Annotated in this window: 53 protein-coding genes (2 of these 53 running past the window's edge); 11 read left to right on the forward strand and 42 right to left on the reverse strand. The window is 66.0% G+C overall.

All coding sequences use genetic code 11. The features are described 5' to 3' along the window. A protein-coding gene (locus QFZ36_RS02730; protein ID WP_306633724.1) for a PEP/pyruvate-binding domain-containing protein crosses the window boundary here: on the forward strand, window positions 1–1,339 show its 3' portion. It extends 962 nt beyond the left edge of the window; 1,339 of the gene's 2,301 nt are visible here — the last part of the coding sequence; the start codon falls outside the window, past its left edge; the stop codon is at window positions 1,337–1,339. Window positions 1,340–1,440: 101 nt separating this feature from the next. Here the strand turns inward: QFZ36_RS02730 and glpK are convergent, their stop codons facing one another. From glpK to QFZ36_RS02745, 3 genes are all read right to left on the reverse strand, one after another. Continuing rightward, on the reverse strand, window positions 1,441–2,955 hold the full coding sequence (gene glpK / locus QFZ36_RS02735) for a glycerol kinase GlpK (RefSeq protein WP_306633726.1): 1,515 nt from the start codon (window positions 2,953–2,955) through the stop codon (window positions 1,441–1,443). 52 nt (window positions 2,956–3,007) lie between these two features. Beyond that, window positions 3,008–3,757: an MIP/aquaporin family protein gene (locus tag QFZ36_RS02740; RefSeq protein ID WP_306633728.1), complete on the reverse strand. Its 750-nt coding sequence runs from the start codon at window positions 3,755–3,757 to the stop codon at window positions 3,008–3,010. Window positions 3,758–3,847: 90 nt separating this feature from the next. Then, the gene (locus QFZ36_RS02745) at window positions 3,848–5,683 is read right to left on the reverse strand and encodes a glycerol-3-phosphate dehydrogenase/oxidase (protein ID WP_306633729.1); all 1,836 of its coding nucleotides are present in this window, start codon (window positions 5,681–5,683) and stop codon (window positions 3,848–3,850) included. Window positions 5,684–5,850: 167 nt separating this feature from the next. Between QFZ36_RS02745 and QFZ36_RS02750 the strand changes: the two genes are divergently transcribed. The 4 genes from QFZ36_RS02750 to QFZ36_RS02765 are packed head-to-tail and all read left to right on the forward strand — an operon-like array spanning window position 5,851 to window position 9,673. Then, the gene (locus QFZ36_RS02750) at window positions 5,851–6,783 is read left to right on the forward strand and encodes a sugar-binding transcriptional regulator (RefSeq protein WP_373427067.1); all 933 of its coding nucleotides are present in this window, start codon (window positions 5,851–5,853) and stop codon (window positions 6,781–6,783) included. Window positions 6,784–6,793: 10 nt separating this feature from the next. After that, complete coding sequence (locus QFZ36_RS02755; protein WP_306633731.1) at window positions 6,794–7,663, forward strand: aldo/keto reductase; 870 nt, start codon at window positions 6,794–6,796, stop codon at window positions 7,661–7,663. A gap of 7 nt (window positions 7,664–7,670) precedes the next feature. Beyond that, window positions 7,671–8,600 carry an alpha/beta fold hydrolase gene (locus tag QFZ36_RS02760; protein ID WP_306633733.1) on the forward strand — a complete coding sequence of 310 codons (930 nt, stop codon included), beginning with the start codon at window positions 7,671–7,673 and terminating at the stop codon, window positions 8,598–8,600. Then, window positions 8,597–9,673, forward strand: coding sequence for a glycosyltransferase family 4 protein (locus QFZ36_RS02765; protein ID WP_306633735.1), 1,077 nt, complete (start codon window positions 8,597–8,599; stop codon window positions 9,671–9,673). Before QFZ36_RS02760 ends, QFZ36_RS02765 begins: the two co-directional genes overlap by 4 nt. A 29-nt stretch (window positions 9,674–9,702) precedes the next feature. On the opposite strand, the gene QFZ36_RS02770 is transcribed toward QFZ36_RS02765, so the two are convergent. The 13 genes from QFZ36_RS02770 to pyrR form a co-directional block, all read right to left on the reverse strand. Further along, window positions 9,703–11,784 carry a primosomal protein N' gene (locus tag QFZ36_RS02770; RefSeq protein ID WP_373427009.1) on the reverse strand — a complete coding sequence of 694 codons (2,082 nt, stop codon included), beginning with the start codon at window positions 11,782–11,784 and terminating at the stop codon, window positions 9,703–9,705. Window positions 11,785–11,941: 157 nt separating this feature from the next. Next, window positions 11,942–13,177: a methionine adenosyltransferase gene (metK, locus tag QFZ36_RS02775; RefSeq protein ID WP_306633737.1), complete on the reverse strand. Its 1,236-nt coding sequence runs from the start codon at window positions 13,175–13,177 to the stop codon at window positions 11,942–11,944. Window positions 13,178–13,264: 87 nt separating this feature from the next. Beyond that, window positions 13,265–14,506: a bifunctional phosphopantothenoylcysteine decarboxylase/phosphopantothenate--cysteine ligase CoaBC gene (gene coaBC / locus QFZ36_RS02780; RefSeq protein WP_306633738.1), complete on the reverse strand. Its 1,242-nt coding sequence runs from the start codon at window positions 14,504–14,506 to the stop codon at window positions 13,265–13,267. Between the two features lie 34 nt (window positions 14,507–14,540). Next, window positions 14,541–14,801, reverse strand: a complete 261-nt coding sequence (gene rpoZ / locus QFZ36_RS02785; RefSeq protein ID WP_003800778.1) for a DNA-directed RNA polymerase subunit omega — start codon at window positions 14,799–14,801, stop codon at window positions 14,541–14,543. A 15-nt stretch (window positions 14,802–14,816) separates the two neighbouring features. Beyond that, window positions 14,817–15,413, reverse strand: a complete 597-nt coding sequence (gmk, locus tag QFZ36_RS02790) for a guanylate kinase (RefSeq protein WP_306633740.1) — start codon at window positions 15,411–15,413, stop codon at window positions 14,817–14,819. A 48-nt stretch (window positions 15,414–15,461) separates the two neighbouring features. Then, complete coding sequence (mihF, locus tag QFZ36_RS02795) at window positions 15,462–15,779, reverse strand: integration host factor, actinobacterial type (protein WP_306633741.1); 318 nt, start codon at window positions 15,777–15,779, stop codon at window positions 15,462–15,464. A gap of 131 nt (window positions 15,780–15,910) precedes the next feature. After that, a complete protein-coding gene (pyrF, locus tag QFZ36_RS02800) occupies window positions 15,911–16,789 on the reverse strand; it encodes an orotidine-5'-phosphate decarboxylase (RefSeq protein ID WP_306633742.1) in 879 nt (292 codons plus the stop codon). After that, window positions 16,782–20,096: a carbamoyl-phosphate synthase large subunit gene (gene carB, locus QFZ36_RS02805; RefSeq protein ID WP_306633744.1), complete on the reverse strand. Its 3,315-nt coding sequence runs from the start codon at window positions 20,094–20,096 to the stop codon at window positions 16,782–16,784. The genes pyrF and carB overlap by 8 nt, the downstream gene beginning before the upstream one ends. Then, window positions 20,096–21,376 carry a glutamine-hydrolyzing carbamoyl-phosphate synthase small subunit gene (carA, locus tag QFZ36_RS02810; protein WP_306633746.1) on the reverse strand — a complete coding sequence of 427 codons (1,281 nt, stop codon included), beginning with the start codon at window positions 21,374–21,376 and terminating at the stop codon, window positions 20,096–20,098. The genes carB and carA overlap by 1 nt, the downstream gene beginning before the upstream one ends. A gap of 5 nt (window positions 21,377–21,381) precedes the next feature. Continuing rightward, window positions 21,382–21,903: a PH-like domain-containing protein gene (locus QFZ36_RS02815; protein ID WP_306633747.1), complete on the reverse strand. Its 522-nt coding sequence runs from the start codon at window positions 21,901–21,903 to the stop codon at window positions 21,382–21,384. Beyond that, window positions 21,903–23,249 carry a dihydroorotase gene (locus tag QFZ36_RS02820; protein WP_306633749.1) on the reverse strand — a complete coding sequence of 449 codons (1,347 nt, stop codon included), beginning with the start codon at window positions 23,247–23,249 and terminating at the stop codon, window positions 21,903–21,905. The genes QFZ36_RS02815 and QFZ36_RS02820 overlap by 1 nt, the downstream gene beginning before the upstream one ends. Further along, window positions 23,249–24,271 (reverse strand): aspartate carbamoyltransferase catalytic subunit, encoded by a 1,023-nt coding sequence (locus tag QFZ36_RS02825; protein ID WP_306633750.1) that lies wholly within the window; start codon window positions 24,269–24,271, stop codon window positions 23,249–23,251. Before QFZ36_RS02825 ends, QFZ36_RS02820 begins: the two co-directional genes overlap by 1 nt. Beyond that, the gene (gene pyrR / locus QFZ36_RS02830; protein ID WP_306633751.1) at window positions 24,268–24,855 is read right to left on the reverse strand and encodes a bifunctional pyr operon transcriptional regulator/uracil phosphoribosyltransferase PyrR; all 588 of its coding nucleotides are present in this window, start codon (window positions 24,853–24,855) and stop codon (window positions 24,268–24,270) included. Before pyrR ends, QFZ36_RS02825 begins: the two co-directional genes overlap by 4 nt. A 179-nt stretch (window positions 24,856–25,034) precedes the next feature. On the opposite strand from pyrR, the gene QFZ36_RS02835 reads away from it, so the two are divergent. Further along, window positions 25,035–26,315 carry a PrsW family intramembrane metalloprotease gene (locus QFZ36_RS02835; RefSeq protein ID WP_373427010.1) on the forward strand — a complete coding sequence of 427 codons (1,281 nt, stop codon included), beginning with the start codon at window positions 25,035–25,037 and terminating at the stop codon, window positions 26,313–26,315. 23 nt (window positions 26,316–26,338) lie between these two features. Here QFZ36_RS02835 and QFZ36_RS02840 read toward each other — a convergent pair whose 3' ends face one another. From QFZ36_RS02840 to QFZ36_RS02950, 23 genes are all read right to left on the reverse strand, one after another. After that, window positions 26,339–27,178 (reverse strand): triose-phosphate isomerase family protein, encoded by an 840-nt coding sequence (locus QFZ36_RS02840; RefSeq protein WP_306633753.1) that lies wholly within the window; start codon window positions 27,176–27,178, stop codon window positions 26,339–26,341. Between the two features lie 9 nt (window positions 27,179–27,187). Next, entirely contained in the window at window positions 27,188–28,540 is a 1,353-nt protein-coding gene (locus tag QFZ36_RS02845; protein WP_306633754.1) for an MFS transporter, read from the reverse strand. A 46-nt stretch (window positions 28,541–28,586) separates the two neighbouring features. Continuing rightward, on the reverse strand, window positions 28,587–28,751 hold the full coding sequence (locus QFZ36_RS02850) for a hypothetical protein (protein WP_306633755.1): 165 nt from the start codon (window positions 28,749–28,751) through the stop codon (window positions 28,587–28,589). A gap of 12 nt (window positions 28,752–28,763) precedes the next feature. Then, window positions 28,764–29,531: an SDR family NAD(P)-dependent oxidoreductase gene (locus tag QFZ36_RS02855; RefSeq protein WP_306633757.1), complete on the reverse strand. Its 768-nt coding sequence runs from the start codon at window positions 29,529–29,531 to the stop codon at window positions 28,764–28,766. 28 nt (window positions 29,532–29,559) lie between these two features. Beyond that, complete coding sequence (locus QFZ36_RS02860) at window positions 29,560–30,552, reverse strand: 3-hydroxyacyl-CoA dehydrogenase family protein (protein ID WP_306633758.1); 993 nt, start codon at window positions 30,550–30,552, stop codon at window positions 29,560–29,562. A 2-nt stretch (window positions 30,553–30,554) separates the two neighbouring features. Beyond that, complete coding sequence (locus QFZ36_RS02865) at window positions 30,555–31,037, reverse strand: ribose-5-phosphate isomerase (RefSeq protein ID WP_306633759.1); 483 nt, start codon at window positions 31,035–31,037, stop codon at window positions 30,555–30,557. After that, on the reverse strand, window positions 31,034–32,791 hold the full coding sequence (gene dhaL / locus QFZ36_RS02870) for a dihydroxyacetone kinase subunit DhaL (RefSeq protein ID WP_306633761.1): 1,758 nt from the start codon (window positions 32,789–32,791) through the stop codon (window positions 31,034–31,036). The genes QFZ36_RS02865 and dhaL overlap by 4 nt, the downstream gene beginning before the upstream one ends. A 59-nt stretch (window positions 32,792–32,850) precedes the next feature. Then, on the reverse strand, window positions 32,851–33,855 hold the full coding sequence (locus QFZ36_RS02875; RefSeq protein WP_306639063.1) for a sugar phosphate isomerase/epimerase family protein: 1,005 nt from the start codon (window positions 33,853–33,855) through the stop codon (window positions 32,851–32,853). Between the two features lie 149 nt (window positions 33,856–34,004). Beyond that, window positions 34,005–34,733, reverse strand: a complete 729-nt coding sequence (locus QFZ36_RS02880; RefSeq protein ID WP_306633764.1) for a GntR family transcriptional regulator — start codon at window positions 34,731–34,733, stop codon at window positions 34,005–34,007. 137 nt (window positions 34,734–34,870) lie between these two features. After that, window positions 34,871–35,281, reverse strand: a complete 411-nt coding sequence (nusB, locus tag QFZ36_RS02885; protein ID WP_079596206.1) for a transcription antitermination factor NusB — start codon at window positions 35,279–35,281, stop codon at window positions 34,871–34,873. After that, entirely contained in the window at window positions 35,281–35,844 is a 564-nt protein-coding gene (efp, locus tag QFZ36_RS02890; protein ID WP_142037103.1) for an elongation factor P, read from the reverse strand. Before efp ends, nusB begins: the two co-directional genes overlap by 1 nt. A gap of 172 nt (window positions 35,845–36,016) precedes the next feature. Continuing rightward, entirely contained in the window at window positions 36,017–36,535 is a 519-nt protein-coding gene (locus QFZ36_RS02895) for a tetratricopeptide repeat protein (protein WP_306633771.1), read from the reverse strand. Continuing rightward, the gene (aroB, locus tag QFZ36_RS02900; RefSeq protein ID WP_306633774.1) at window positions 36,535–37,626 is read right to left on the reverse strand and encodes a 3-dehydroquinate synthase; all 1,092 of its coding nucleotides are present in this window, start codon (window positions 37,624–37,626) and stop codon (window positions 36,535–36,537) included. Before aroB ends, QFZ36_RS02895 begins: the two co-directional genes overlap by 1 nt. Next, window positions 37,623–38,189 carry a shikimate kinase gene (locus tag QFZ36_RS02905; protein ID WP_306633776.1) on the reverse strand — a complete coding sequence of 189 codons (567 nt, stop codon included), beginning with the start codon at window positions 38,187–38,189 and terminating at the stop codon, window positions 37,623–37,625. Before QFZ36_RS02905 ends, aroB begins: the two co-directional genes overlap by 4 nt. Then, window positions 38,190–39,389 carry a chorismate synthase gene (gene aroC / locus QFZ36_RS02910; RefSeq protein ID WP_306633778.1) on the reverse strand — a complete coding sequence of 400 codons (1,200 nt, stop codon included), beginning with the start codon at window positions 39,387–39,389 and terminating at the stop codon, window positions 38,190–38,192. Window positions 39,390–39,415: 26 nt separating this feature from the next. Beyond that, complete coding sequence (locus QFZ36_RS02915; RefSeq protein WP_306633780.1) at window positions 39,416–40,276, reverse strand: shikimate dehydrogenase; 861 nt, start codon at window positions 40,274–40,276, stop codon at window positions 39,416–39,418. Then, a complete protein-coding gene (gene mltG, locus QFZ36_RS02920; protein WP_306633782.1) occupies window positions 40,273–42,003 on the reverse strand; it encodes an endolytic transglycosylase MltG in 1,731 nt (576 codons plus the stop codon). The genes QFZ36_RS02915 and mltG overlap by 4 nt, the downstream gene beginning before the upstream one ends. Then, window positions 42,000–42,599 carry a Holliday junction resolvase RuvX gene (ruvX, locus tag QFZ36_RS02925; protein ID WP_306633784.1) on the reverse strand — a complete coding sequence of 200 codons (600 nt, stop codon included), beginning with the start codon at window positions 42,597–42,599 and terminating at the stop codon, window positions 42,000–42,002. The genes mltG and ruvX overlap by 4 nt, the downstream gene beginning before the upstream one ends. A gap of 7 nt (window positions 42,600–42,606) precedes the next feature. Next, the gene (gene alaS, locus QFZ36_RS02930) at window positions 42,607–45,285 is read right to left on the reverse strand and encodes an alanine--tRNA ligase (RefSeq protein WP_306633786.1); all 2,679 of its coding nucleotides are present in this window, start codon (window positions 45,283–45,285) and stop codon (window positions 42,607–42,609) included. A gap of 133 nt (window positions 45,286–45,418) precedes the next feature. Continuing rightward, window positions 45,419–45,661, reverse strand: coding sequence for a hypothetical protein (locus QFZ36_RS02935; RefSeq protein WP_306633787.1), 243 nt, complete (start codon window positions 45,659–45,661; stop codon window positions 45,419–45,421). A 17-nt stretch (window positions 45,662–45,678) separates the two neighbouring features. Then, window positions 45,679–46,053: a DUF948 domain-containing protein gene (locus QFZ36_RS02940; RefSeq protein WP_306633788.1), complete on the reverse strand. Its 375-nt coding sequence runs from the start codon at window positions 46,051–46,053 to the stop codon at window positions 45,679–45,681. 146 nt (window positions 46,054–46,199) lie between these two features. Next, window positions 46,200–46,826 (reverse strand): 30S ribosomal protein S4, encoded by a 627-nt coding sequence (gene rpsD, locus QFZ36_RS02945; protein WP_306633790.1) that lies wholly within the window; start codon window positions 46,824–46,826, stop codon window positions 46,200–46,202. A 171-nt stretch (window positions 46,827–46,997) separates the two neighbouring features. After that, entirely contained in the window at window positions 46,998–48,419 is a 1,422-nt protein-coding gene (locus tag QFZ36_RS02950; protein ID WP_306633793.1) for a replication-associated recombination protein A, read from the reverse strand. A 65-nt stretch (window positions 48,420–48,484) separates the two neighbouring features. On the opposite strand from QFZ36_RS02950, the gene QFZ36_RS02955 reads away from it, so the two are divergent. Then, complete coding sequence (locus QFZ36_RS02955) at window positions 48,485–49,159, forward strand: acVLRF1 family peptidyl-tRNA hydrolase (protein WP_306633795.1); 675 nt, start codon at window positions 48,485–48,487, stop codon at window positions 49,157–49,159. A gap of 65 nt (window positions 49,160–49,224) precedes the next feature. On the opposite strand, the gene QFZ36_RS02960 is transcribed toward QFZ36_RS02955, so the two are convergent. After that, a complete protein-coding gene (locus tag QFZ36_RS02960) occupies window positions 49,225–50,007 on the reverse strand; it encodes a GNAT family N-acetyltransferase (RefSeq protein ID WP_306633797.1) in 783 nt (260 codons plus the stop codon). A 74-nt stretch (window positions 50,008–50,081) separates the two neighbouring features. Then, complete coding sequence (aspS, locus tag QFZ36_RS02965; RefSeq protein WP_306633798.1) at window positions 50,082–51,860, reverse strand: aspartate--tRNA ligase; 1,779 nt, start codon at window positions 51,858–51,860, stop codon at window positions 50,082–50,084. A 109-nt stretch (window positions 51,861–51,969) separates the two neighbouring features. On the opposite strand from aspS, the gene QFZ36_RS02970 reads away from it, so the two are divergent. Continuing rightward, window positions 51,970–53,208 carry an APC family permease gene (locus tag QFZ36_RS02970; protein ID WP_306633800.1) on the forward strand — a complete coding sequence of 413 codons (1,239 nt, stop codon included), beginning with the start codon at window positions 51,970–51,972 and terminating at the stop codon, window positions 53,206–53,208. 148 nt (window positions 53,209–53,356) lie between these two features. Continuing rightward, complete coding sequence (locus QFZ36_RS02975) at window positions 53,357–54,820, forward strand: HNH endonuclease (RefSeq protein WP_306633801.1); 1,464 nt, start codon at window positions 53,357–53,359, stop codon at window positions 54,818–54,820. 83 nt (window positions 54,821–54,903) lie between these two features. On the opposite strand, the gene hisS is transcribed toward QFZ36_RS02975, so the two are convergent. Then, on the reverse strand, window positions 54,904–56,274 hold the full coding sequence (hisS, locus tag QFZ36_RS02980) for a histidine--tRNA ligase (protein WP_306633802.1): 1,371 nt from the start codon (window positions 56,272–56,274) through the stop codon (window positions 54,904–54,906). Between the two features lie 228 nt (window positions 56,275–56,502). On the opposite strand from hisS, the gene QFZ36_RS02985 reads away from it, so the two are divergent. After that, window positions 56,503–57,309, forward strand: coding sequence for a peptidylprolyl isomerase (locus QFZ36_RS02985; protein ID WP_306633804.1), 807 nt, complete (start codon window positions 56,503–56,505; stop codon window positions 57,307–57,309). A gap of 67 nt (window positions 57,310–57,376) precedes the next feature. Further along, on the forward strand, window positions 57,377–57,671 hold the 5' portion of the coding sequence (locus QFZ36_RS02990) for a DUF349 domain-containing protein (protein WP_306633805.1). The gene runs 1,295 nt beyond the window's last position; only the first 295 of its 1,590 coding nucleotides appear in the window; the start codon lies at window positions 57,377–57,379; the stop codon falls past the right edge of the window.

A 57,671-nucleotide genomic window follows, 5' to 3' on the forward strand; every position in this document is an offset into this window, starting at 1 on the left:
TATGGGACATGGGGCGGTCAACGGCTGGTACTACCTTGCCCCGCCTGGCCCGATGGCACTCCCCCATCTTCTGTTCGGCGGCAGCCTGCGCCCGCTGCCCTATATCTTCAACTCCGTGCTCCGCCCCATGGTGGATCCGGCCGGAGCCGACCGTGCAGTGCTTCGCAGCCTGGAGCACGAATGGCGGAATGTGTGCCTCACTCGCTACCGGGAGCTGGCAGGGGCACAGGGCATCGACGTCGGAACGGCCGACCTGCCCCAGCTCACCTCCGTGGTTGAGCAGGTAGCCCGGGCAGCAGGCGAATACCTCTGGTACTTCTCCGCGGCAGGTGGTGCCGCCTGGAAGATGGAGGCGGTGCTGGCCAGGTTCTGGCGCAGGCACCTGGCCGCTGCCCTGGCCGAGGGGCAGCGGGACGCGCCGGAAACCGAGGGCTACCAGGTGCTCCTCGGTGGACTCCTGCCGACGCTCCCGGCACAGGTACCGCACGCCGTCTTCAGTTTGGACTGGTACCACCCAACGGCGGGCGAAGAACAGCAGGGGCAAGGTAAGGGAGTTGGAGTGGGGCGCGGGGAGGGTGCGCCGGCTGCCCCAGCAAGGGCAATGGAACGGCGCCACGCAGCGGAGGCCGCCTGCCGGAAAGTGCTGCGGGGCACCCGCCACCTGCGCCGTTTCGACACGCTCCTGGCCGTCGCACAGCACTACGCAAGGCTGCGGGAGGACCAGGCGCGCGACTTCACCCTGGGCTGGCCGCTACTGCGCCGGTGCGCCGCGCGAATGGGAATGCTCCTGCAGCAGTCAGGCGTCATCGCAAGCCCGGATGACGTCCACTTCCTGACCCGGGCCGATCTTCGCACCGGCGCGCCAGCCCAGCATGCTGTTGTGGGTCAGCGCCGCCAGGAATGGCTGCGGCAGCGGAAGCTCGACGCGCCGCTTACGCTCGGCACACTTCCCATCCTGGGAAACGCCTTTGACCGCCTGGCGGATGCCGCACGCAGTACACGCACCGCGCCCCCGGGATCCCTTCGTGGCCACCCGGCCAGTCCTGGCCGTGCCCGTGGACATGTGCGGATAGTGGATGGTCCAGCGGATTTTTCGGACTTCCAGCCGGGCGAAGTGCTCGTGGCCAAGGCAACGGCACCGGCGTGGACCCCGCTGTTCGCGTCCGCGGCGGCCGTGGTCACGGACACGGGCAACCTCGCCGCCCACGCCTCCCTCGTAGCCCGCGAGTACGGCATCCCCGCGGTGGTGGGGACCGGCAACGCCACCCGGCTCCTCCACACAGGGCAACTGGTCACAGTAGACGGCAACGCAGGAACAATAGAACTCCACGAGGACTGACGCTGATTAAGCCGAAAGAGGGGCCGATGACTCCCCGCCATGGTGTGGTGGGCACCGCGGAGCGGGCGGGCGGGAGTCATCGGCCCCTCTCCTGACAGGACCTACCGAACGTCCTCGTCGACCCAATCCATGGACTTGGTGACGGCCTTCTTCCAGAGCCGCATCTGGCGGTCCTGTTCGGCCTGGTCCATCTGGGGTTCCCAGCGCTTGTCCTCGGACCAGTTGGCCGAGCACTCGCCCAGGTCCTTCCAGAAGCCGACGGCGAGGCCGGCCGCGTAGGCGGCACCGAGGGCGGTGGTTTCAACCACCTTCGGCCTGATCACCGGCACGCCAAGGATGTCCGCCTGGAACTGCATGAGGGCGTCGTTAGCTACCATGCCGCCGTCGACCTTCAACTCCGAAAGCGGAACGCCGGAGTCGGCGTTGACTGCGTCCAGCACCTCGCGGGTCTGGAAAGCGGTGGCTTCCAGGGCTGCCCGGGCAATGTGGTTCTTGTTGACGAAGCGCGTGAGGCCCACGATTGCGCCACGGGCATCCGAACGCCAGTACGGCGCGAAGAGTCCCGAGAAGGCGGGGACGATGTACACCCCGCCGTTGTCCTTCACGGACGCGGCGAGCGTTTCAACTTCGGGGGCGCTGTTGATCATGCCGAGGTTGTCGCGCAGCCACTGGATCAGCGAGCCGGTGACTGCGATGGAGCCTTCCAGGGCGTAGTGCGGCGCGGCGTCGCCGAGCTTGTAGCCCACCGTGGTCAGCAGCCCGTTCTTCGAGTGGACGATTTCCTCACCGGTGTTGAAGATCAGGAAGCAGCCGGTTCCGTAGGTGTTCTTGGCTTCGCCTGTCTCGAAGGCGGCCTGGCCGAAGGTGGCTGCCTGCTGGTCCCCGAGGATGCCCGCGACCGGCACCTCGCGGAGAAGCTGGGAGGTGTGGACCGTGCCGTAAACCTCGGACGAGGACCTGATCTCCGGCATCATGCTCCGCGGAACGCCGAAGATGCCCAGGATTTCGTCGTCCCACTGGAGCGTTTCCAGATCCATAAACAGAGTGCGCGAGGCATTGGTCACATCGGTGACGTGGACGCCCCCGTCCACGCCGCCGGTGAGGTTCCAGAGGACCCAGGCGTCGGTGTTGCCGAACACGAGGTTCCCGGCTTCGGCTTTGGCACGCGCGCCGTCAACATTGTCCAAAACCCACTTGATCTTGGTACCCGAAAAGTAGGTGGCAAGCGGCAGGCCGACCTTCTCCTTGAACCGGTCCGCGCCGCCGTCCCTGGCCAGTTCATTCACAATGTCCTGCGTGCGGGTGTCCTGCCAGACAATGGCGTTGTAGACGGCCTCGCCGGTGGTTTTGTCCCACACCACGGCCGTTTCCCGCTGGTTGGTGATTCCGACGGCGGCAATATCGTGCCGCGTCAGGTTCGCCTTGGAGAGGGCGGAGGCGATGACCTCGCGGGTGTTGTTCCAGATTTCGGCAGGGTTGTGCTCCACCCAGCCGGCCTTCGGGAAGATCTGTTCATGCTCCATCTGCCCTGAGGAGACGATGGCGCCGCTGTGGTTGAAGATGATGGCGCGGGTGCTGGTGGTGCCCTGGTCAATGGCGATTACGTACTGGTTCATGATGACGTCCTTGTCTGTAACGGTACTTTTGGATCAGTGGCTGGGTAGGTGGTCAGGCAGCTGCTGAGGCGATGATGGGAACCAGCCGGGCTATGAGCCCGCCCAGGGCGCCGCCCACGAGCGGGCCAACAACCGGAATCCATGAGTAGCCCCAGTCGCTGGAGCCCTTGCCCTTGATGGGAAGCAGGGCGTGGGCGATGCGCGGGCCGAGGTCGCGGGCAGGGTTGATGGCGTAGCCGGTGGGGCCGCCCAGGGAAACGCCGATGCCGACGACGAGGAGGGCCACGGCGAGCGGCCCGAGGCCGGATGGGGTTCCGCCGAAGGTCAGGATGACGAACACCAGGACAAAGGTGCCAATGATCTCTGTGACCAGGTTCCAGGAGCTGGTACGGATCGCCGGGCCGGTGGAGAAAACTGCCAGCTTGCTGGCGGCTTCCTCTTCGGCGTCGAAATGCTGCTTGTAGGCGAGCCAGCAGACGACGGCACCGAGGAACGCACCCAGCATTTCCCCACCGAGATAGGTCAGCGTGGACGCGAAATCAACGGGAACGTCCGGCGCATATTCCTTATTTCCCTTCGCCAGGAAACCAAGCGTCACGGCGGGGTTCAGGTGTGATCCCGACTTCGCGGCCACATAGACACCCGCGAAGACAGCAACACCCCATCCCCAGGTGACCATCAGGAACCCGCCGCTGTTGCCTTTTGTGCCCCGCAGGGCGACGTTGGCCACGACGCCGCAACCCAGCAGGGTGAGCATCGCCGTTCCGAAGACTTCGGAAAGGAAAACAATTCCAAGAGACATCTTTGACTCTCCTTATTTTCTGTTGTCAGTCCTTCGCGGGTTGAAGGACCGTTTGCCGGGGCGGGTTGGCGCCCCGGCCGCCAGCCGGGCCTAGGCGACCAGGCTGTTGATCTCTACGCGGTGGAGCCGCTGCAGGACGTCCTGGGCATGCCGGATCTCGGCGGCACGCGCGGCGGCGTCCCAGCCCAGTGGAACGGCGAGCACCTCTGCCACCTCATTAAGCAGTTCGCCGGTGACGAGGCCCCGGAAGGCCAGGGACGTCCTGCGGATGAAAACATCTACAAGGTGTCCCACCTGCTCACGGGCTGCCATGAATTCCAGTTCACGGACACTCAGTTCGCGGGTGGAGCGCAACTGGTGGTCAGGTGCGGCATCCAGGTAGGCCATCACGGCCTCCGCCCGCGTACCGTAGCGGGTCAGCAACCCGGCAGTCCGGTCAGCGTCCCGGCCCGGGGCCATGTGCTGCTTGATCCACTTCTGCACACCGGCCTCGTCGGAGGGAAAGCCTGCGCCGCTGCCGATGGCGAGCTGCGCCGTCGAGACCTTGCGCTGCATGCCAAGTTCGGCGAGGACATCGTCGGTCAGGTGCTCGGCCAGGGCGCGGAAGGTGGTCCATTTGCCGCCCACCAGGCTGAGTACGACGGCCCCCGGCCGGGGCTGCGCGCTGGCTGCGGCTTCCCGGCGCTCAATCCGGTAGTCCCGGGAAACGAAGCCGGGCTGCGTTGCGTCATGCCGGGGCAGCGGCCGCACGCCGGCGAAGGTGTACACGATCTGCTCCCGCGTGACGGCGATACCGGGGAACACGTGGCCGATCAGTTCGAAGAAGTACTCGATCTCCTCATCGGTGCAGACGGCGTCCTGGCTCATGTCGGCGTCCACGTCGGTGGTTCCGACCAGGACACGGTCCCCCATGGGGTAGATGAGGACGATCCGGCCGTCCGTGTGTTCGAAGAAGATCTCGCGTCCGCGGCAGGCGTCGAGCAGCCCGGGGTGGTCCAGCACTATGTGGGAACCCTTGGTGCCGCCCATGAAGGAGGAGGCTGTTCCCATCGCCTCATTGGTCAGGTCCACCCAGGCGCCGGTGGTGTTGACGATGACGTCCGCGGTGAAGTCGAATTCCTCGCCGGTCAGCTCATCACGCAGCCGCACCGTGCTGCCCTTGCCGGTGCCGCGGTTGGGTTCGCCGGTCATGGACTTCAGTGACAAGTAGTTACTGGCCCGGGCTGTATTGCCCTGGGCGTTGCTTTCAGCGTGTGCTCCGGCGCCGGCCGGGCGCCCTGCTCTTTCGCCGTCCTGCAGAACGTCGAGGGTGAGCCGCTCCGGGTTGTGGACGGAGGCGTCGAAGTATGTGGCCGCGTATTTTATGTCAGGGCGCAGGCCGGGCAGTTCAGCCAGGGCGCGTTTGCGGCCCCTGAACTGGTGCCGAGGCACGTTGCCTCCGTCGCGCGAGAAGGAGTCGTAGAGGCTGAGGCCGACCTTGATGAGGAAGGCTCCGCGTTCCTTGGGCTTGCCCTGCTGTTTGTGGGTAAGGAACCGCAGCGGAGCCTCGAGGATACCGGAGAAGGTGCTGAAGATTGGGATGGTGGTCTGCAGCGGCTTGACATAGTGCGGGGCGATCCGGAGCAGCCGGTTGCGCTCCACCACTGATTCCCGGACCAGCCTGAATTCGCCGTTCTCGAGGTACCTGATGCCGCCGTGGATCATGTGCGAGGACGCTCCGCTGGCTCCCTGGCAGTAGTCCCCGCGCTCAACGAGTGCCACGTCCACCCCCTGCAGGGCCAGGTCCCGGAAGGTTCCGACGCCGTTAATGCCGCCACCCACCACCAGCACCTTTGCGTGGGGCCGCCGCCTCAGGTTGTGTACAGATGCGCGTTCGCCGCCAGGTTTCGGCGCGGTGGGGCGGGCGGGTGAATCCTTGGGTCCCAAAACAACTCCCTTGGGGCTTTTGTGTGGCGCGGCCACCCTTGGGTGCGCCGCCGTTCTGATCTAATGTTTGGAGTAATGGAAAATGGAGTCAAGCACAATGCACAAACGTGCAGAATGGAGTTCCCGTGGATCCTTCCCGGCATGCTGACGCCCTGCGGGCTGCACAAATGTATTACCTGCAGGACCTCACCATGGACGCCATTGCCCGCGAACTCCGGACCTCGCGGTCAACGGTTTCACGGCTGTTGTCCTCGGCCCGGGACTCGGGCCTGGTCCAGGTCCAGATCCGCAACCCCCTGGACACCGCCCCGGAGCTGGAAGGCCTGATCCGCCGCCGCTTCGGAGTTGACGTCCACGTTGTCCCGGTGGTGGAAACACTCAATGAGGCCGAAACCCTGGACCGGGTGGCCATGCAGGCCGCACGTACTATCGGGCCCCTGGTGGATTCCAATGCGATTATCGGCGTGGCCTGGGGCTCCACGCTCAGCGCCGTCAGCCGGCAGCTGACCAGGAAAATTACGCACGACAGCGTGATAGTGCAGCTGAACGGCGCCGGCAACATGCACACGACGGGCATCACCTATGCGAGCGACATCATGCGCCGCTTCGGCAGCGCCTACGGAGCGCGGGTGGAACAGTTCCCGGTTCCCGCCTTCTTCGACCACGCGGCCACCAAGACCGCGATGTGGAATGAACGCAGTGTGCAGCGGATCCTCGCACTCCAGGCCAAAATGAGCATCGCGATCTTTGGCGTCGGCTCGGTGGACGCGGATTACCCGAGCCATGTGTACGCCGGCGGCTACCTGGACGAGAACGACCTCAAAATCCTGGCGAATTCCGATGTGGTGGGTGACGTGGCCACCGTTTTCTTCCGCAGCGACGGTTCATCGGACGGCATCGTCCTCAACGAGCGGTCCACGGGTCCGGCCCTCTCAGAACTCCGGCAGGTCCGGCGCAGGATCTGCGTGGTTTCGGGAGTCTCCAAAATCAACGGCCTCAAAGGCGCCCTTGCGGCCGGCCTGGCGACAGACCTGATCCTCGACGAGGCCACCGCGCGCCGCTTGGTGGGCCTGGAGGGCATGGCGACTTCGAATAGGTAGAGTCAAGGTTATGAGGACCTCACCCCGGCTCAGCCTGAACAACGGCGTGCTGATCGACCAGCTGGGCTTTGGCCTGTACAAAGTGCCGCCGTCGGACGCGGCAGGACTCGTGGCCATGGCCCTCGGCGCCGGCTACAGGCATTTTGACACCGCCGCCATGTACGGCAATGAGTCCGGTGTTGCCCGCGGCATCAGCTCCCAGCTCGGCGCTCCGGCAGGCAGCGGCGGCTCCGGGGAACTGTTCCCGGCACCCGCCAGGGAAGATCTTTTCGTCACCACCAAGGTGTGGAATGACCACCACGGCTACGATGCCACCCTCCGGGCATTCGATGACTCGATGGTCAACCTTGGCCTGGATTACGTGGACATGTATCTCATCCACTGGCCCTGCCCCCGGCGCGGACTGTTTCCGGAAACCTACCGGGCCCTCGAGACGCTCTACCGGGAGGGTAAGGTCCGGGCCATCGGTGTCAGCAACTTCCAGCCTTCCCACCTTGACCGGCTGATGCAGACAGCAGAAGTAACACCCGCCGTAAACCAGATCGAGCTGCACCCCTGGCTTCAGCAGCATGAGCTCCGGAAGATCCATGATGACCTGGGCATCCGGACCGAAGCCTGGAGCCCCCTGGGGCGCGGACACGTGCTTGCCGATCCCGTCGTCGGGGCCTGCGCCGCCGAAGTTGGCCGGACGCCTGCCCAGGTGGTCCTCCGCTGGCACATGCAACTGGGAAACATCGCCATCCCCAAAGCCAGTTCGGAGGCGCGGATCCGCGAGAACCTGGACATCTTCCGCTTTGAGCTTTCGGCCCGGGATATGGACGCGCTGGCCGGCCTCGACCGGGGCGAGCGTACCGGCTCCCACCCGGACAACGTCAACTAGGACCAGCATGAAAACAACACACCCGGGGCAGCCGCCCGCGCCCGCCTTCTTCAGCCCGGACCTGGCAGGACGCACGCGTGCTTCTTCCGTGCAGCTCACCGGCGGGAAAGTGGCCTTCTGGACGTATGAACCCGTCCAGGAAACACCGGAAACACGGACCATCCTGGTGATCCACGGGTTCCGCGGCGACCATCACGGACTGGTGCGCGTGGCCGACCAGCTTCCCGAAATGCGCATCATCATGCCGGACCTGCCGGGTTTCGGCAGCTCAGAGGCCTTCGGGGACGGCGGCCACACGGTGCCCGGTTATGGGGCGTTCATCAGCGAGTTCATGAATGCCCTGGGTTTGGGCCCGGACACGGTTCTGCTGGGGCACTCCTTCGGATCCATCGTGGCCGCGCACTTCGTGGCAGCCCATCCGGCCGCCGTACATCCCCTGATCCTCATCAATCCCATTGCCGCACCGGCCCTGGAGGGCCCCAAAGGCATCATGACCAGGCTGGCGGTGCTGTACTACAAACTTGCCGCCCGGCTTCCCCGTCCGCTGGGGCAGGGACTCCTCCGAAGTCCGTTGATTGTCCGCGTGATGAGCGAGACCATGGCCAAAACGACCGACCGGGAACTCCGGCGCTTTATCCACGGCCAACACCACGCGTACTTCAGCGCATTCGCCAGCAGGGACAGCCTCCTCGAGTCGTTCACTGCCTCCGTCAGCAGCCACGTGGCCGAGGTGGCCGGGCGGTTGACCCTTCCGGTGCTGCTGGTTGCCGGCGAAAAAGACGAGATCGCCACCCTCCCCGACCAGCACCGGCTTCTCGGGCTGCTGCCCGACGGCGAACTCAAGGTCATCCCGGGCGTTGGCCATCTCATCCACTACGAGACTCCGGAACCCGCCGCCCGCTACATCCGCAGCTTCCTGAAGGACCATCCCGCGTGAAGATAGTCATTGATGCACGTTTCACCAGGACCGACCACCATGACGGCATCAGCCGCTATGGCGCGAGCCTGATCGAGGCCACCGCTAAGATCGCAGATGTTTCCATGCTGGTCTCTGACCTCCGGCAGCTCGCCCTGCTGCCCGATGTTCCCTACACGCTGATCAACAGTCCCCTCTCCCCCCTGGAACTGTTTGTAGCGCGCAAGGTGAACCCGCTGGGCGCTGACGTGGTGGTCTGCCCGATGCAGACAATGGGCACGTGGGGCCGTAAGTACGGGCTGGTCCTGACGTTGCATGACCTGATCTACTACGAGCACCCTGCGCCGCCAGGATTCCTGCCCGCCCCTGTCCGGCTGCTGTGGCGGCTGTACCACAAGGCTTTCTGGCCGCAGCGGCTCCTCCTCAACCGGGCGGACGCGGTGGCAACCGTCAGCCGGACAACCGAGGCGCTGATCGCCAAGTACCGGCTGACGCGCCGGCCCGTAAGGGTTATCGGCAACGCTCCCCAGCCGGCGGCGGATCCGCGGGTCCCGGAGGCCGGTGCGGAGCCTTCGCTCGTCTATATGGGGTCTTTTATGCCCTATAAGAACGTGGAAACCATGGTGGAGGGGATGGCTTCGCTTCCCGGCTACACGCTTCACCTCCTCAGCCGGATCACGCCGCAGCGCCGCGCCGAGCTGGAAAAGCTCGTCCCGTCCGGAGCCCATGTGGTGTTCCACAACGGCGTGACGGACGAGGAGTACGGAACCTTCCTGAAAACGGCGACGGCGCTGGTGAGCCTCTCCCGGGCGGAGGGTTACGGCCTGCCGCTCGTTGAGGCCATGGCGGTGGGCACACCGGTCATTGCCAGTGACATCCCCATTTTCCGGGAAGTGGGCGGTGACGGCGCCAGCTACGTTGATCCGGCCTCGCCGGAACAGTTCGCCAACGCCGTGATGAAGCTGCAGGACCCGGAACGGTGGCAGGAAGCCTCGCGATGCTCCCTTGCCCGTGCCCGTCAGTTCACGTGGGACGAATCGGCCCGCCAACTGGTGGACGCGGCACACGACATCATCGCCCAGCGCCGAAAGTAACGGCGCCGGGACAGGAAAGGCCGGCGCAGCTAGAGGACGTCCACGCCGTCAAGGCGGAGCTGGACAGGCTCTGCGCTCCGCTTTGCGGCCGTAGCGGCCCGCGTTGCACGCAGGACCCGGGTTACCGCCGCCGCCTGGGTGTACGGGAAAAACAGGAGGGTCCGGACGTCCTCTCCCACCCGTCGCGATGAGGGCGGTCCGTTGAGGACCACCGGCGCCGGCCCGGCACTGCGCAGGCTGATCCCGGCTGGTTCCAGTTGGGCTGCCACTGCGGACGTAAAGTGTTCGACGGCGGCCCGGGGGCCGGTGACCGAGGCAATCCGCACCGCGGGCGGCAGTTGCAGCTCCACCCGCAGGGCCAGCTCCCGCCGCGCGTAGCCCGCAGGGTCCCACCGCAGCAGGGCACCCACGGCGGACGTGTCCGTTGCGGTGATGACGACGAGCCCGCCGTCGGAGGCCGGCCGCACCAGGGCGGCGGCGTTGAACCAGCGGCGCACCGTGTCCTCACCGGCCCGCAGATTTTCCCGCCGCAGCAAGGAATCGCCGTCGAGCAGTAGCGCCGCCGCATAGCCGCCCTCGGCCACGGGTTCTGCGCCCACGGTAGCTACTACCAAAGACTTGCCCGGGCCTACAGTGGCTTTGACCTGATCACCCGAGGAAGTGATCACCGTTTTTCCCGGGAACCCGCGTCCCAGTTCCTCGGCGGTCCGCATCACTCCGGTAGCACCCTTGCGGAGCTTCCGGCCCCCGCAATGGGAGCACTCCCAATCGAGTGCCGGTGTGGAGCACCACCGGCACTGCGGAATCGCGGAATTGCCGCTGGCCAGCGCCAGCGGCCCTTGGCAGGTTCCGCAGCGGGCGGGTTCGCGGCAGGTTTCGCAGACCAGTGAGGGCACGTACCCTGCCCGTGCCACCTGGACCAGGACAGGGCCGCGTTCGAGTCCTTCCTTGGCGGCGCGCCAAGCGGCGCCGGGCAGGCGGGCAATCCTTGCGAGCGGGTCCCTTTCCTGTTCGAAACTGTCAGCCGTGTTCACAACGCGCGGGACGGTGCGGCGGACAACGTTCCGATCGGCCTCAACGGGAAGGGCCCAGCCGGTCTCCACCAGCCGCTGGACTTCGGTACTGCGGGTGTGGCCGGCCAGGAGGCATGCGGCCCCTGCCTGCTCGGCACGCAGGAGCAGGACCTCGCGGGCGTGCGCATAGGGCGCGCGCTGCTCGATGTGGAGGTCGTCGCCGTCGTCCCAACAGACCACGAGCCCCAGGTCCTTGACCGGGGCGTAGGCTGCCGACCTCGTGCCAATCGCCACACGTGCTGTGCCGGCAAGGAGGCGCAGGAAGTTCTGGTAGCGCGGAGTGGGTCCGTCCTCCGCCGTCAGGCGGGCTATAGCCTGCTCCGGGAGCAGGCTGGTGACTGCGTCCTCGAGCCGGTCCAGGTCGCGGTTGTCCGGCACCACTACCAGGGCACCCCGGCCGGAAGCGAAGGCAGCGGCCACGGCCTGGGCCACCAGTTGGGGCCAACCTGCGGCGCCGGACGCACGGAGCGGATTGAGTACCGCCCGCGGTGCACGGCCGTCTGCCAGGTGGCGGAGGAATGCCGGGCCGTTGCGGTAGTCGGTCCAGGCGGCCGGCCCGGTGACCTCCGCCCCAGGGTTCATCGGCTGGGGGGCCGCTGCCCCCGCCGCCGGTTCCCGGACACCAGGGAAGGTCTTCTCCAGACGGGCCACCCGGGGCGGGACTGCGACACGGAGGACATCGCTCACCGTTCCGGCGTAGCGGGCAGCGACGGCGGTGGCGAGATCGCGGATCTCCGGCGTCAGGACAGGAACCGGGGAGATAACCTTGGCCAGCGGCAGGAGCGTGTGGCCGGCGTCGGACCCGGCCACCCGCTCCATAATGAAGCCGCTGAGGTCCTGGCCGTTGAACTTGACCTTGACCCTGACCCCGGGCTGGGCATCCCCGGCGAGGCTGGCCGGGACGCCGTAGTCGAAGGGCCGGTCCAGGTGGGGCAGGGAGGACTCCACGAGCACACGGGCCACCGGGAGGTGGTCTGCGAACTGCGGGCCGGACTGTTGTTTCCGGTCCGGGAAACCCTGCAGCAAGGATGGCTGCACGGCTGATGGCAGATCCAGTAGCGGTTGTGCCGAATCGTCAGCAACCACAGCGGCTACCTCCGTTCAACATTGCCTGGGTGGACACAGTCAGTAGACCATCAGGCACTGACATTCCTGCCGGCGGGCGTTGTCCCGCCGGCACAGCACACCGGTTGCCCTAGGCGTTGAAGAACGCCTTCAGGTCGTCAACGCGGTCCAGGCGCTCCCAGGTGAAATCCGGATCGTCGCGGCCGAAGTGTCCGTGTGCGGCAGTCTTTGCGTAAATCGGCCGCTTCAGGTCCAGGGCGTCGATGATGGCCCGGGGCCGAAGGTCGAAGATCTCCGCGATGGCGGCGCTGATGCGTGCCGGGTCCACCGTTTCGGTACCGAAGGTTTCAACGTAGGTTCCCACCGGGCGGGCCTGGCCGATGGCGTAGGCGATTTGGATCTCCGCACGTTTGGCCAGTCCTGCGGCCACCACGTTTTTGGCGACCCAGCGCATGGCGTATGCAGCGGAGCGGTCCACCTTCGACGGGTCCTTGCCGGAGAAGGCACCCCCGCCGTGGCGGGCCATACCGCCGTAGGTGTCAACAATGATCTTCCGGCCGGTGAGGCCGGCATCGCCCACGGGCCCGCCGATCACGAATTCGCCGGCCGGGTTCAGAATGTTCGCAGCACGGGAGATGTCCAGGTTGGCACCGGCCAGGACGGGCTCGATCACGATCGAGGCAAGGTCTGCACGGAGCTGCTCCAGGCTTGCGCCCTCAGCATGCTGGCTGGAGATAACGACGGTTTCGACAGAGACGGGCCGGTCCTTGTCATAGCCCACGGTCACCTGGGTTTTGCCGTCCGGGCGGAGGTAGGCCAGCTGGCCTGACTTGCGGACTTCCGTGAGCCGCTCCGAGAGCCGGTGTGCCAGCCAGATGGGCGTGGGCATGTAGGACGGGGTCTCGTCACTGGCGTAGCCGAACATCAGGCCCTGGTCGCCGGCGCCCTGGAGGTCGTAATCATCCTCCTGGCGTCCCTCGCGCGCTTCAAGGGAGTTGAAGACTCCACCGGCGATGTCGTTGGACTGCTGGCCGATGGACACGGAAACACCGCAGCGGGCGCCGTCGAACCCGTTGGCCGAGGAGTCGTAGCCGATGCCCAGGATGGTCTCGCGGACAATCTGCGGGATTTCGACGTAGGCGTCGGTGGTGACCTCACCGGCCACGTGGACCAGGCCTGTTGTGGCCATGGTCTCCACGGCAACGCGGGATTCCGGGTCCTTGTCCAGCAGGGCGTCAAGAATGGCGTCACTGATCTGGTCGCAGATCTTGTCCGGATGGCCCTCGGTGACCGACTCGGAGGTGAAGAGCCGGAGCGCGGAGGGCGTGGCCGCGTGGGACGGGGGAAGGTGCAGCGGTAAAGTCACTCAACTACCTTACTTGTTGGAATCCGTACACCCCGCAGGGGACGTCAGGAGATGTCCTCGTGCTAAGCGGACGTGGCCGCCGAACACTCAGGCGCGGGGCGAAACGTGGTTCAGTTCGAAGCCGATCCGGCTGATGATGGCGGCGGAAACTTCTGTCTTGGTTCCGGCCGCCTCCTGTGGTTCGGAGCCGGAACGGGACAGGATGACCACGGAGTTGGTGTCCTGGCCGAAAACTTTGTCAGTGCCTACGTGGTTGACCACCAGCAGGTCGCAGCCTTTGCGCTGGAGCTTCGCTTCGGCGTATGCCCGGACATCGCCCTGGCCGTCCCCGGTTTCAGCGGCGAATCCGACGATCAGTTGCTGCCCCTCCCCTGCTCCTGCGATGTTCCGGCGCTCCACCAGCTCCTGCAGGATGTCAGGGTTGCGGACCAACGTGATCACGGGATCGGCAGTGTCGTCGCGCTTCTTGATTTTGGTGTTTGAGACCTCTGCGGGACGGAAGTCGGCCACTGCGGCGGACATAATGACGACGTCGGAATCGGCAGCGGCGGCCATTGCGGCCTCGCGCAGTTGCAGGGCAGTCTCCACCTGCACCACTTCCACCTTGGCCGGCGGGGGAACTTCCATGTGGGCCGCGAGCAGCCGCACTGTTGCCCCGGCATTGCGTGCCGCGACGGCCAGTGCGACGCCCTGTTTGCCGGAGGACCTGTTGCCGAGGAACCGGACCGGATCGAGGGGTTCGCGGGTTCCGCCGGCGCTGATGGTCACGGTCTTCCCCGCCAGCGGCAGCTGGTAGTCAGACTGCCCCTGGACCAGGGCCATGGCGGCGTCGAAGATCACTTCGGGCTCGGGCAGCCTGCCCGGTCCGGAGTCGGCCCCCGTCAGCCGGCCGGTAGCTGGCTCAAGGACCGCTGCGCCGCGGCCGCGCAAGGTTTCCACGTTGGCGCGGGTGGCAGCGTGCTGCCACATCTCGGTGTGCATGGCCGGGGCGAACAGCACCGGGCCATGGGCCATCAGCAGGGTGTTGGTGAGGAGGTCCCCGGCCTGGCCGGTGGCTGCTTTGGCCAGGAGGTCGGCAGTGGCCGGGGCGATGACCACGAGGTCCGCTTCGTGGCCCAGGCGGACGTGGTTGACCTGGTGGACGTCGTCGAAAACGCTGTTGCTGACCGGGTTTCCGGACAACGCTTCCCAGGTGGCGGTTCCCACGAAGCGGGTGGCCGCCTCCGTGGGGATCACTGTGACGTGATGGCCGGCTTCAGTAAAAAGCCGGAGGAGCGATGCCACCTTGTAGGCGGCAATCCCTCCCCCGACTCCGAGGACTATGCGCACGTGACCTCCGTCAACAGCACGTCAGGCGGCGGAATTACTCCGCGGCTTCGATCGGCGTGGAAACCAGCTTGCCTTCGTTGATCTCGCGCAGGGCGATCGAAAGCGACTTCTCGTTCAGCTTGGTGTCAACCAGGGGGCCGACGTACTCGAAGAGGCCCTCGTGCAGCTGGGCGTAGTAGGCGTTGATCTGACGAGCACGCTTGGCACCGAAGATCACCAGGCCGTACTTGGAATCGGCTGCTTCGAGCAGCGAGTCGATCGGCGGGTTGATGATGCCTTCAAGGTTCGTGGACACGAATTCTCCAAATTACTAGCGGGCTGACGCTTCCCGCGCTCCGTGCGGATGCGGGGTCAGCCCCATGAGTGAAACAAGCTCGTCCGCCGCCCGGCGAACGTCGTCATTGATGACGGTATGGTCGAACTCCGGTTCAGCAGCAAGCTCCAGTTTAGCGGTTTCCAGCCGGCGCTGCTGTTCCTCGGGAGTTTCAGTGCCGCGGCCCACCAGCCGACGGACCATTTCGTCCCAGCTGGGCGGTGCGAGGAAGACGAACTGTGCGTCCGGAACGGCCGCCTTGACCTGGCGGGCTCCCTGCAGGTCGATCTCCAGCAGCACTGAGCGTCCTTCGGCGATAGCCTGGTTCACGGTGCTTTTCAGGGTGCCGTACGTGTTCTCGCCGTGGACCACGGCCCACTCCAGGAGCTCGCCTCCGGCAACCAGGCGTTCGAACTCCTCCTTGGACTTAAAGAAGTAGTGCACGCCGTCGATTTCACCTGGCCGGGGCGCCCGGGTGGTGGCAGATACCGACAACCAGACCTCCGGGTAATTGTCCCGGATGAAGGTGGACACGGTGCCTTTGCCAACAGCCGTCGGACCTGCGAGGACTGTCAGTCCAGGTTTTTTGCTCACGTATTCCTTTATGCCGGAGTTCGGGGTGAGCTGGCCCGCGGGCCAGCCCTAGTTCTCGTCTATAAAATCTACCAGCGCCCGGCGCTGGTGGACGCCGAGGCCCCGGAGCCTGCGGGAAGCCGCAATACCGAGCTGCTTCATGATGCCGGCGGCCCGGACTTTACCGATGCCGGGCAAAGCCTCCAGCAACTCCGATACCTTCATCCGCGCCATGGCTTCATCTTCCATGGCCGAATTGATGATCTGGGACGCGGACCTCTCGCCGTTTTTCAGGCTTTCCTTGGCCGCCGCCCGGGTTGCCCTGGCCGCTGCCGCCTTGTTTAAGGCATCAGTGCGCTCGGACGCGGATAAGGGTCGCAGCACCATGGGTGACACCCCCGATTTCGGCGGATACGTCCAAGGGCGGCCGCCCTTGGACGTATCCTGAAACTACCCTTTGGTGCTGCTCGAATCAATGCATCCGGGGGAAACAGCCGGCTGTTGGCAGGCAGCAACCCTTATTCGCCGCGCAATCCGTCGAGGGTCCGCCGGGCGGCGTCCCGCAGTGCCCCGCGCTCGGGACCGGCCGCGAGGATGTCCCGGCTGGAGGTACCCAGCACCTGCGGATAGGCATTGCCGAAGGTGGCGCGCAGATGGGCCGGGGTGGCCCCCTGCGCACCCAGGCCCGGTGCCAGGATGGGGCCGCGCACGGCGGCGAGATCCATGTCCAGGTCCACAAGGGCGGAGCCCACGGTGGCACCGACCACCAGTCCCACAGAGCCCATGTCCCCCGGGTATCGGCGGTTTTCACCGCCGGCAGCCAGCGCGATGCGGCGTGCCACGGAATCAGCTCCCCCCACGTGCTGGACTGACGGCCCTTCGGGGTTGGACGTCAGTGCGAGGACAAAAACACCGCGCCCGGTTTCGGCTGCGAGATCCAGCGCGGGGCGCAGCGATTCGAAGCCCAGGTAGGGGCTGAGGGTCACCGAGTCGGCGGCCAGCGGGGAACCGTCCCGGAGCCAGGCGTCAGCGTAGGCAGCCATGGTGGAGCCGATGTCGCCGCGCTTCGCGTCGGCAATAGTCAGCACGGACTCATCCCGGGCTACGGCCAGGACCTCTTCCAGCACGGCCATCCCGGCGGAGCCGTGGCGCTCGTACAGCGCCACCTGCGGCTTGATCGCGGCAGCGAGCGGGGCCACCGCGTCCAGGACGGTGAGCGAAAAAGCGCGGAGGCCTTCGACGTCGTCCTTCAGCCCCCAGGCGGACAGCAGGGACGGGTGCGGGTCAATGCCGACGCACAGCGGGCCGCGGGCAGCCATGGCGGCACCGAGCCGGGAGCCGAAGGACTCCCGGCCGGCGCCTGGTACCAGTTGGGTGCCGGGTACCTGCTCAGGCATGCTGCAGGGCCGCTTTCTGGGACTCGGCCAAGGCGGCAGCGTGCTCCTGCAGGCTCGTGACGGACCATTCGTAGGTACGCATGGCTTCGATGGCCTGGACCGCCGCGTTGAACTCGGCGACCGTGGTGATGCAGGGAATGCCGATGGATGTGGCGGCGGCACGCAGCTCGTAGCCGTCACTGCGGGCCTCGCCGCCCGAAGGCGTGTTGAAGACCATGTCGATTTCGCCCGCGATGACAAGATCCGCGATGGTGCCTTCGCCTTCGGCGCTGCTGCCCTCGGCCACCTTGCGGACCGGGGTGGCCTGGATGCCGTTGCGGCGCAGGACGTCGGCGGTGCCGCCGGTGGACACGATCTCGAAGCCGAGGTCAGAGAGCCGCTTGACGCCCATGATCACTGAACGCTTGTCGCGGTTGGCCACGGAGACAAAGATCTTGCCTTCGGTGGGCAGCGCGTTGTTGGCCGCTGCCTGGCTCTTGGCGAACGCGGTATCGAAGTGCTTGTCGATGCCCATGACCTCGCCGGTGGAGCGCATTTCCGGTCCGAGCAGGGAGTCCACCACTTTGCCTTCCAGGGTGCGGAAGCGGCTGAACGGCAGGACTGCCTCCTTGACGGACACGGGAGCGTCCAGGGGCAGCGTGGAACCGTCGCCCACCTCGGGCAGCATCTTGTAGGCGCTGCGGAGCTGGTTGATGGTGACGCCGGTGCCGATCAGGGCAGCGGCCTTCGCCATCTGTACGCCGGTGGCCTTGGAAACGAACGGCACGGTCCGGGACGCCCGCGGGTTGGCTTCGAGGACGTACAGCACGTCGGAAGCCAGGGCGAACTGGATGTTGATCAGGCCGCGGACCCCCACGCCTTCGGCGATGGCGCGGGTCGCGGTGCGCACCCGCTCCAGGACGTTGGTGCCCAGGGTGATGGGCGGCAGGACGCAGGCGGAGTCGCCGGAGTGGATGCCGGCTTCCTCGATGTGCTCCATGATGCCGCCCAGGTACATGTCAGTGCCGTCGAAGAGGGCGTCGACGTCGATTTCGACGGCGTCCTCCAGGAAGCGGTCGATCAGCACCGGGTGGTCCGGGGTGATTTCCGTGGCGTTGGCGATGTAGCGGGACAGGTTGGGCTCGTCGTAGACGATCTCCATGCCGCGGCCGCCCAGCACGTAGGACGGGCGGACCAGGACCGGGTAGCCGATCTCGTCGGCGATCTTCTTGGCGTCCTCGAAGGAAACAGCGGTGCCGTTCTTCGGGGAAACCAGGCCGGCCTTGTCCAGAACGCGGGAGAACAATCCGCGGTGCTCGGCCAGGTCGATGGCTTCCGGGGACGTGCCCAGGATGGGCACGCCGGCGTCGGCGAGCTGCTGGGCGAGCTTGAGCGGGGTCTGGCCGCCGAGCTGGACGAAGACGCCCATGACACCGCCGGTGCGTTCCTCGGCCGCGATGACCTCCAGCACGTCCTCGAGCGTCAGCGGCTCGAAGTACAGGCGGGTGGAGACGTCGTAATCCGTGGACACAGTCTCCGGGTTGCAGTTGACCATCACCGTCTCGTAGCCGGCCTTGCGCAGCGCCATGGAGGCGTGGACGCAGGAGTAGTCGAACTCGATGCCCTGGCCGATGCGGTTGGGACCGGAGCCGAGGATCAGGATGGAGGGCTTGGAGTGCAGCGCTACCTCGTCCTCCTCGTCGTAGGCCGAGTAGTGGTACGGGGTGTACGCGGCGAACTCCGCGGCGCAGGTGTCCACGGTCTTGTAGACGGGGCGGATCCCCAGTGCCTGCCGGACTCCGCGGACCACGGCCTCGGAGTTGTGGGTGAGGCTGCCGATCTGCTCGTCCGAGAAACCGTGACGCTTGGCGCGCTTGAGCATGTCAGCCGTGAGCGCCCCTGCCTGGCGGATCTCGCGGGAGATCTCGTTGAGCAGCTGGAGCTGGTCCAGGAACCACGGGTCGATCTTGGTGGCCTCGAAGAGGTCCTCCACGCTGGCGCCGCCCAGGAGGGCGCGCTGGACCTGGTGCAGCCGTTCCGTCGTCGGGCGCTTTGCCTTTTCGATGAGCTCAGCCACTTCCCATTCGGGAACGGAGCTGAAGTCCAGCTGCGAGCCCTTCTGCTCCAGCGACCGGAGCGCTTTCTGCAGGGCTTCAGTGAAGTTGCGGCCCATGGCCATGGCCTCGCCCACCGACTTCATGGTGGTGGTGAGGGTGTTGTCCGCTGCCGGGAACTTCTCGAACGCGAAGCGCGGGACCTTGACCACCACATAGTCGAGGGTGGGTTCGAAGGACGCGGGGGTCTTCTGGGTGATGTCGTTGGGGATCTCGTCCAGGGTGTAGCCCAGGGAGAGCTTGGTGGCGATCTTGGCGATGGCGAAGCCTGTGGCCTTGGACGCCAGTGCCGAGGAGCGGGAGACACGCGGGTTCATCTCGATGACCACCACGCGGCCGGTGGCGGGGTCGATGGCGAACTGGATGTTGCAGCCGCCGGTGTCCACGCCCACCTCACGGATGACGGCGATGGAGATATCGCGCAGCCGCTGGTATTCGCGGTCGGTGAGGGTGAGGGCGGGGGCAACCGTGATGGAGTCGCCGGTGTGGACGCCTACGGGGTCGAAGTTCTCGATGGAGCAGACGACAACCACGTTGTCGTTCTTGTCGCGCATCATCTCGAGCTCGTACTCCTTCCAGCCGAGGATGCTCTCTTCGAGCAGCACCTCACTGGTGGGGCTGTACTGCAGGCCCTGGCCCACGATGCGGCGGAGGTCGTCCTCGTTGTAGGCAAGGCCCGAGCCGAGGCCGCCCATGGTGAAGGACGGGCGGACCACCATGGGGTAGCCGAGGTCGTCGGCGGCTTTGAGGGCCTCGTCCATGCTGTGGATGATGTGGCTGCGGGCGGACTCAGCGCCGCAGCGTTCCACCACGCCCTTGAACTTCTCGCGGTCCTCGCCAAGTTCGATGGCTGCGATGTTGGCGCCGATGAGCTCCACGTTGTACTTCTCGAGTACGCCGTTCTTGTCCAGCGCGATGGCGGTATTCAGGGCCGTCTGGCCGCCCAGGGTGGGCAGCACGGCGTCGGGGCGTTCCTTGGCGATGATCTTCTCCACCACCTCGGGGGTGATGGGCTCGACGTAGGTGGCGTCGGCGAACTCCGGGTCGGTCATGATGGTGGCCGGGTTGGAGTTGACGAGGATGACCCGCAGGCCTTCCTCCTTGAGGACGCGCAGCGCCTGCGTGCCGGAGTAGTCGAATTCGGCGGCCTGGCCGATGACGATCGGGCCGGAACCAATGACGAGGACGCTCTTGAGATCTGTACGTTTCGGCATTACTTCTTGTCCTCAGTCTTGTTGTCGTTTTTGTGTTCAGCGCCGGCGGGGTGTGCGGAGTCCACCGGGTCCTTGGACAGGTTGGCGGTCCGGCCGTCCCGGGTGCCTTCCATCAGGTCGATGAAGCGGTCAAACAGGTAGGCCGCATCGTGCGGGCCGGCCGCTGCCTCGGGGTGGTACTGCACGGAGAAGGCGGGGATGTCCAGGCAGGCGAGGCCTTCCACGACGTCGTCGTTCAGGCTGACGTGGCTGACCTCAACGCGCCCGTAGCGTGCCTCGGGAGCCTGGGTGGCACCGTCCAGGGGCGCGTCCACGGCGAAGCCGTGGTTCTGGGAGGTGATCTCCACCTTGCCGGTGCGGCGGTCCATGACGGGCTGGTTGATGCCGCGGTGGCCGTAGCGCAGCTTGTAGGTGCCAAAGCCGAGCGCGCGGCCCAGGATCTGGTTGCCGAAGCAGATGCCGAAGTAGGGGAGCTTTTCGTCCAGGACGGAGCGGAGGAGCTTGACCTGGGCGTCGGCTGTGGCGGGGTCGCCGGGGCCGTTGGACATAAAGAAGCCGTCCGGGTTGACGGCTTTGACGTCTTCGAGGGTGGCGGTGGCGGGGAGTACGTGGACGCGGACGCCGCGCTCGGCGAACCGGACGGGGGTCATGGCCTTGATGCCGAGGTCGACGGCGGCGATGCTGAACCGCGGTTCGCCGTCCCAGCCGTGGTCCTTCGGATCGACCACGTACGCCTCGTCCACGCTGACTTCCTCAGCGAGCCGGGCGCCTTCCATGGGCGCGCTGGCCAGTACGGCGTCGAGCAGTTCCTTGTCTGAGGCCTGGGCGGCTTCACCGGAGAAGATGCCGGCACGCATGGTTTTGTGCTCGCGCAGGTGGCGGGTGATGGCGCGGGTGTCAACACCCTGGATACCCACGATGCCCTGTGCCACGAGTTCCTCGTCCAGCGAACGCTCGGAGCGCCAGTTGGAGGGGCGGCGGGCGGCGTCGCGGACGATGTAGCCGGCCACCCAGATCCGGCGGGACTCGGCGTCGTCATTGTTTACGCCGGTGTTGCCGATGTGCGGTGCGGTCTGCACCACCAGCTGGCGGGCGTAGGAGGGGTCCGTGATGGTTTCCTGGTAGCCGGTCATGCCGGTGGCGAAGACTGCCTCTCCCAGGGCGGTTCCGGTGGCGCCGTAGCTGCTGCCGCGGAAGATGCGGCCGTCTTCAAGGACGAGCGCAGCGGGAGCTGATACAGGAGCGGAAACTGGGGCGGATACTGCGGTGTTTGTTGTCACTGTGCTTACTTTCCACTATTGGCATCAGCCGCGGGGGCCGAAGAAATCAATTCCTGAAGTGCTGCGAAGAGCACGTTCCTGTCCTCTGCGCGGCGGGTCCGGAAGCCGGTGTCCAGCTCGTGGCTGCCGTGCACCCACGCCAGGACCAGGAGGCCGTCCTTCTCTACGAACTTGCCGGCCATGCCGTTGTCCAGCCGCACCCCCGTGAGGGATGCCGCAGGAATGTACAGCGCCTGCGCCCCGGCCCGGTCAAAGAGGACGCCGTGCGGGTAGACCTCCAGCGTGGCGTTGGTCCGGATGCCCAGCCCGTGCACGGCGATCCGGTCCAGCCAGTCGCCGCCGGTGGTGGACGCAACGTACTGCCCCTCGGCGCTGTTGAGCGGTTCCCCCGGCGCCTCGGGCACCTGCGGCAGCTGTTCGACGTCGGCCTGGCGTCGAAGGCGGTTCCGCCAGCCCAGCCCGATGAGGGCAAAAACTACGGCGATCAGGCCGACCGTGATGATCAGCGAGAGGAGCTGGGTGTCCATCAGGCGGCGCCTACGGACGCCGCGTGCGGGTAGGGGGTGTTGAGCGCGCCGTCCAACACGGTGGGGTGTCCCTTGAAGAAGGTGGCAACCACCTTGCCGGGAAGTTCCATGCCCTTGAACGGGGAGTTGCGCCCCATGGTGGCCATCTTGGCGGGCTCCACAGTCCAGCGTGCGGCGGGGTCCACCAGGATGATGTTGGCGGGCTCCCCTGCTTCCAGCGGCCGGCCCTGGTCCTCGAGGCGGCCGATCTTCGCGGCAGCTGCGGAGGTGACCCGGGCGAAGTCGGCCCAGGTGATCAGGCCGGTTTCGATCATGGTGTGCTGCACCACGGACAGTGCGGTTTCCAGCCCGGTCATGCCCATGGCGGCCTGCGCCCACTCGCATTCCTTGTGCTCGCTGGGGTGCGGTGCGTGGTCGGTGCCGACGACGTCGATGGTTCCGTCCGCGAGGCCGGCGCGCAGGGCCTGGACATCGGCGTCGGTACGCAGGGGCGGGTTGACCTTGTACACGGGGTCGTAGCTGCGGACCAGGTCATCGGTCAGCAGCAGGTGGTGCGGGGTGACCTCCGCCGTGACGTTGATGCCGCGCTGCTTCGCCCAGCGGATGATCTCCACCGAGCCGGCGGTTGAAACATGGCAGACGTGGAGCCGTGAGCCAACGTGCTGGGCGAGCAGCACGTCGCGGGCGATGATGCTTTCCTCCGCCACAGCCGGCCAGCCGGTGAGCCCGAGGACGGCTGACACTTCGCCCTCGTTCATCTGGGCGCCGGCGGTAAGACGCGGCTCCTGCGCGTGCTGGGCCACCACGCCGTCGAAGGCCTTGACGTACTCCAGCGCACGGCGCATGAGGACGGGATCATGGACGCAGATGCCGTCGTCGGAGAACATCCGAACCCTGGCGCGGGAATCGGCCATGGCGCCGAGTTCGGCTAGCTGCTCGCCGGCCAACCCGACAGTGACGGCGCCTACGGGGCGCACGTCCACCCAGCCGGCCGCCTGGCCGAGGCTGAACACCTGCTCCACCACGCCGGCGGTGTCCGCCACGGGGGTGCTGTTGGCCATGGCGTGGACGGCAGTGTACCCGCCGAGGGCGGCGGCCCGGGTTCCGGTCTCAACGGTTTCGGCGTCCTCGCGGCCGGGCTCGCGGAGGTGCGTGTGGACGTCCACCATGCCGGGCAGCGCCACCAGGCCGGCGGCGTCGATGACAGTGGCGCCAGTGGCCCTACCTTCGGCGGTCAGGTCGGTGCCGGTTTCGGCGATGACGCCGTCGCGGACCAGCAGGTCCGCCGGCTCGCCGCCCAGGAGTGAGGCGCCGCGGATCAGATAGGTTCCGGTGTTGCCTGCCATCAGTTGCTCTCCTTGGTGGAATGGGTGCCAGCGTACGCCAGGGCGGGGGCGGCTGGTTCGCGGGTGTCCCCGGAGAGCAGCAGGTAAAGGGCGGCCATCCGCACGGACACGCCGTTGCGGACCTGGGCCAGGACGGTGGAACGGGGGGAATCGGCGGCGGCCGCGGAGATTTCCAGGCCCCGGTTCATGGGCCCCGGGTGCATGATGATGGTGTCCTTCATGCCCAGGGTGTCCAGGGAACGCAGCCTGTTGTCGTCGAAGCCCCACCGGCGGGAGTACTCCCGGGTGCTGGGGAAGAAGGAGGCGTTCATGCGTTCGCCCTGCACGCGGAGCATCATTACCGCGTCAACGCCCTGCTCGAGGGTTTCGTCCATGTTGTAGCTGACAGTGCACGGCCACTTTTCAACGCCGATGGGCAGCAGGGTGGGCGGCGCCACCAGGGTGACTTCGGCACCGAGGGTGCGCAGGAGCCAGACGTTGGAGCGGGCCACGCGGGAGTGCAGCACGTCCCCGGCGATGGCCACCCGCATTCCCTTGAGGTCTGCGCCCTCGGACCCGGTGCCGGCCAGGCGGGCCCAGTGGCGGCGCATGGTGAACGCATCAAGCAGCGCCTGCGTGGGGTGTTCGTGGGTGCCGTCACCGGCGTTGATGACGGCGGCGTCGATCCAGTCCGTCGCAGCCAGCCGGTGCGGTGCCCCGGAGGCCCAGTGCCGGATCACAACGGCGTCCGCTCCCATCGCGGACAGCGTCTGGGCTGTGTCCTTGAGGGACTCCCCTTTGGAGACCGAGGAGCCCTTGGCGGCGAAGTTGATGACATCCGCGGACAGCCGCTTGGCGGCGGCTTCGAAGGAGATGCGGGTGCGGGTGGAGTCCTCGAAGAAGAGGTTTACCACGGTGCGGCCGCGCAGGGCGGGGAGTTTCTTGACCTCCCGGTCGCCAACGGCAGCCATTTCCTCCGCGGTGTCGAGAATGCGGATGGCGTTGGTCAGGCTGAGGTCTTCGGTGGACAGTAGATGCTTCACGAGCGGCCCTCGATCACTACTTCGTTGACGGGGGTGCCGCCCGGGGCGGTGTCCGTTTCCTCAAGCCGGACGCGGACTTTTTCGGTTGAGGAGGTTGGGAGGTTCTTGCCCACATGGTCTGCCCTGATGGGAAGCTCGCGGTGGCCGCGGTCAATGAGCACGGCGAGCCGTACGATGCGGGGCCGGCCCAGGTCAACGAGGGCGTCCAAGGCGGCGCGGATGGTGCGGCCCGAGTACAGGACGTCGTCGATGAGGACCACCACTTTGTTGTCAATGCCGGTGCGGGGCAGCTTGGTGGGGTACGGCGGGCGCGTGCCCTGGTGCGACAGGTCGTCACGGAACATGGTGACATCGAGCTGGCCGACGATGGCCGCAGCGTCCACGGTGGGATCGGCGGCGGCGATCTTTTCGGCGAGCCGGGCTGCCAGCGGATATCCGCGGCGTGGAATGCCGAGCAGGACGAGATCCCGGGAACCCTTATTGGCTTCGAGGATCTCATGGGCGATACGAGTGAGGGCCCGGTCGATGTCCGCCTGGCTGAGGACCACCCTGGCTGGAACCGGTGCGCTGGTGACAGAAGTCAACGCTCGTCTCCCCTTTCCCCGCCTCACAGGACGGAATTAAAAAAGGATCATGTGCGTCTCAAAATTACCACACGGGCAAGCTGGCGCCCCTGCTGGAAAGACGCGGTGATGGTCACACTTCCCACGCCCCCCTGGCAGGATCCTTGGAGGTGTGGCGGGAGCCACCTAGGCTTTCGGATATGTCGATGCATCCCCGCTACCCTGCGTCCGGACCGCCTGAAGATCCCTTCCGGGGCGGCGGGACCCCGCTCCCTCGCGAAGCCAACCCCACCTGGATGGGCCAGGTGCAGCCTGGCAACTACCGCTCGGCCCCCGGGCACCAGGGTCATCCAGTGGATGCCTTCGTGCCGCCCGGGGTTCAAGGCAGCGCTGTCAGGGCCGGCCGGGTCCGGAGCGGGAGCCTTGTTGCGCTGACCATCGGCGGCAGTGCCCTGGCCTTCCTTAGCCTCTTCCTGGTGGTCCCGTTCCTGTTGTCGAACATAGGCGCGGCGGGGTTCCTGATAGGTTTCCTTGCTTCGCTGATCCCCTTGTCGGTAGTCCTCCTGACTGTCCACGTCATCGATAAATGGGAACCCGAGCCAAAGCGCCTCCTGTTCTTCGCCTTCACGTGGGGCGCGGCCGTGTCCATCGCAGTTACCCTGCTGATCCAGCCGTTTTTTGTCCTGGGCTTCCAGTTTTCCGATGAAGCGGACCTGCAGACCTTCATGGCCACGGTCCAGGCGCCGATCGTGGAGGAGTTCGCCAAATCCCTGGGGCTGCTGCTCCTGTTGTTGCTGGCCAGGCGGCACTTTGACGGGCCCGTTGACGGGGTGGTTTTCGCCTTCACCATTGCCGGCGGCTTCGCCTTCACCGAGAACATCCTGTACTTCGGCAGGGCCATCGCCGAATCGGCAGACCCGGCCGGCGATTTCGCCCAGGTGTTTTTCCTCCGCGGCGTGATGTCGCCCTTCGCCCATGCGATCTTCACGGGCACCACCGGGCTGGTCATGGGGTTCGCCGCCCGCCGCGGAGGTACCGGCGTCGCGGTGGCAGCCTTTGTCCTGGGGCTGCTGCCGGCCATGTTCCTGCACAACAGGTGGAACAGCATGGGCCAGGGCTTCCTGGTGGACTACATCCTGGTCCAGGTTCCCATCTTCTTCCTGGCCGTGGCCGGCATCATCCTGCTGCGGGTGGCGGAGAAGCGCCTGACCCGCCAACGCCTGCTCGAATACTCCGCGGCCGGCTGGTTCACCCCTGCCGAGGTGGAGCTCCTCGCCACCTTCGGCGGCCGCCGCACTGCACTCCGCTGGGCGGGCAGCTACGGCAGGAAGCGGCAGATGAAGGAATTCACGAAAGCCGCCACTCAGCTGGCCAACACGCGGCAGCGCATCCTCAGCGGCCGTGACGTGCAGCTGCACCAGGCTGAGGAGCGCCAGCAGCTGCAGCGCATCCTGGCCTTGCGGGCCGCCGTCGCGCGTTAAACTCCCAGCCCCGCACCGGCCGGCTACCGGCGGACGGCACTCTCCGTTGACAGCAATAGTGCCTCATCCAGCACTTTTCCGAAGTTTGCGGCATCGTGGGCAAACCTGCCCAGGAAGAGCCCCGAAACACCGGCCAGCGTGGGCAGGAGTCCTGGTTTTGCCGAGCCGCCATAAATGACCGGCAGGCTTTGCAGCGTTACTCCCGCCTCCGCTTCATTGGCGCCAAGCAGCACGCGGAGCGAACGCACTACCGCGGACACGTAGTCGGCGCTGGCCGGTTCTGCTGCCCCAATGGCCCAGACGGGCTCGTAAGCGATGATGAGCCGGGATGCCGCCTTCCAGTCACCGCCTACCGCGTCCTTGATTTGCTGGTGGACGAAACCGGCTGCCGCTGCTGCGCCGGCTTCTGTCATGTCACCGCAGGTTTCCTCACCGACGCACAGCAGTGGAGTCATCCCTGCGGCATCTGCTGCCAGGACCTTGCGTGCGATCACCGTGCTGTCTTCGCCGAAATGCCGGCGCCGTTCGGCGTGCCCGATTTCTACGAGGCTTACTCCGAGCTCTGCCAGGAGGGAAGGTGATACCTCCCCTGTCCAGGGACCGTCAGCCCAACCGCAGTTTTGGGCGCCCAGCAACACCGGCGAGCCGGAAAGGAGCTGTGCCGCAGCGGGCAGGACGGGGAACGACGGGATGACAAACGGGACAACCCGCCCGGCCGCGAGGGCCGGACGGGTGTCCACTTCGTGCCGCAGCCGCTCCAGCCAGTCCAGGCTGTCCCGGTAACCGAGGTACATCTTGGTGCTGACCCCGACGTACACGGTGTTGGTCAGGGCCGGTACCCTTCCGGGACTGCCTTCAGGCACGGGAGGCGCTCATTTGGTGTCGAGCAGGTCGTCCGCCTTGTTGCGGAACCGCTTGGTGGCGTACATCATGATGGCGGCCAGGAATGGCAGCACGCCCAGGGCAAAGACGCCTGCGGAGCCGGTTGAGTCAGCCGCGATCCCGTTGACGCTGGTGCGCAGGATGGGCGCAACAAAGCCGCCGAGGTTTCCGAGCGAGTTGATCAGGCCGATGCCTGCAGCTGCGGCCGTGCCCGTGAGGAACGCCGTGGGGTAGGACCACGCGATGGGGCCGATGGAGAGGAAGCTGCACACGGCCAGGGTGATGAACATGATGCCGAGCGCCGGGAGGTGGTTGGTGCCGGCCCAGGCCGAACCGAAGATGCAGAGGCCCGTGGAGATGAAGAGCCCGGTGCCCCAGACCCGGCGGCGGACCAGGGTGTTGGCGGCCTTGCCGATGAAGTAGCAAGCAAAGATGCCGAAGAACCACGGGATGGCTGCCATCAGGCCGACGGCGAGGCCCACCTTTTGGCCGGTCAGCTGCGCCACCTGCTGCGGCAGGTAGAACGTGACACCGTAAACGGCGATCTGCAGGCAGAAGTAGATGATGGTGAAGTACCAGACCTTGCCGTTCCTCATGGCCGCAAGGACGCCGCGGGGGCCGGTCTCTTCCTTCACCGTGTCCTCCAGCGCCATGACTTCCAGGAGCGCGCCCTTTTCGTCCTTGTTCAGGAACTTGGCGTCCTGCGGGCTGTTGATCAGGAAGAAGTATGCGGCGATGCCGGCCACCACTGCGAGCATGCCCTCGACGAAGAACATAACCTGCCAGCCCTGGACTCCGGGCACCTGGTCGCCGATGTTGATCAGCCAGCCGGACAGCGGTGCGCCCATCATTTGGGAGAAGGGCTGGGCCAGGTAGAAAATGGCGAACATCTTCACACGGACCTTGTTGGGAAACCACGCCGCCAGGAACATGATGACGCCCGGGAACAGCCCTGCCTCGGTGACGCCCAGCAGGAACCGCAGGATGATGAACGATGTCTCGCCCTGGACAAACGCGAAGCAGGCGGACACGATGCCCCAGGTGATGGCGATGCGGGCGAGCCACACCTTCGCCCCGAACTTGGTCAGGAGCAGGTTGCTCGGAATTTCGAACAGGGCGTAGCCGATGAAGAAGATTCCGGCGCCGAGGGCGAAGGCTCCGGCGCTAATACCTTTGTCGACCCCAAGGGCCGCTTCGGAGAAGCCCACGTTGGTGCGGTCCAGGAAGGCGACCACATAAAGGATCACCAGCATGGGCATAAGCCGGCGGGAAGCCTTGGAAATCGCCGATTTCAGGACCGGCGAGTCCAGAAGCTCCTTGGTGGATGTTGCGGATAGGGACATCAAAAACTCCTCTTTGAGTACATCAGATGCATGGGGTGCTGGGTTTCTAGAGCGCAAGCGCGATCATCATGGCTCCCGCAATGCAGGCAACGATGCCTACGGCGAGGTAGATCCGGCGTGCCCGGCTCCAGGACCCGGTGGTTTGGGCTGGTATTGCTGACGGGGGCCGCGCGGGTGAGAGCCGCGCCGGCCGGTTGCTGTTCTGTGCCAAGGCTGGCCTTCCTTAATGCATGTACAGTCCGCCGTCCACATTCAGCGTCTGGCCGGAGATGTATCCGGCGTCCTCGCTGATGAGGAAGGCGATGGCTGCTGCGATGTCCCGCGTGGACCCGACCCGGTTGACCACGAGGTCCTTCGTCAGTTCGTCCTTGCGTTCCTGGCTGAGGGTGCCGCCCATGATGTCCGTGTCGATCGGGCCGGGGGAGATGGCGTTGACGGTGATGTCGTACTCCCCCAGTTCCCTGGCCGTGGAGCGGGTCAGGCCGATGACGCCGGCCTTCGCCACGGAGTAAGGCGTTTTGGAGTACGTGCCGCCGCCGCGCTGGGCTGAGACGGAGGAGATGTTGACGATCCGCCCGATCCGGTTCTTCACCATGGACTCGGCCACCCGGCGGGTGGCGTAGTGGACGCCGTTGAGGTTGATGTTCAGAACGCGGTCCCATTCGGCCGCGTCCAGTTCCAGGTAGGGAACGGGGGAACTGACACCGGCAACGTTGGCCAGGGCCACGATCTGGGGCAGCGCAGCTTCCAGCTCGTCGATGGCGGCCCGTACCTCCGCCTCGCTGGCGACGTTTGCACCAGCGCCGTGAGCCTGGGCGCCGTACTCGGCGGCGATCTCCTTGGCCGCGAGCTGACAGGCAGCGTCATCGAGGTCGATGATGCCGATGTTCCAGCCCTGGGCGGCCAGGTAGTTGGCGGTAGCGCGGCCGATGCCGCGCTCGGAAACTGCACCGGTAACAATGGCGGTGCGCTGTGCGGGAAAACTGCTCATGGTTGCTCCTGGGGAAAGATGGAAGGTGCTAGCTGATGGGCGCGGGGCCGAGGTCTTCAATGAGCTTTTGCATGGCGACATAGGCCTTGTTGCGGTAGGCGATCAGCTCGGGTGTGCGCTCTGCCGGGACGTTGAGGAAACCCGCTCCGGTCTTGGTGCCGAGTTTTCCGGCCTCCACCAGGTCGGTGAGGATCTTCGGCGTTGCGAAGCGCTCGGGGAAGTCGGTCTGCAGGGACTTGTAGCAGAAGTTGTACACGTCCAGCCCGGCCATGTCCGCAATCGCGAACGGTCCGAAGAAGGGCAACCGGAAGCCGAAGGTGGTGCGGACCAGGGTGTCCACGTCATCCGCCGTCGCGATGCCCTGCTCCACCAGCTGCGCGGCTTCGTGGAACAGCGCGTACTGCAGGCGGTTGAGCACGAAGCCGGTGACGTCCTTGACTACAGCTGTCTGCTTGCCCGCGGCATGGACCAGGTCGCGTACGATGCCGACAGTAGCTGCCGAGGTCCCGGCGTGCGGGATGATTTCCACGCCGGGGATGAACGGTGACGGGTTGGAGAAGTGCACGCCCAGGAACCGTTCCGGGTTTGTCACCGGCTCGGACAGTTCGGCGATGGAGATGGTGGAGGTGTTGGAGCCGATGATGGCGTCCGGCCTGGCGGCGGCGCTGATGCGGGCCAGGGTCTGGTGCTTGATGGCGATGACTTCGGGGACGGCTTCCTCGATGAAATCCGCGTCCGCCACGGCCTCCTCGATGTCCTTGGCGGCCCACAGGTTCTGCTTCAGGATTTCGGTGGAACCCTCCGGGAAAAGGCCGTCGGCAACAAACTGGTCCGATTCCGCGAGGAGTCGTTCATAGTTGCTTTGTGCCACCTCGGCCGACACGTCTGCGAGTGCCACTCGTGCCCCGCCGAGGGCCAGGACCTGGGCGATCCCGCCGCCCATGTAGCCGGACCCGACGACGGCGATCCTGCGGCCGCTGTTTGCATCCGCTGCGGCGGGGGTGCTTGTTGTTTCGCTCATGTTCAGACTGCCTTTGTGTAATCGGGTTCGTAGGAGCAGATGGCGTCCACCTTGGCGGCGGAGGCTGAGGTTTCGTCGAAACGGTAGTCAAGCCATTCGCCCACCAGTTTCTTGGCCAGTTCAAGGCCGATGACGCGCTGGCCCATGGTGAGGACCTGGGCGTTGTTGCTCAGGACGGAGCGCTCAACGGAGTATCCGTCGTGGGCGGTGACAGCACGAATGCCGGGCACCTTGTTGGCGGCGATGGCGACGCCCAGACCGGTGCCGCAGATCAGCAGGGCACGGTCCGCCTCGCCCTCGGCCACTTTCCGGGCAGCATCGACGGCGACATGCGGGTACGCGGTCGTGTCGTTCGCACCGACGCCGACGTCCAGGACGGACGCCACGCGCCCATCTGCCTCCAGCAGCGCCTTCAACGCATCTTTGTATTCAACACCGGCTTCGTCGTTGCCGACGACGATGCGCCAGCCTTCGTTTGTGGTCATGCTGGGACTCCGTTTCCGGCCGCAGCGGCCAGGTCTGAATCGGCGGTCAGTTGTAAATCGATGTAGTGCGAGATCCGGGCGGCGATCAGTCCGAAGGAGACAGCACCGGGATCGGGGTGGCCGAGGCTCTTTTCCGCCAGCGGGCGCGCCCTGCCCTTCAGGGGCCGCAGCCCGGCCGTCCGGGATGCCGCGGACTCAGCTGCCGCGGCGGCTGCCGCCAAGGCCCTGTCGACGGGAGCTCCGCCCTTGAGCTCTGCCAGGAATGCGTCCCGGAACGGAAGCAGTGCGTCCACCATCGTTTTGTCCCCGGCGTCGGCCTTGCCGAGTTCGGTGATTGCGCCGGCGAAGGCCTTCACCGCGGCGGCCGCGTCGGAGGCGTTGTAGCTTTCCTTATTGCCGAGTGCATGGCCGGTTGCGATGACGGCGGAGCCCCAGAGTGCGCCGGAGGTACCACCAGCGCGTTCACTCCAGGCCTCCCCGGCAACGGCCAGGATCCGGGCCACCGATGAACCGGACGCAGCTTCGGCCGCTGCGGCCGCGGCCTCCACACCGCGCCGCATTCCGATGCCGTGGTCACCATCCCCTGCGATTGCGTCCAGCTTGCCGAGTTCCTCTTCATGCTCGACGACGACGTCCCGCACCTGGGCGAGGACCCCCACGGCTTGCCGGCCGAGCTCCGCCGCTGCGGGGGCGGGCTGTTCGACATCGGCCGTTTCGGCGTCGTCGATCTCCGCCTTGGCGCGGGGTGCCCGCGGCGTCATGCTCCCCTTGCGGAAAGCCGCCGTGTCGGCGGGAGCGGCCCAGTACTGTTCGAGTTCCCCGTCCAGCCAGAGCAGGGTGAGGGACAGCCCGGACATGTCCAGGCTGGTGACCAGCTCGCCGCACTCCGGTTCAACCACAGTCAGGCCGGCGGCGGTGAGGAGCTTTTCGATCTTTCCGAAGAGCAGGAACAGCTCGTCGTACTTCACTGTCCCCAAGCCGTTGACGATTGCCACTACGCGGTCGCCGGCGTCTTCCGGTTTGTCGTTGAGGAGCTTCGAGACCAGGAGTTCGGCGAGCTCTGAGGCGGTGGGCATGGGGTGCTCGGAGATTCCGGGCTCGCCGTGGATGCCCAGGCCCAGCGACATCTGGCCGGACGGGACGTGGAACAGCGGATCGCTGGCGCCGGGAAGCGTGCAGCCGTCAAACGCCACGCCGAGTGAACGCGTGCGGTGGTTGGTCTTGATGGCCAGCCGCTCGACGTCGTCAAGGTTCAGGCCTGCTTCCGCGGCAGCACCGGCGACCTTGAAAACCGTCAGGTCCCCGGCGATGCCGCGCCGTTTCTCGAGCTGGTCGATGGGTGCGCTGGCAATGTCGTCGGTCACGGTGACCGTGCGGGTTTCGATGCCCTCGGCGTTGAGCCGGAGCTGGGCCTGGCCGAAGTGCAGGACATCGCCGGCGTAGTTGCCGTAGCTGAGCAGCACCCCGCCACCGGCGTTCGCCGCCTTGGCCACGCGGTAGACCTGTCCGGCCGCGGGCGAGGCGAACATGTTGCCGCAGGCCGCAGCGGTGGCAAGGCCGGGGCCCACCAGGCCGGAGAAGGCGGGGTAATGTCCGGAACCGCCGCCTACCACCAGGGCCACCTGGCCGGCCGGAACTTCGGTGGAGCGGACCACTCCGCCGTCCACCCGGGCTACATATCCCCGGTTGGCTGCCACAAAGCCGTCGAGTGCTTCATCCGCAAAGTTGGCGGGGTTGTCAAAGATCTGGGTCATGGTTCCTCATTGAATCCTTGGTGGTGGAGCGGTATCCGGGTTCCAGCGCCCGGCTGCAGTCAGACGGTGCTGAGTTCAGGGGTGGACGGCTGCTGCCGCCCCTGGGCCACCTGGCTCCGGCCAAGTGCGTAGCCGTCCGTCTTCGGGAGCACATGGCGGCGCAGGTATTCCTGGTTGCTGGCGGTCACGCTGAGGCCGTCCCCGCCGTAGTGCTCGGTGCAGAGGATGCCCTGGAAGCCAACGGAGAGGGCAAGCTTGAAGGCCTCACGGTAGTTGATGAGGCCGTTTTCCATCGGAGCCGGCATCGTGACGTACACGTCGCGGGCCACGTCCTCGTCCCGGATGTAGTTCTTCATATGCCAGTAGTTGGAGTAGGGCAGGGTCTTCGCCACCATCTCGCGCCAGTCCTCGATGGGCCGGTGGAGCCGGATCAGGTTGCCGAGATCGGGGTTGAGTCCAACGTTGGCCAGCCCGATGTCCTGGACCAGCCGCACAGATGCATCCGCGGTGCCAAGGTAGGTGTCTTCGTACATTTCGAGCGAGAGGAGGATGCCTACCTCTGCGGCGTGCCGGCCAAGCTCGCGGAGGCGGGAGACTGCATTGTTCCACGCTTCCTTGTCCCCCACCGGATCCTTGTGACCTTCGACCGTCCAGAACCACAGCTGCTTTTGCTGCTCGGGCGTGATGGCCTGGTGGAGTCCGAATGACACAACCTCGCAGCCCAGTTCCGCAGCAGCATCGATGGTGCGGTGGCTGTAGGCAAGATTGGCTTCCCAGTTGCCTTCCTCGATGACGCTGCGGCGGATTGCAGAGATGACCGGTGTGCCGATGCCCACCTCTTCGGCTGTCTGCTTGAACTCGGCAAGGCGATCCTTGCCGAGGTCGCCCGGACGGACCCAACTGTCAGTGAGGTCCGCGTTCGCGAACCCCGCTTCTTTTACCTCAGTCAGCACTTCGGCCCATACGGAAGGTTCTGCCTCATTGACGTGCACTCCGGCGGCGTCGGTAGAGGGGAACTGCAGCAACGCTGCTGTGATCGGCCAGTTGTCTGCTGTATAGCTCAAGTGTCTGCTCATTTCGTGGATCGTCTTTCCTATAGGATTTACTATCGAGGAAATGTTGTCAAGATCACGTTGTTAGAGGAGGGTGTCGGAGAGGAGCGCCAGCCGTGCGGGGTGGTTTTTCGATTTCCGGGTTCAGGCTTGAGGCCGGTTCAACTTTCCGGGGCGGCGGCGATCGCCCTCGACCGCACTTGTTGAATGTGCGCCGCCATGGCTGCTTCTGCTTCACCGGGATCACCGGCGGAGATAGCCTTCAGGACGGCTTCATGCTCGGCTATGGCGCATTCCGCGTCAGTGATGCCTACTCCCCCGAAAAGCCGGAACCGCTGGACCTGGCCGCCGAGAGCCGAATACGCGGCTTCCATGAACTGGTTTCCGGTCTGCCGCGCAATGAGCTGGTGAAACCGCTCGTCGGCCTCCAGATAGTCTTTGAAGTCGGCGAAGGCCGGTCCCCGCGGAGCGGACTTCAAGTCCCGAACGGCCTTTTTCAGCTCCGCCAGGCCTCCTTTGTCCATGCGTTCGCAGGCAAGCCGGGCGTTGACCGGCTCGATGGCCAGCCTTGCCTCCATCAGTTCGGCAAAGTCCTCACGGGTGAAGACCGGGGCCACCCGGTAGCCTTTGAGCGCCACCCGGCGGACCATTCCGGTGTGCTCCAGCCGGGCAAGCGCTTCGCGGACCGGCGTCGGTGAAACGTCGAGGTCCCTGGCAGTTCCGTCGATGCTGACTACCGACCCCGGCGCCAGACGGCCATCCATGAGGGACGCCAGGAGCTCGGTGTAAACGTGATCAGCCAGCACCTGGCGGTTTACAGCGCGGCCGGAACGGCGGGAAGCCACCTGGTCCGGTGGAGTGGCATCAGTGCTGCCGGAGGCTTTCTGCATGGTTAAATCCTATAGGGTTGCCCGGATCTGCAGTTGACCGGCGATGACATAAACGGCGCTGACGCAAACGGCGATGGCACAAAAAAGCCCCGGCCGGGCTGACCCGGCCAGGGCTCCTTGATGTCGCTGTCCTGGGACTATGCCAGCAGGGAAGGCTTCAGCTGCTGCAGCCGGCCGAGCAGGCCGTTAATGAATTGCGGCGACTCGTCGGTGGAGAGCGTCTTGGCCAGCGCCACCGCTTCACTCACCGCCACGCCGTCCGGGACGTCGTCGTTGTACAGGAGCTCCCAGGTACCTATCCGCAGGATGATGCGGTCCACCGACGGCATCCGCTCAAGACTCCAGCCCTGCGAGTAGGTTTCGAGGAATTCGTCGATCGCAGCCTGCTGGGACAGCACGCCTTCAACGATTTCCAGGGTGTAGGGGTTGATGATCTGGTCTGTCTTCTCCCGGCGCGCACGAAGCACGTCGAAAGCCGAAACCGAGCGCTGCTCGGCTTCGAAAAGGACATCCAGGGCCCTGTTTCGGGCTTTACCGCGGGCGCTCACTACTCGCTGACCCGGCCAAGGTAGCTGCCGTCGCGGGTGTCTACCTTGACTTTGGTGTTGTTCTCGATGAACAGCGGGACCTGGATCTCGTAGCCGGTTTCCAGGGTTGCGGGCTTGGTGCCGGCGGAGGAGCGGTCGCCCTGCAGGCCGGGCTCGGTGTAGGTGATTTCGAGGACAACGCTCGGCGGCAGCTCGATGTAGAGCGGGTTGCCCTCGTGGATGGCGATGTTGACCATCTGGTTCTCAAGCATGAAGTTGGTGGCGTCGCCAACGGTCGCACCGGAGACCGTGATCTGGTCGTAGTCGGAGGTGTCCATGAACACGAAGTCCGCGCCGTCCTGGTAGAGGTACTGGTAGTCGCGGCGGTCCACGGTGGCGGTCTCGATCTTGAGCCCGGCGTTGAACGTCTTGTCCACGACCTTGCCGGACATCACGTTGCGCATTTTGGTCCGCACGAAGGCGCCACCCTTGCCCGGCTTGACGTGCTGGAATTCGATAATGTTCCAGAGCTGGCCCTCAAGCTTCAGGACCGTTCCGTTCTTGATGTCGTTAGTGGTTGCCACTGGTTTCCTCTGGTTTCTTTGTCTGGGTCACGTTGTCAGACGTTGTATGCCGGGCGGGCACGCCAATCGGCTCGCCAGCGCGTGTTTGTCAAAAATCGGGTCTCGAAAAAATTCAAGTACCATTCTACCGGTAAATCGGGGGTGCCCCGGGTATGGTGTCCGCCGGAGGGCGTCAGCAGGCCAGGTCCAGCACGTCCCGGGCGCGCTGGAGGGCCACGGTGGAGGAGTAAATCAGGGCGGCATCAGCAGATTCGGCCACCCGCAAATCCAGGGCACGGGCAAAGGACTCAACGGCGGCCGAGGTCTGCCCGGCCGTGTATTGGGTCTTGCCCAGGAACTGCAGGACCAGTGCCTCACGGGGTGTCCCCTGTACTTCGACGAGCAGCTGCCGGAACAGCTCCACGGCCCGGTCCAGGCGGTTGGAAACCCGGAGCACTTCGGCTTCGAACGCCCGCAGTTTGAACGATTCGGGATCCTTGAAGCGCGCTTCGGCCAGCAGTTCGGCAGCTTCAGCGGCGTGCCCTTCGACCAGCAGGACAAAGATGTGGTCTGCCGGGTCGCTGGAGACCGCCAGAGCTTCCCGGCACGCGTCCTCGTTCACGATTTCCGGCAGCAGTGATTCGGGGTTGATGCGGATACCCGGGAACCCGGCCTCGGGCCAGTCCGTGGTGCCTTCCATGTCGCCCTGCATCAGGAAGCAATTTCCTGGTAGGCGGCGAACAGCAGCGACGTGTCCGGGACATCCAGGATCCCCGGCTTGGCCACGCCGTCAAGGACAACGAAACGCAGCAGGTCGCCGCGGGACTTCTTGTCCCGCCGCATGCCGTCGAGCAGGCCCTGCCAACGGTCCTTCCGGTAGGTGACCGGAAGCCCCAGCCCGTCCAGGATGCTGCGGTGCCGGTCGGCGTCGGCATCGTTGAGCCGCCCCACGCTGCGGGCAAGCTCGGCGGCGAACATCATGCCCACGGAAACAGCGGCCCCGTGGCGCCAGGAGTACCGCTCCACCAGTTCGATGGCGTGGCCCAGCGTGTGGCCGTAGTTCAGGATCTCGCGGAGGCCCGACTCTTTGAGGTCCTCCGAGACAACCTTCGCCTTCACGGCAATGGCCCGCTCGATGAGCTCGCGGAGGGCATCCGACTGCGGGTCCGCCACGGCTTCGGGGTCCTTCTCAACAAGGTCGAGGATGGCGGGGTCGGCGATGAATCCGCACTTGATGACTTCCGCCATTCCCGAGATGATCTCATTCCGGGGCAGGGTGTTCAGCGTATCCAGGTCTGCCAGGACGGCGGCCGGCGGGTGGAAGGCCCCCACCAGGTTCTTGCCTTCGGCAGTGTTGATGCCGGTTTTCCCGCCCACGGAGGCGTCCACCATGCCAAGCAGGCTGGTAGGCATGTGGATGACTTTGACGCCGCGGAGCCAGGTGGCGGCAACGAAGCCGGCAAGGTCGGTGACGGCTCCTCCCCCGACGGCGACAATCGCGTCGGAGCGGGTGAAATCGTTCTGCCCCAGGACCTGCCAGCAGAAGGCGGCCACCTGGATGTGCTTGCCTTCTTCGGCGTCGGGAATCTCCGCCGTCAGCGAGGTGAATCCGGCCGCGGCAAGCTCGTCACGGACGGTGTCGCCGGTGAGCCGGAGGGCGCGGGGATGGATGACCAGGACCCGCCGGACCCGCTCACCGAGCAGGCCGGGAAGGTCTCCGAGCAGTCCCCGCCCCACCACCACGTCGTAGTTGTTGGCGGCGGATTCGCCGGTGACCTTGATGACTGTTGATTCGGCGCTCACTTTTCAACTTCCTGTTTGGCAGCTGCGTAGTCCCGCAGTGCTGCTTCCAGTCGGCGTCCCAGCTCGGAAACCGAGCCGTGGCGCACGTCCAGGGTAATATCAGCCAGCCGCTCGTAAACCGGCTTGCGGGTGGCGAACATGGCTTTCCAGCGGCCCATCGCGTCCCCTGCGAGCAGCGGCCGCACCGAGTTCCGGGCGATGCGGCCGGCAACGGTGTCAGCGTCGCACTCGAGGTACACCACGGTGCAGCGGCCAATCAGCTGCTGCGTACCGGAATCGAGCACCGCGCCGCCGCCCAGGGAGATGACGGTGGTGGTGCCTTCTGCGGCTTCGACCACGTCGGCGACTGTCCGCGCCTCAATCTCGCGGAAAGCATGCTCGCCACGGCCGGCGAAGATATCTGCGATGGATCCGTGGGCAGCGACGATGACGGCGTCGGTGTCCACGAACGGGGCACCGAGCTGCTGGGCGAGCTGGTGACCGATGGCGGATTTGCCGACGGCCATGGGCCCGATGAGAACCACCGGACGGCCCGCGGAAAGGGTGTTGTTGCGGTGCGGCACTTACTGGCCGATCGAGTCCAGGGACGCCGGGATGTTGTCCAGGTAACCCTTGATGTTCCGTGCGGTTTCCGCCACGGAGTCGCCGCCGAACTTTTCGCTGACAGCCTCCGCCAGGACCAGCGCCACCATGGCTTCAGCCACAACGCCGGCGGCTGGTACGGCACAGACGTCGGAGCGCTGGTGGTGGGCCTTGGCAGCCTCGCCGGTGCTGACGTCGATGGTCTTCAGGGCGCGGGGCACAGTGGCGATGGGCTTCATGGCTGCGCGGACACGGAGCACGTCACCGATGCTCATGCCGCCCTCAATGCCGCCGGCCCGGTTGCTGGTGCGGATGATGCGGCCGTCGGCGTCCTTGACGATTTCGTCATGGGCCGCGGAGCCGCGGCGTGCGGCGGTGAGGAATCCGTCGCCGACTTCCACGCCCTTGATCGCCTGGATGCCCATCAGGGCGGCGGCCAGCCTGCCGTCAAGCCTGCGGTCCCAGTGGACATAGCTTCCCAGTCCCGGCGGGAGTCCGTAGGCGAGGACCTCAACAACGCCGCCCAGGGTTTCGCCCTCCTTATGGGCTGCATCTACCTCGGCCACCATAGCGTCGGAGGTTTCGCGGTCGAAGCAGCGCAGCGGGTCAGCGTCCAGGGCCAGCACATTGGCCGGTACTGGCAGCGGGCGTCCCTCAGGAACAGTGACACTGGCGATGGACACTGTGTGGCTGACGAGTTCTATCCCGAGATGCTTCAGGAAACGGGCCGCAACGGTGCCGAGGGCCACGCGGGTGGCGGTTTCGCGGGCGCTGGCGCGTTCCAGGACGGGGCGGGCTTCGTCGAACCCGTATTTCTGCATCCCGGTGAAGTCGGCATGGCCGGGGCGGGGCCGCGTCAGGGGCGCGTTGCGGGCCTGGTCGGCGAGTATTTCAGCGTCAACGGGATCGGAAGACATGATCTGCTCCCATTTGGGCCATTCGGTGTTGCCTACCTGGATGGCCACGGGACCGCCCTGCGTGATTCCGTGCCGCACGCCGCCCAGGATGGTCACCACGTCCTGTTCGAACTTCATGCGTGCGCCGCGTCCGTAGCCCAGGCGCCGGCGGGCCAGTGAATCGGCAATGTGCCCGCTGGTGATTTCCACACCGGCGGGGACGCCTTCAATAATTCCCATCAGAGCCGGACCATGGGATTCACCGGCAGTCAACCAACGCAACATATTTTCCATCCTGCCACGTATGGCGGTTACAACGCCCGTCGGGGAAGGCCGACTGCGTCACACATCACATCTATGACGGATGCGTTAACTTCCTCTTCGAGCCGGCTGAACAGGCGGACCTGTTCCACGGCCTGGTACAGCAACATTTCAAGACCGGGCACTACGGCGCCGCCGCCGGCCTGCCAGACGGACGCGATCAGGCTGGGCCAGGGATCGTAGGCCACATCCAGTAAAACACCGGGCGTGGGGGTCTTCAGGGCGGCGATTTCGGCGGCCAGCCCGTCGGCAGCGCGCGGCGGCAGGGTGGAGATGACGACGTCGGCAGCAGCCGTGGGTGCCGCGGCTTCCGTCATGGGCTGCACGTCCACGACGATGCCAAGGCTGTCCGCAGCGTTACGGACATCCGCGGCGCGTGCAGGATCGCGCACGAAGATGCGGGCCGAACCCGCGCCGAGTTCCTTCAGGGCCGCCACGGCGGCTGCCGCCGTTCCGCCCGCACCGAGGACCACGGGTGCTTCCGGTGTGCGGGCGCCCGCGTGCCGGACCGCGTTTACGATTCCGGCAACATCCGTATTGGATCCGACGGTCCGGAAGCCGCTCCCGTGCTGTTCGAAGGACACCGTGTTCACAACACCCAGGGTCCGGGCCACGCCGCGGACCTCATCCACCTGAGCCACCATGGCCGCCTTCAAGGGCATGGTGACGGACAGTCCGCGCCAGCCCGGCTGGTCCCGGACCTGGCGCATCAGCGACGGCAACAGTTCCTCGGTGACGTCAATGGCCGTGTAGCTGATGCCGACGCCCAGCCTGCTGTACGCCGCGTGATGCAGCGCCGGCGATTTGGAGTGGCTGATCGGGTGGCCCAGGACGGCTGCCCGAAGACTCATGTGCAGCGGCCGACGTTTGCCGTGCACCAGGCGTTGTACTGCTCAACGTAGCCGTTGTGCTCCGCCAGGGTGCGGGAGAACTTCGTCTCCTTGGTGTCGAGGTTGACGGTCACCCAGTACAGGTAATCGTTGGCCTTCGGCCTGGCGGCAGCATCGATGGCCGTTTTGCCCGGCGAACCGATGGGGCCAGGGGGCAGGCCGGGGTTGGCATAGGTGTTGTAAGGGTTCGACTTGTCCTGACGCTGCTCGTCCGTGAAGTTGAAGCTCCTGGTGCCAAGGCCATAGGTCACGGCCGAGTCCACCTGCAGGAACCCGCCGGTCTGGTCATTGGGCTTCAGCCGGTTGTAGATGGCACCGGCCACGTCGCCGTAGTCCGCCTGGCCGCCCTCTGCCTGGACGATGCTGGCGACAACCACGGCTTCGTACTGTTTGGCCGGATCGGTAATGCCCTGCGAGACAAGCTCGTCAACGGTGGTTTTCACCAGAGACTGAAGGATGTCCTTCGCGGACGTGCCGAGCGGGTAGCGGTGCTCCCCCGGCGCCAGGAACCCTTCCAGGTTCTTTGCGCTGGCGGGCAGTCCGAACTCGGCCGGCTGGTCGCTGAGGGCCTTCAGGTCCTGGATGGAGACTCCGGATCCTTCCGAGATGGCCTGGAGTGACTCGCCAATACGGAGCCCGGCACTGAGGGCAAAGTAGATGACCTTGGTCTTGTCTTTGCCGAGCAGCACGTTCACGGCGTCGCTGTTCTTCATCTCGGTTTTGAAGGTGTAGTCGCCCGGGGCGAGCGTCCCCCCGGAGGCGGTGAACGCCTGCAGGAAGGTATCGGCGTTCGCGACCACGTGTTGGCTTTCCAGGGCGCTGGCCACCGCTCGCGTGCCTTCGCCATTTTGGACGGTCACCACAACTTCCCCCGTTCCGGGGCCCGGGAAATCGCTGGGCTTGTCATTGCCCAGCAGGGGCTTGAGGAACTGTGCGCCAACCGCGACTGCAGTGACAAAAACTGCAAGGGTCAGAAACAGCGCCAGCAGCCTGCGGCGCCGACGGACCTTTTTGGACGGCTTGGCCACTACCGTTGCGGCCGCAGGGCCGGGCAGGAACTCGTGGTGCCCGTCGTCGTGCCCGTCGTCATAGTGCGCATTCTCGTAGTGCCCCTGGCCGTAATGCCCGTCGTGATGAAGGGTCTCGTCATGAGGCAGGCCCTCGTGGTGGCCGTGACCCTCTGCATAGTGGACGCCGCCGTCGTAGTGCATGTCCGCTGCGTGCTGGTGCCCGGCCAGGGCCGGCTCGTAGGAAGCGTGGACGTCCTCGTGAGGAATCGCCTCATGAAGCTGGGTAGCAGGCGCATCCGACGCGTGGGTGTGGTGATGTACGTCGGCTTCCACCGGCTGCTCAAAGGAATGCGGAGCGGACTGCGGCTCATCCTGATGGACATCCTGGATGGACGGCGGTGCTGCCGGAGCGGCCGGAACGGGCTGCTCTTCGGGGACCGGAGGAGCCGAGGCGGGCTCTTCGCGAGCCGGAGGGGCCACCGCGGCCGGCGGCTCGGCGGGTACGGGCGGCACGTCGTGTCCTGTTTCGTACGCCTGTTCGTACGCCTGCTCAGGGACGGTGCCCTGAAGCCCGGTGTTCGAGGTCTTCTCCCGCGCCCGGATTTCCTTGCGGGTCAGCGGCCTCGCTGCCCCGGCGTCCAAGGGGCCGGAAGCGTCGTCAATGTTGGCAGGGCTCACTGTTGCCTTCCATTATCTGGAGATCGGTGCGTGGCCTCCGGGGCGACGCGGACAGAGTTATCCACCTCGTTGGCCCCCGGATCCACGGAAGGGGAGGGCGCGGTTACGCGTCGGCCGACATCCGTTCCCCTGGCTTTCTGCATGTCGAGGGCGTGCTGAAGGATGCCTGCCGCCGCGACCTGATCAACTACTTTACGGTGGTTCCTGCTGCTCATGCCAGCTTCATGGAGGTTCCGGTGCGCCGTGACGCTGCTCAGGCGCTCATCCACCAGGTTCACCGGGACGGCCAGAGCCCGCGCTGCCAGCTCTGCCGCCAACAGCCCGGCGTAGTCCGTGGCCATCCTCGCAGAGGCGTGCTCTTCACCCTTCATGGTGCGGGGCAGGCCAACGATGACCTGCACTGCACCAAGTTCCTGCACCAGGTTGGCGATGACCCGGATATCGGAGTTCTTTTTCGGGTTCCGGTCCAGCGTTTTGTAGGGAGTAGCCAGGATTGAGTCACGGTCGCAGATGGCCACACCCACCCGGACGGTGCCGACGTCGATCCCCAGTTTGACGCCTTGGGGGCTGCCGCCGGCCGCTGTTGGATTGGTCATCGGTGCCTTATCGCCGCGCGATGGCGTCCGCGACGGCTGCCAGTGCGGGGGCTACCTTGGTGGCGTCGGTTCCGCCGCCCTGGGCGACGTCGTCCTTGCCGCCCCCGCCGCCGCCGAGGATGCCTGCGGCGAGCCGGACCAGGGCGCCTGCCTTGACCCCGGCGTCCCGTGCAGCGTCGTTCGTGGCTACCAGGATCATCGGGCGGTCGTTGGCAACGCCGGCCACGGCCACGGTTGCCGCAGCCGAGCCCAGGCGGTTCCGGAGGTCCAGCGCGAGGCCGCGGAGGTCGTCCGCGCCGCTGATCTGGCCGGCATCATGCGCGATGACGCTGACGCCCGAGGCATCCTTGGCGCTGTTGACCAGCTGGGCCGCCGAAGCCGCCAGCTGTTCCTTGCGGAGGCGGTCCAGCTCCTTCTCCGTGGCCTTGAGCTTGGCCAGGGTGGCAGCGATCCTGTCGGCCAGCTGGCCGGACGGAACCTTGAGCATGTCCGTCAGTTCATTCACGAGGGCGCGCTCGGCGGCAAGGTGGCGGAAGGCGTCCATGCCGACGAAAGCCTCCACGCGGCGGTTTCCGGAGCCAACGGACTGTTCGCCCAGCAGGGAGAGGCTGCCGATCAGTGAGGTGTTGGCCACATGCGTACCGCCGCAGAGCTCACGGGACCACGCGCCGTCGATTTCCACAACACGCACTTCGCTGCCGTAGTTCTCGCCGAAGAGGGCCATGGCGCCCAGGGCCTTGGCCTCGGCAAGTCCCATCACCTTGGTTTCCACGGAGAAGTTGTTGCGGATGGCGAGGTTGGAGACCTCTTCGATTTCGGAGCGGGTTGCCGTGCTCAGGCCCTCGCCCCAGGCGAAGTCGAAGCGCAGGTAGCCGGCCTTGTTGAAGGACCCGCGCTGGGTGGCTTCCGGCCCGAGGATCTGGTGCAGCGCCGCGTGCACGATGTGCGTGCCGGTATGCGCCTGCTCGGCGGCATGGCGGCGTTCGCGGTCGACGGCGGCCCGGACCAGTGAGTCGGCGCCGATCTCGCCTTCCCGGACAATCGCCTTGTGCACGCTCAGGCCCTTCAGCGGGCGCTGCACGTCGAGGACCTCGACGACGAAACCGTCACCGGTGATCAGCCCGGTATCAGCCGCCTGGCCGCCGGCTTCTGCATAGAACGGGGTCTCGGCGAGCACCAGTTCGATCTCGTCCCCCGTGGAGGCCTGCTGTACCGGCCGTCCTCCGGTGAGGATGCCGCGGACGCGCGATTCGCCGTCGAGCTCCGTGTACCCGGTGAAGACCGTCTCGCCCTGGCCGAGCAGTTCCTGGAACGCGCTGAGGTCCGCATGGCCGCCCTTCTTGCCCTTGGCGTCGGCCTGGGCGCGCTGGCGCTGCTCCTGCATCAGGCTGCGGAAGGCAGCCTCATCCACCTTGAGCCCGGCTTCCTCAGCCATTTCCAGCGTGAGGTCGATCGGGAACCCGTAGGTGTCGTGGAGGGTGAAAGCGTCGGCGCCGGACAGCGGCTTGTTGGCGGCCTTGGATTCCTTGACGGCGTCCTCGAGGCGGGCAGTGCCGGAGGCGATGGTGCGCAGGAAGGCCTTCTCTTCGGCATAGGCAATCCGGCTGATCCGGGCGAAGTCGGTTTCGACCACGGGGTAGACGCCCTTCATGGCGTCCCGGGAGGCGGGCAGCAGCTCCGGCAGGCAGGCCTGCTCGACGCCCAGGAGCCGCATGGAACGCACGGCACGGCGGATGAGCCGGCGCAGGACGTAGCCGCGGCCCTCGTTGGAGGGGGTCACGCCGTCGGAAATCAGCATCAGGGCCGAGCGGATGTGGTCGGCCACCACGCGCATGCGCACATCGTCAGTGTGGTGGGGATCGTCCGGAGTCTCGGCGGATGTGTATTCCCTGCCGGAGAGCGCGGCCGCCCTGTCGATGACGGGACGGACCTGGTCCGTCTCGTACATGTTCTCGACACCCTGCAGGATCATGGCGAGGCGCTCCATGCCCAGGCCGGTGTCGATGTTGCGCTTGGGCAGCTCGCCCACAACATCGAAGTCTTCCTTCGAACGGACGTTCTCGATCTGGTACTGCATAAACACGAGGTTCCAGATTTCGATGTACCGGGTCTCGTCCGCCAGCGGCCCGCCCTCAACACCGTAAGCGGGGCCGCGGTCGTAGTAGATCTCGGAGCAGGGACCGGCCGGCCCCGGCTGGCCAGTGTGCCAGTAGTTGTCCGACTTGCCCATCTTCTGGATGCGTTCGGCGGGAACGCCGGTGTTCTTCAGCCAGAGGTCCTTGGCTTCGTCGTCCTCTTCGTAGACGGTCACCCACAGCAGTTCCGGCGCGAGGCCGTAGCCGCCGTCGTCAACACTCTTGGTGAGCAGTTCCCAGGCGAACCTGATGGCGTCTTCCTTGAAGTAGTCGCCGAAGGAGAAGTTGCCGCACATCTGGAAGAAGGTGCCGTGCCGTGCGGTTTTGCCCACTTCCTCGATGTCGCCGGTGCGGATGCATTTCTGCACGCTGGTGGCGCGGGAGTAGGGCGGTTCCTCGCGGGCTGTGAGGTAGGGAATGAACGGAACCATGCCGGCAACCGTGAACAGCAGCGAGGGGTCGCTGGAGACCAGCGATGCGGAGGGAACCGCCGTGTGGCCCTTGCTGACAAAAAAGTCCACCCAGCGCTTTGTGATCTCCTGCGACTTCATGAGCTGTTTACTTACCCTTCTTGGTCCACGCCGATGCGCGGAAGTTCGTTCACTTGGCAGTTCCGTGGGGACCGTTGCTGCCGGTTGGTTCTAAAGTGCTGCGGCCGGACCCGCTGCCTGGTTGGTTGCCGGGTCAGCGCCGGGCGGGCTCCCCGGAGTCCACCCCGAGGGCGGCACGGAGATCGGTTTCCCGCTCGCGCATGCCCTCACGGAGGGCGTCGGCAAAGTCGTAGATGCCGTCGGTGAGCCGGCCCACTGCCCGGTTGAGGCCCTGGGGGCCGAGCGTGGACTGCATGCTGGCCTGCGCTTCAGTCACTTTACGGAAGGCGATGACACCGATGGCCACGCCGATTCCCATCCAGACAAGTCGTTTCATTTCAGGTTCTCCGGGGTTCAGCGGCTGCGGCGGCCGGCAGCGGGTTTCTTGCGGTTGGCCAGTGCGGTGCGGACGCCGTAGCTGAACGCTGCCACCTTAATGAGCGGCGAGCCCACGGTCGCGGCAATCAAAGAGGACAAAGCGGACAGGTTCGCCGAGGCATCCGAGACGTTGGACGAGATGCCGTCCACCTTTTTCAGCTGCTGGTTGGTGGTGGACACGGTAGCGGTGACCTCGTCCATCAGGGGCGTGGCGCCGTCGCTCAGTGACCTGATGGACGTACGCACCTCGTCCAGGACTTTGCCCAGCTTCAGGATGGGCACTGCCAGCAGCAGCACCAGGAGCGCAAACACTCCGGCAGCGATCAGGCCGGCAATATCGCCACCAGACATAGACGTTTCATCTCCTCGAAATTCTGTGGTTCATGCCATCGGCGGATGCTTCGTGAAGCCCATTGCCGCAGATGTCCCCCAAGTACCTTACATACAAAGAAGCCCGCGGCGCTTGCCACGGGCTTCTTTGGATACGCTGCTGGGATTTAGCGTGCGTAGAATTCGACGACGAGCTGCTCTTCGCAGGTCACCGGGATCTCGGTGCGCTTGGGGCGGCGGACCAGGCGTGCCTGGAGGGCCTCCAGCTTGACGTCCAGGTAAGCGGGAACGGTGGGCAGGACGTCGCGGTGGGCGCCTGCTGCTGCAACCTGGAGCGGAACCATGGTTTCGCTGCGGCTGTGGACGTGGACCAGCTGGCCCTCGCCGACGCGGAACGACGGGCGGTCAACGCGGATGCCGTCAACCAGGATGTGGCGGTGCACAACCAGCTGGCGGGCCTGGGCGATGGTGCGGGCGAAGCCGGCACGCAGGACCAGGGCGTCAAGACGCATTTCGAGCAGTTCGATGAGGTTTTCACCGGTCAGGCCCTTGGTGCGGCGGGCCTCTTCGAAGGCACGGGTCATCTGTGCTTCGCGGATACCGTACTGGGCGCGCAGGCGCTGCTTTTCGCGCAGACGTACGGCGTAGTCGGAGTCCTGCTTCTTGCGGGCACGGCCATGCTCACCGGGGCCGTACGGGCGGCGCTCCATGTACTTGGCGGCCTTGGGGGTCAGAGCGATGCCGAGGGACCGCGAGAGGCGGGCCTGACGGCGAGCACGAGTGTTGTTAGCCACTTGTGTCCTTCCAATATCTGCGGTGTGTCAGTGTTACTGGCCTCCACGATGGAGAGCATCGGCCAACCGCTGCCTTTTGCTACTGGGCGCAGGGCACAACCTTCTCAACGTAAAATTGGGGAGGTTGTGGGTCCGCGCCTTGCCAGACAAACATCCATCCTACCATGGTGGTCACGTGCCCCGGACAATCTTCCGCAGCCGCTCCAGCCGAACGGCGATGTCCCGTTCGGCGCCGTTGGCGGTGGGCTGGTAGTAGTCCCTCCCCACGAGGTCGTCAGGCGGGTACTGCTGGGCGGCCACTCCGTGCGGGGCGTCGTGGGCGTACTTGTAGCCCACGCCGTGGCCCAGCTGTTTGGAACCCGGGTAATGTGCGTCCCTCAGGTGCGCCGGAATGCCGTTGCCCAGCCCTGCCCGAACGTCTGCGGTGGCCTTGTTGATGCCCATGTACGCGGCGTTGGACTTCGGCGCCGTGGCCAGGTGCACCACGGCCTCGGCCAGGATGATCCGCCCCTCCGGCATTCCGATCAGCTGCACCGCCTGCGCCGCGGCCACTGCCGTTTGCAGGGCGGTGGGATCAGCCATCCCCACATCCTCGGCGGCCGAGATCATGATCCTTCGGGCCACGAAGCGCGGGTCCTCCCCCGCTTCAAGCATCCGGGCCAGGTAGTGGAGCGCGGCGTCCACATCAGACCCTCGGATGGACTTGATAAAGGCGCTGATGACGTCGTAGTGCTGGTCGCCTGCGCGGTCATAGCGCACGGCTGCAACGTCCAGCGCGCGTTCGGTGTGCTGAAGGTCGACGGCGACCGGCCCGTCTCCGGCATCGTCCGCGTCTCCGAACGCCACGCCTGCGGCCGCCTCCAAAGCGGTTAAGGCACGGCGCGCGTCCCCGCCGGACAGCCTGACCAGGTGGTCGAGCGCTTCCTCGCTGAGGTTTACCTTCCCGTTCAGGCCGCGGGGATCACTGACAGCGCGCTGCAGGAGTCCTTCAATATCCTCGTCCGTCAGCGGACGAAGGGTCAGCAGGAGTGAGCGGGACAGCAGCGGTGAGACCACGGAGAAGGAAGGGTTCTCCGTGGTTGCCGCGACCAGTACCACCCAACGGTTTTCCACGCCCGGCAACAGGGCATCCTGCTGCGCCTTGTTGAAACGGTGGATCTCGTCCAGGAACAGGACCGTAGTTGTTTTGTAGAGGTCGCGGGCGGTGAGCGCCTCGTCCATGACGCGCCGCACGTCCTTGACGCCGGCGGTAATGGCCGAGAGTTCCACGAACTTCCTCCCCGGCCCGCGGGCAATCACGTGCGCGAGGGTCGTTTTGCCGGTTCCCGGCGGGCCCCAGAGGATGAGCGAGGTGGGCCCCGCGGGGCCGGATGTGTCCGCTCCGGCCCCGGCGGCCAGCTGGCGGAGGGGCGATCCCTGCCCGAGGAGATGCTGCTGGCCCACTACCTCGTCCAGGGTACGGGGACGCATCCTGACGGCGAGGGGGCCGCGGGGGGAGGCTTTGCTTCCTCCCCCGGCAGTCCGGCCGGCGGTCGGCGCAACATCGTCGCCGTCGTCGTCATTACCGGGCCCTTGCCCGAAGAGATCATCCACATAGATAGGCTACTTCCAGTCGTTCGGCTTTCCCGCCGAAGCCGCCGCCCAGCGAAGGATGCCGCATGCCCGCACATACCGCCGCCGGAGGAGAGCGCAAGCCCTCCGTCCGTACGGCTTATGTTCCGGGCGGCCGCCTTCCTGGGTGGGCGGAGAGGTTCGGCGCTTCACACAACGGCTACCAGCTGAAAGATGACGACGACGGGCTGCACCTTCTGGCGGCCGACGGCGCCGAAGCGCTCCTTCAGGCTCCCTGGCCGGTGGACGGCCGCCCGGGCCGCGGCCGTGACGAACTTGAAAGGCTCTCATCCCTCGCGTCCCAGCCGCGCAGGCTGGGCCTTCTCCTGGTGCGGCGTGGCGGGTACGGCGTGGCGGTCGTGAATGAGGGCGTGGCCCTGGCGTCCAAGGTGGGCTCGACGTATGTGCAGTCCAGGACCGCCGCGGGCGGCCAGTCGCAGCAGCGGTTCGCGCGGCGCCGGTCCAACCAGGCGGACGCGCTGGTCGAAACTGTTGCTGAGCAGGCGCTCCGGGTGTTCACCGGCGGGTCATTCGAATATGTGGTTCCCGGCGGCGACAGGGCACTGGCGGGTCTTGTGCTGGACCACCCGGCCCTTGCCCGCTACGCCGGGCTCCCCCGGCTGGCCTACCTTGACGTCCCGGATCCTAAGGCCGCTGTGCTGCGGAAGGCCGCCGCCGATGCATGCGCTGTCCGGATCCAGGTGACCGACCCGCGCCCATAGTCATCCACAACCATGCATCCACATCTGGGACTCCGCCCTGGCAGGGCAGCCAGGTCAGCAACCGATCAGCAGCCGGTCAGCGCCCGGCGGGGTCTTTGCTGGCGGTAAAGGTAGCGGCCGGACTCCTCAAATCCGGCGCTGCCGTACAGCTGCCGGGCTGCCTGATTGGCCGCCGTAACCAGCAACCAAAAGTCGTCGAGGCCGCGGGCGGAGCCTTCGGACAGCAGCGCCTGGAGCACCGCTGACGCGTAACCACGCCTGCGCTGCGATGCAGACGTGGCCATGCAGTAGATCCCACCGGTCCCCTGCACCATGGCGAGGCGCCCGACGGCGGCGGGGACGCCGTCGTCGTCCCTTACCAACGCGTACACCGAGGGGCACCCGGTCAAGATGGCACGCACGATGTCCAGTTCCTCCGCGCCGCCGCGGCCGTCCACGCTCCACCACAGGGCCAGCCATTCGTCGTCGGGCTGGTCCAGGAGTTCAACGTTTGCAGATGCTGGGGGCAGGGGTTCAGTGCCTGCCGGCCAGGACAAAATAAGGGTCTCTGACTGCCGCGTGAAGCCCTGTTCGTCCAGGAAGTCGTTGAGGCCGGAGTTGGCATCCGTATCCGTTACCTGGAAGATCAGGGGCAGCCGCCGCTGCCGGTACCACTGAACCGCCTCGCGGAGTGCCTCATCGGGCTTCCCGGTACTGTTCCGCGGCCACACCGAATTAGCGCGTTGGGTAACTCCGGCCGCAGCGCGGAGGACCCACTCCCCAGTGTCGTGGCGCTCCAGGGAAGGCCAGGCAGAATCCAGCAGCGGCTCGTAGGCGCAGGCTTGTCGACCCGCATGGATGGGGGACACGGGTTTCCTCCTCTGTAGTTAAGCCTGAAGGCCCTCCCTTGCAGGAGAGCCTTCAGGCCAAACGGGTTGAGGCTTTACTTGCCTTCTGCCGGCCTGGCTTCCGGTTTGAAGTCGACGCCGGCTTCCTTGCGCTGCTGCGGCGTGATGGGTGCCGGGGCAGCAGTGAGGGGGTCGTAGCCGTTGCCGGTCTTCGGGAAGGCGATAACGTCGCGGATGGACTCAACACCTGCCAGCAGTGCCACCACGCGGTCCCAGCCGAAGGCGATGCCGCCGTGCGGAGGGGCGCCGTACTTGAAGCCTTCCAGCAGGAAGCCAAACTTCGTCTGGGCATCTTCCCGGTCGAGGCCCATCAGTTCGAAGACCCGTTCCTGGACATCGCGCTCGTGGATACGGATGGAACCCCCGCCGATTTCGTTGCCGTTGCAGACGATGTCGTAGGCGTAGGACAGGGCAGACTCCGGGTCCTGGTCGAACGTGTCCAGGAACTCGGGCTTGGGCGAGGTGAAGGCGTGGTGCACGGCGGTCCACTTGCCACCACCGACGGCCACGTCACCTGACGCAACGGCTGCAGCTGCTGGTTCGAACATGGGCGCGTCCACGACCCAGCAGAAGGCCCAGGCGTTGGGGTCGATCAGGCCGGTGCGGTGGCCGATTTCGACGCGGGCAGCGCCGAGGAGGGCGCGGGCGGCAGACTTCTCACCGGCTGCGAAGAAGATGCAGTCGCCGGGCTTGGCGCCCACGGCGTCCGCCAGGCCTGCACGTTCGGTTTCCGTGAGGTTCTTGGCGACGGGACCTGCCAGCTCGCCGTCTTCCTTGAACAGGACGTACGCCAAGCCCTTGTGGCCGCGCTGCTTGGCGAACTCCTGCCAGCCGTCCAGGGTGCGGCGTGGCTGGGAGGCGCCGCCGGGCATCACCACGGCGCCGACGTAGGGTGCCTTGAAGACACCGAAGTTGGTGTCCTTGAAGAATTCGGTCAGCTCGGTGAGCTCCACGCCGAAGCGGAGGTCGGGCTTGTCCGAGCCGTACCGTGCCATGGCGTCCGCGTAGGTGATGCGCTGGATGGGGGTGGGGATCTCGACGTCAATCAGCTTCCACAGTGCCTTGACGATGTTTTCACCGAGGGCAATGATGTCGTCCTGGTCCACGAAGCTGGCTTCGATGTCCAGCTGGGTGAATTCCGGCTGACGGTCCGCGCGGAAGTCCTCATCGCGGTAGCAGCGTGCGATCTGGTAGTACTTCTCGAAGCCGCCCACCTGCAGGAGTTGCTTGAAAAGCTGCGGGGACTGCGGCAGGGCGTACCAGGAACCCGGGGCCAGGCGGGCGGGGACCACGAAGTCCCGGGCACCTTCCGGCGTCGAGCGTGTCAGAGTAGGGGTCTCAACCTCCACGAAGCCGTCCTGGTGCAGCAGCTCGCGGGCCACACGGTTGGCCTCTGAACGCAACCGCAGGTTGCGGGCGGGGCCGGGCCGGCGGAGGTCCAGGTAGCGGTGCTTCAGGCGTGCTTCCTCGCCCACTTCAACGTGCTCGTCGATCTGGAACGGAAGCGGCTCGGAGGTGTTGAGGATGACCACCTTGTCCGCCATGACTTCGATCTCGCCGGTGGCCAGCGCAGGGTTCTCGTTGCCCTCCGGCCGCTTCGAGACGGTGCCGGTGATCTGCAGAACGTACTCGTTGCGCAGGCCGTGGAAGACTTCTTCTTCGCGGACCACCACCTGGGCCACGCCGGAAGCATCGCGCAGGTCAACGAAGGCCACACCACCGTGATCACGACGCCGGCCCACCCAGCCAGCCAGGGTTACGGTTTGTCCAATGTGCTCGGAACGAAGGGATCCGAGGTCATGTGTGCGCAGCACAGCACGCCTTTCTGCGGGGTAACAGCGGGAAGATATACAGGAAGTTAAATAGGATCGATCCGGGAACGATCCCGTTCGAGTTTACCCGCTACCCAGGGACTGTCACCGCATGAGCGAACACCAGCAGCTGCAACGCAGGCTTGGCGCCTTCGACGCCACCACCATCGGCCTCGGGTCCATGCTGGGCGCAGGGGTCTTCGTGGTGTTCGCGCCGGCCGCCGCGCTGGCTGGAAACCTGCTGGTGGTGTCAGTGGTCCTCGCGGGGGCGGTGGCGTACTGCAACGCGGTGGCGTCCGCCGCACTCGCCGCAAAGTATCCCACCAGCGGAGGGACTTACGTTTACGGCCGCAAGCAGCTTGGCGAGTGGCCGGGCTTCCTGGCGGGGTGGGGCTTTGTTACCGGAAAGACCGCCTCCTGCGCCGCGATGGCGCTGACGTTCGGGAGCTATGTGGCCGGGAGTTACGCGGTACCGGTGGGCGTGGCGGCCGTCGTGGCTTTGACCGTGGTGAACCTGCTGGGAATCACCCGTACTGCCCTGTTGACGCGGATCCTGCTGTGCGTGGTGCTGGCCACGCTGGTGTTCGTTGGGGTGGCCGCGCTCGTTGGGCCTCATCCTTCCGCGGCGGGCAACGGCGCCCCGGGCGGGCTGGGGGGCATTCTTCCTGCCGCTGGCCTGCTGTTTTTCGCCTTCGCCGGGTACGCGCGGATCGCCACCCTGGGTGAGGAAGTCAAAGACCCTTCCCGCTCCATCCCGCGGGCCATCCTGGGCGCGCTGGCTTCGGCGTTCGCCATATACCTGGCGCTGGCGCTGCTGCTGCTTAACCACCTTCCTGGTGGCCGGCTTGCGGCAACGCCAACTCCGCTGCTGGAGGCCGTGCTGCAGTCGCAGTTTGCGGCGGGTGCGCCAGCGGTGCAGGCGGGCGCCGCGGCGGCGTGCCTGGGCGCACTCCTCGCCCTCATCACCGGCGTGGGCCGCACCACCCTGGCGATGGCACGGGAGCGCGACCTTCCCCGCCCGCTTGCCAGGATCGGCGGCAAGCACACGGTGCCCTGGGTTGCAGAAGTGACAGTGGCCGCCGTCGTCATCCTGCTTCTCCTGACCACCGACGTCATGACGGTGGTGGGCTTTTCCAGCTTCGGCGTGCTGCTGTACTACGCCGTGGCGAACGCCTCCGCCTACACCTTGAAGGCGCATCCAGGGTACGCGCCCAAGTGGCTGAACGCCGTGGGCTTCCTGGGGTGCCTTTTGCTGGCCTTCACACTTCCGGCTGCTTCTGTACTGGCCATGACGGCGGTCCTTGCGGCCGGCGTGGCGGGGCGCTGGCTGGTGCTGCGCTTCAGGAACTAGCGCCGACGGGCTCTGTGCGTACGACGGCGGCCTTGCCGGATGTCGCGGGAGCGCGCCTTTCGTCAGGGTTGGGGCGGTTATCTTCGGGTTATCCACATAGGGTGTGAGGGTTCGTGCCTATGGCTGGGCCTGCTGGAAGACTTTGTTTATGGAAGCGGATCAGTTATCGGCAGGGGCGGTCCCGGTGGTGATGCGTGCTGTGCCTTCTGTTGCTGATGTCCTTGCACTGCTGGCTGCTGTTCCTGTCGCTGAGGACGGCGCCGGAAAGATTGACCAGATGCGGGAATTCGAGGACGTGAAGTCCGCGGTCGCCGCGAAACAGGCCCGGATTGCCGTTGCCTATGACCTTGAGGTGCGGCGGGAACAGGCCGCCGCGGGTGTGCCCGCCGATGAGCTTGGTGCCGGGGTAGGCGCGCAAATCGCCCTGGCCCGGCGAGAGTCCCCGGCACGCGGCGGCAGGCTGCTGGGACTGGGGAAAGCCCTGGTCACCGAGATGCCCCACGCGTTCGCGGCACTTCAGAGCGGGCAGCTGAGCGAGTGGCGGGCCATCCTGATCGTGAAGGAAACCGCCTGCCTGTCCGCCGAAGACCGGGCCGCGGTGGACGAAGAAATCGCCGCGGACACCGGCACCCTGACCGGCTGCGGGGACCGGGCCATCACCGCCGCCGTCCGCACCGCCGCCTACCGGCGCGACCCCCAATCCTTCGCGAAACGGGCTTCCCATGCCGTGGCGGAACGGACCGTCAGCCTGCGCCCGGCACCGGAAACCATGGCCTACCTGACCGCGCTGGTCCCGGTCGCGCAGGGCGTCGCCGCCTACGCTGCCCTGACCCGCCAGGCAGACGCCCTCAAATCTTCCGGTGATGAGCGGTCCAAGGGCGCCATCATGGCCGACGAACTGATCGAACGCATCACCGGCACCCCGGGCGGCTACACCGGCATCGACCTCCAGCTCGTGATGACCGACCGGACCCTCTTCCAAAGCGACAGCGAACCCGCCCGCCTCGCCGGCTACGGCATCGTTCCAGGTGAATGGGCCAGGAAGGCCATCATGAACCCAGCGTCAGGGTCTGGATCTGCAGACGATGCGGACAGTGCCGGGTTCAACGTCTGGCTTCGCCGGCTCTACACAGCACCAACCGGCGGTGAACTCGTCGCGATGGACTCCAAGGCCCGGCTCTTCCCGCCTGGGCTCCGGCGGTTTATTCAGGTACGGGATGACACCTGCCGCACCCCGTACTGCGACGCGCCGATCCGCCACCTGGACCACGTCATCCCCTGGCACAACAACGGCCCAACCACCAGCACCAACGGCCAAGGCCTCTGCGAAGCCTGCAACCACACCAAAGAAACACCAGGCTGGGGCGCCACAACTGTTTCCAGGCCAGGGCAACGGCATGCCGTCGAAACACGAACGCCCACCGGCCACACCTATCGCTCCACCGCGCCGCCTTTGCCGGGGACATCAGTGACCTCAAGTCCTCCAGTCCAAACGCCGGTGGCCAGCCTGCCAGCACCTCCAGAGGCTCGGCCCCACCGCCGTCGCCGTGAGCACGGGCAACGCGCCAGGGAGCTCAAGCGCGCACGCTTCGAGCCGTCGGAGCTGGCATAACTAGCATCGCGGAAGCTGGATCATCACGGTAGCTGCTTCGCCGTTGCTAAAGGCGGACACCACTGATGCCACTCCGAACCGCATTAAACCGCGGATGGCACCGGAGCTGTCGCAGACACCTGCGCGGTCAGATCTTCTGCCGGCGGCGTCCAAGTCTCCGGGAAGGCCACCACCTGGTCGCCGGTGCGGAGGTCCTTGACCTGATGGGTGCCGTCGTCGTCCGTGAACCAGACGAAGGGGATGCCCCGGCGGTCGGCGAATTTGATTTGCTTGCCGAACTTCTCCGCCTTGGCTGCCACTTCCGTGGGGATTCCGCGGTTGCGAAGCTGGGCGGCCAGGTCCTGGGCAGCGCTCCAACTCTCGTCGTGGGTCAGGGCAACAAGCACGGCGGTGGGAACCGAACGCGAAGCCTTGGCCAGATCCTGACTGAGGATGCGGGATACGAGCCGGGTGACGCCGATCGAAAGGCCCACACCCGGGAACTTCCGGTTGCCCTTCGAGGCCAGCGCGTCATAGCGCCCGCCGGAGCAGATGGAGCCGAGCTGCTCGTGACCCACCAGGACTGTCTCCACCACAGTACCGGTGTAGTAGTCCAGGCCGCGGGCGATGCTGAGGTCAGCCAGTACCTTGCCGGGGGCACGCTGGACAGCGGCCTCGATGACCTGTTCCAACTCGCTCAGGCCTTCCTCGAGCAGCTCATTGCTGACTCCCAAGGCGCGCACCTGTTCCACGAAGGAGGTGTCCTCGGTTCGGATTGCGGCCAGCTCCAGGGCCTTCTGTGCCTGCTGGTCCGTTGCACCCAGTTCAGCCTTCAGCAACTCGGCGACCTTCACGGGACCGATTTTTTCGAGTTTGTCGATGCTGCGCAGCACGCCAGCGGTATCCTCAAGCCCGATACCGCGGTAGAAGCCCTCAGCGAGTTTGCGGTTGTTGACCCGGAGGCGGAAGTCGGGGATGGGAAGGGCGCTTAGGGCCTCAGCAATGACCAGCGCGATTTCGACGTCGTAGCGGAAGGGCAGTTCGCCGTCCCCCACCACATCGATGTCCGCCTGCGTGAATTCGCGGGCGCGGCCCTCCTGCGGACGCTCGCCGCGCCAGACCTTCTGGATCTGGTAGCGGCGGAACGGGAAGGCGAGGTAGCCGGCGTTCTCCACCACGTAACGGGCGAACGGAACCGTCAGGTCAAAGTGGAGTGCAAGCGCGTGCGGATCGGCTTTGCCGCCCTTGACAGGATTCTCGCTCTCGTCCTCCTGGAGCCGGCTGAGACCGTACACTTCCTTGTCGATTTCACCCTTGCGCAGCAGCTGCCCCACCGTTTCAACCGCCCGCGTCTCAATAGAAGCGAATCCGTGCAGCTCGAATACCCGGCGCAGCGTATCCAACACATGCAGCTCCACCAGCCGCTCCTCGGGAAGCCACTCGGGGAATCCGGACAGGGAGGCGGTGCGTGCCATGGTGGATTTTCTCCTCTTGATAAGAGTGCCTGAGACTTGCCCGCGGCCCCGAAACGGGCTTGAAACCGCGGCAGTCCAGCCAGTCATGCATAAACTATGTGCGGCAGTCAGTTTATGCGTCATCCGCCGGCATCTCTAATGCAGCGGAGCGCCCGGGCTCGGCCGTCAGACACCTGCGCCCGGGGCCCCGCGCCACGCACTGCAGCAGCCCGACAATGAGGAGGACCCTTGGCGACCAGTTCACGCAGCGCCCGCGAGGCAAAGCGGCGCATCCAGCAGATGGAAGCCAAGCGCGAGCTGCGCCGGGACCAGGAGAAGCGGCGCAAGCGCGACAACCTGATCGCCGCCGGCGCCGGGACGGCCGCCGTGGTGCTCGCCGTCGTTCTCCAGTTAACGGCCTTCGCGGGCAATCCCACTGAGGAGGAGTTCGCGGCCCTTGAGGCCGGTTTGTCCAGTCCCTCCGCGTCCGCAAGCCCCTCCGCGGAGGCGACCAACAGCCCCAACATCCCTGCCGCGGAAACGGCCGCCGGCAAGACCTTCAGCGGTGAACTGGTGCTGAACGGCAGCCCCCTGGCCGTGGAACTGGACGGCACAAATGCGCCACAGGCCGCCGCTGTTTTTAAGTCGCTCAGCGACGAAGGCTATTTCAACGCGAAGACCTGCCACCGTCTCACCACAGGTGAATCGTTCGGGCTGCTCCAATGCGGCGCCTCCGGTCCGGACGGTCAGGGCGACCCGAGCTACACATGGGGACCACTGGAGAACACCCCTGCCGACGATACGTATCCCGCCGGAACCATCGCCGTGGCCCGTACCGGCAACAACGCCTTTGGGAACGGAAAGCAGTTCTTCGTCGTCTACAAGGACACGGTCATTCCTCCCGACAGCGCCGGCGGGTACACCGTGGTGGGAAGGGTGACTTCCGGCCTTGACGTGGTGTCGAATATCGCTGCCGCCGGAATTACCCCGGGCAGCAGCGACACAGACGGCGCACCCGTGGAACCAGTCACGATAGACTCGTTTTCTCTGAAGTAGGAAGCCCGGCCCTGGAGGCTGCGGTGCAGGACCTGAGTATTTTCCTCCAAGCGAAAGACTTTTAGCGGTGACAGACAGTCAGAAATCCGACGAAACAGCAACAGACCTGACCGAGACGGCGGCGCCCGCCCCCGAGGAAGCATCTGAAGCGACCAGCATTCCGGCAGCGGAAGCCCCCGAAACAGCCAGCACCCCGGCAGCGGAAGCCCCCGAAACAGCCAGCACCCCGGCAGCGGAAGCCCCCGAAACAGCCAGCACCCCGGCAGCGGAAGCCCCCGGGGAAACTGCCCCGGAAAGCAAGGCCCCGGCACCCCGTCCGGCCCCCTCCCCGGCCGCCTTTGCTTCGCGCCCTAAACCAGCCG

The sequence above is a fragment of the Pseudarthrobacter siccitolerans genome (assembly GCF_030823375.1).
Taxonomy (GTDB): Bacteria; Actinomycetota; Actinomycetes; order Actinomycetales; family Micrococcaceae; genus Arthrobacter; species Arthrobacter siccitolerans_A.

Coding starts and splice junctions, on each gene's coding strand:
- dhaL (WP_306633761.1), bottom strand. CDS start 32,791: ATGACCCAGATCTTTGACAACCCCGCCAACTTTGCGGATGAAGCACTC.
- carB (WP_306633744.1), bottom strand. CDS start 20,096: ATGCCGAAACGTACAGATCTCAAGAGCGTCCTCGTCATTGGTTCCGGC.
- QFZ36_RS02975 (WP_306633801.1), top strand. CDS start 53,357: ATGGAAGCGGATCAGTTATCGGCAGGGGCGGTCCCGGTGGTGATGCGT.
- QFZ36_RS02820 (WP_306633749.1), bottom strand. CDS start 23,249: ATGGCAGGCAACACCGGAACCTATCTGATCCGCGGCGCCTCACTCCTG.
- QFZ36_RS02815 (WP_306633747.1), bottom strand. CDS start 21,903: ATGGACACCCAGCTCCTCTCGCTGATCATCACGGTCGGCCTGATCGCC.
- QFZ36_RS02835 (WP_373427010.1), top strand. CDS start 25,035: ATGTCGATGCATCCCCGCTACCCTGCGTCCGGACCGCCTGAAGATCCC.
- QFZ36_RS02845 (WP_306633754.1), bottom strand. CDS start 28,540: ATGTCCCTATCCGCAACATCCACCAAGGAGCTTCTGGACTCGCCGGTC.
- mihF (WP_306633741.1), bottom strand. CDS start 15,779: ATGGTGCTGCGACCCTTATCCGCGTCCGAGCGCACTGATGCCTTAAAC.
- pyrF (WP_306633742.1), bottom strand. CDS start 16,789: ATGCCTGAGCAGGTACCCGGCACCCAACTGGTACCAGGCGCCGGCCGG.
- QFZ36_RS02855 (WP_306633757.1), bottom strand. CDS start 29,531: ATGAGCAGTTTTCCCGCACAGCGCACCGCCATTGTTACCGGTGCAGTT.
- QFZ36_RS02915 (WP_306633780.1), bottom strand. CDS start 40,276: ATGAGTCTTCGGGCAGCCGTCCTGGGCCACCCGATCAGCCACTCCAAA.
- alaS (WP_306633786.1), bottom strand. CDS start 45,285: ATGAAGTCGCAGGAGATCACAAAGCGCTGGGTGGACTTTTTTGTCAGC.
- QFZ36_RS02940 (WP_306633788.1), bottom strand. CDS start 46,053: ATGTCTGGTGGCGATATTGCCGGCCTGATCGCTGCCGGAGTGTTTGCG.
- QFZ36_RS02755 (WP_306633731.1), top strand. CDS start 6,794: ATGAGGACCTCACCCCGGCTCAGCCTGAACAACGGCGTGCTGATCGAC.
- QFZ36_RS02860 (WP_306633758.1), bottom strand. CDS start 30,552: ATGAGCGAAACAACAAGCACCCCCGCCGCAGCGGATGCAAACAGCGGC.
- ruvX (WP_306633784.1), bottom strand. CDS start 42,599: ATGACCAATCCAACAGCGGCCGGCGGCAGCCCCCAAGGCGTCAAACTG.
- QFZ36_RS02935 (WP_306633787.1), bottom strand. CDS start 45,661: ATGAAACGACTTGTCTGGATGGGAATCGGCGTGGCCATCGGTGTCATC.
- QFZ36_RS02760 (WP_306633733.1), top strand. CDS start 7,671: ATGAAAACAACACACCCGGGGCAGCCGCCCGCGCCCGCCTTCTTCAGC.
- aroC (WP_306633778.1), bottom strand. CDS start 39,389: ATGTTGCGTTGGTTGACTGCCGGTGAATCCCATGGTCCGGCTCTGATG.
- QFZ36_RS02895 (WP_306633771.1), bottom strand. CDS start 36,535: ATGCAGGGCGACATGGAAGGCACCACGGACTGGCCCGAGGCCGGGTTC.
- QFZ36_RS02970 (WP_306633800.1), top strand. CDS start 51,970: ATGAGCGAACACCAGCAGCTGCAACGCAGGCTTGGCGCCTTCGACGCC.
- glpK (WP_306633726.1), bottom strand. CDS start 2,955: ATGAACCAGTACGTAATCGCCATTGACCAGGGCACCACCAGCACCCGC.
- QFZ36_RS02880 (WP_306633764.1), bottom strand. CDS start 34,733: ATGCAGAAAGCCTCCGGCAGCACTGATGCCACTCCACCGGACCAGGTG.
- QFZ36_RS02740 (WP_306633728.1), bottom strand. CDS start 3,757: ATGTCTCTTGGAATTGTTTTCCTTTCCGAAGTCTTCGGAACGGCGATG.
- hisS (WP_306633802.1), bottom strand. CDS start 56,274: ATGGCACGCACCGCCTCCCTGTCCGGATTCCCCGAGTGGCTTCCCGAG.
- QFZ36_RS02750 (WP_373427067.1), top strand. CDS start 5,851: ATGTATTACCTGCAGGACCTCACCATGGACGCCATTGCCCGCGAACTC.
- QFZ36_RS02955 (WP_306633795.1), top strand. CDS start 48,485: ATGCCCGCACATACCGCCGCCGGAGGAGAGCGCAAGCCCTCCGTCCGT.
- QFZ36_RS02865 (WP_306633759.1), bottom strand. CDS start 31,037: ATGACCACAAACGAAGGCTGGCGCATCGTCGTCGGCAACGACGAAGCC.